The sequence below is a fragment of the Deinococcus sp. genome (assembly GCF_018260555.1).
Classification (GTDB): domain Bacteria; phylum Deinococcota; class Deinococci; order Deinococcales; family Deinococcaceae; genus Deinococcus.
In genome coordinates, this window is the sequence record NZ_JAGLBB010000013.1 from 1 (window position 1) to 50,312 (window position 50,312).

The following is a 50,312-nucleotide window of genomic DNA, read 5'->3' on the forward strand; positions in this document are numbered from 1 at the left end:
CGGCGAGAACAACTGGGTGGACCGCATCTGGGAACTGCTCGACGCCGTCGACAGCTACATCCCCACCCCCGAACGCGCCACGGACAAGACCTTCCTGATGCCCGTGGAAGACGTGTTCACGATCACCGGACGCGGCACCGTCGCGACCGGCCGTGTGGAGCGTGGCGTGGTGAAAGTGCAGGACGAAGTGGAAATCATCGGTCTGCGCGACACGAAGAAGACCACGGTCACGGGGATCGAAATGCACCGCACGCTGCTGGACAGCGGCATGGCGGGGGACAACGTGGGCGTGCTGCTGCGCGGCGTGGCGCGTGACGACGTGGAACGCGGTCAGGTGCTGGCGAAACCGGGCAGCATCAAGCCGCACACGAAGTTCGAAGCGAGCGTGTACGTGCTGAGCAAGGATGAAGGCGGGCGTCACAGCGCGTTCTTCGGCGGGTACCGTCCCCAGTTCTACTTCCGGACGACGGACGTGACGGGCGTGGTGGAACTGCCGGAGGGTGTGGAGATGGTGATGCCGGGGGATAACATCACGTTCGTGGTGGAGCTGATCAAGCCGATCGCGATGGAAGAAGGCCTGCGCTTCGCGATCCGCGAGGGTGGCCGTACCGTCGGCGCCGGCGTCGTCGCCAAGGTCCTGGAGTAATCCAGACACGCACAACGGGGGAGGCCTTCGGGCCTCCCCTTTCTGTGCATGTCTGGTTTATTCGTATCTGGCCCTGCACTCCCCGGTGGCGCTATTCTCCTGCGCTGTGGCAAGACAGCTTCCGGGTATCAGCAAGCACGTGCGGGCGTTCACCGGTACGGAGCACCTGTCCTTCGTAGGCACGGCTAGCCCTGACAAGCGCGTGTATGTTTTGCCGACAGGCCCGGACAGCCTGCGGGGGGCTGAACCGGGTGGCTGAGCGTGACTGGCAGGGAGGAACACCTCGGCCACCCCCCTGTGCATCGGCTTCCGCAAGACCCTGATGCTGTGCGCGCACCCCGCGGCCGCCGCTGGTCCTTCGCACCTACGGGCAGGCGCTTTCTGTTGCAGAACCCAAGTGGGCAGACTTTTGTTTTCCGCGCTGTAGGGCGCGCGGGAGCTGTCTGTCATGAACCTGGACCTCGTGCAGACCTTCTACCCGATGGCAGCACCACTCATGGAATTGGCTCAGGACCTAAAAACCTGGGGGGCCGGATAGGGGACGATGTGAGCCCAGAAGGATCGGGCACGTAACAACGCCGTCTGCGTCGGCGGTTTACCGACCCGGCTGCCGGGCATGGTGGACACCCGACCGTGGATTCTCTATAATTGAAATGTTGCCCGCCAGAAGGCGGGCTTTTACCAGCGGGTCCGGACGCCCACCGCGGCACAAGGGCCACCAAACAGGAACGCTGGGAGCAGACCCCCGGACAGAGGGACTGCGAAGGAGCAACATCATGGCGAAAGACGGCCCCCGCATCATCGTGAAAATGGAAAGCAGCGCAGGCACCGGCTTCTACTACACGACCACCAAGAACCGCCGCAACACGCAGGCCAAGATGGAACTGCGGAAGTACGATCCCGTGGCCAAGAAGCACGTTGTCTTCAAGGAAAAGAAGGTCTGATGTCCCCTGCCGGGCGTGCGCGGCCTGATGGCAGCGGCCCGGCAGTCCGGTGTCGACTCTTTCTCTTTGCGCAGGTGAACGCATGAACTTGATTCAGTACTTCCGTGACTCGCGCGCGGAACTGTCGCGTGTCTCGTGGCCTACCCGCCAGCAGGTGCTGGAGGGAACCCAGGCCGTGGTGATCTTCGTGATTGCCCTGACCCTCATCGTGTACGCGCTTGACCTGCTGTTCAGCAACCTGATTCGGGCGGTGCTTTGATGGGTATTGAATGGTACGCCGTGCACACCTACGTGGGTCAGGAAGACCGCGTGGAGCAGCACCTGATGGACCGCGCCAGCAAACTCGGTATGCGCGGCACGAAAATCTTCCAGGTGCTTCAACCCACCGAGGAAGCCGTGGAACTCCGTGACGGTGGCAAGAAAGAAACCGTGAAACGCAAGCTGTTCCCCGGCTACGTGTTCGTGCAGATGGACATCGAGGACGACGACGCGCCCGGCGAGCTGGGCGAGTCGTGGGAAGTCGTGCGCGGCACGAACGGCGTGACCGGCTTCGTCGGAACGGCCACCCGCCCCGTGCCCCTGTCGCCCGAGGAAGTGCAGCGTCTGCTGGCCTCGGTCGGTGTGGCCGCGCAGCCGGTGGTTGAGGAAGCGCCGCGCGTGAAGATCGACTTCAAGGCGGGCGACATGGTGCGCGTCACGGGCGGTCCGTTCGCGGACTTCAGCGGCGTGATCAGCGAAGTCAACATTCCGCAGGCGAAGGTCAAGGTGCTGGTCAGCATCTTCGGCCGTGAAACGCCGGTCGAACTCGACTTCAGTCAGGTCGCCAAGTAAGTTCCAGCGCGGCCCAGACGCCGCGGCGCACGACCCGCTGGGCTTTTTCGGGCTGCACGCCCGACCCCTGCGGGACGCGCACCTTGGCAAACGCAGCACAAGGCAGTAAAATCGAAAAGTTGCTGTCAATCCACCCAAGGGCGGAAGCGCAGAACTTAGCGTCAGCACCCCGACCCGTCTCCTTCAGGCGGCGCGGCAGGGGGAGCTAAGGAGGAACAGATGAAAAAAGTCGCAGGTGTAGTGAAACTGCAACTCCCGGCAGGGAAGGCCACTCCGGCCCCCCCCGTGGGTCCCGCGCTCGGCCAGTACGGCGCGAACATCATGGAGTTCACGAAGGCGTTCAACGCGATGACGGCCGACAAGGGTGACGCGATCATCCCCGTCGAGATCACCATCTTCGCCGACCGCTCCTTCACCTTCATCACCAAGACCCCCCCCATGAGCTACCTGATCCGCAAGGCCGCCGGCCTGCAAAAAGGCAGCGCCACCCCTAACAAGGCCAAGGTCGGCAAGCTCAACTGGGATCAGGTCCTGGAAATCGCCAAGACCAAGATGCCCGACCTGAACGCCGGTAGCGTCGAAGCCGCCGCGAACACGGTCGCCGGCACCGCGCGCTCCATGGGCGTGACCATCGAGGGGGCCCCGAATGCCTAAGCACGGTAAGCGTTACGAGGCGCTGATCGCCAAGGTGGACCGCACCAAGCAGTACACCATCGACGAGGCCGCCGCACTGGTCAAGGACATCGCCACCGCGAAGTTCGACGAGACCGTCGAGGTGCACTTCCGCCTCGGCATCGACCCCCGCAAGAGCGACCAGAACGTGCGTGGCACGGTCGCCCTGCCCCACGGCACCGGCCGGAGCGTGCGCGTCGCCGTGATCACCAAGGGTGAGAACGTGCAGGCCGCCGAAGCCGCCGGCGCCGACGTGGTCGGCAGCGACGAGCTGATCGACCGCATCGCCGGTGGGTTCATGGAGTTCGACTCTGTCGTCGCCACCCCCGACATGATGGCCGCCGTCGGCCAGAAGCTCGCGCGTCTGCTCGGGCCGCGCGGCCTGCTGCCCAACCCCAAGAGCGGCACCGTCGGTCCCGACGTGGCCGGCATGGTCAAGAGCCTGAAAGCCGGTCGGATCGAGTTCCGTAACGACAAGACCGGCGTCGTTCACGCGCCCATCGGGAAGGCCAGCTTCGAGCCCGGCACCCTGAGCGAGAACTACGCTTCGCTCGTCAGCGCGCTGGAAGCTGCCAAGCCCGGCAGCGCCAAAGGCGTGTTCCTGCGCAGCGCCTTCCTGACCACCACGATGGGCCCCAGCATTCCGCTGAGCCTGTCGCAGGGCTAAGCTCCCCGGGAACCGTTGCCCTCACGGGGAACCAGGTTCCCACCCGGCTGCACCCACCGAGCTTCACCTTACCGCTGGCACCCCGGTGCACTTCTCGCACCTTTCCAATCCGTTTCTTTTCAGGCATCCATGACAGCGGGGACCCTTGCCAGGTTTAAACATCCCGCCGAGTTGTCAGGTGACGAGTACTGCACCTGGACTTGTTCCCATCTAGGAGGTACTGCGTGGCGAACGACAAGAACCAGCAGACCCTCAGCAGCCTCAAGGGCAGCCTTACGGGCGTCGACACGTTCTACGTGGTCGATTACCAGGGCCTGACCGCCGGCCAGCTGGGCAAACTGCGTAAAGACATCCGCGAGAAGGGCGGGCAACTCATTGTTGCCAAGAACACCCTGATCAACCTCGCTCTTCAGGACGGCGGCCGTGACTTTGCCGACGCTCTGAAAGGCCCCAGCGCCATCGTTGTCGCCCAGGAAGACCCCGCCGGGGTCGCCAAGGCACTCAGCGAGGCCGCCAAAGCCAACGACAAGGGCATTCCGACCATCAAGGCCGGCTTTGTCGAAGGCAACCGCGTCGACGTGAAAGTCGTCGAGCGTCTGGCCAGCCTGGGCAGCAAGCAGAGCCTTCAGGGCGAGCTGGTGGGCGTGCTCAGCGCGCACCTCAGCAACTTCGTGGGCGTCCTCGAAGCGTACAAGACCAAGCTCGAAGAACAGGCCTGAACGCCTGAACGGTCCGGGCTGCGGCCTCATGCCACCCGACCGTCCTTCACCGCTTCACCATCTCAAGCACCTATTTCAATTTCGGAGGAATACATCATGGCTTACGACAAACAGGCTCTTATCGACCAGCTCGGCCAGCTCACCATCATGGAACTCGCGGACCTCATCGACGGTCTGAAGGAAACCTGGGGCGTCACCGCCGCCGTCGCCGCTGGCCCCGCTGCTGGCCCCGCCGCTGCCGTTGAGGAGAAGACCGAGTTCGATGTCGTTCTGATCGACGCTGGCGCCAGCAAGATCAACGTCATTAAGGAAATCCGCGCCATCACCGGCCTGGGCCTGAAGGAAGCCAAGGACATGAGCGAGAAGGGCGGCGCACTGAAAGAAGGCATCAGCAAGGACGAAGCCGAGAAGATCAAGGCCCAGCTCGAAGCTGCTGGCGCCCGCGTCGAACTCAAGTAAGTCCCCTTCACCGGGAGTGCAGGCCCCCAGCTTCGGCTGGGGGTTTTTCCGTGCCCGGCCACGTCCGGTTAGTGCAGATTCAGCGCTGCGGTGCCGAGGGGGCCAGCACCCGCAGCCCACCCCTGCCGCCAGCCGTGCAGGCGCCGTTGCGCCACCGGCCCGCCGATTGCCGTGCAGCAGGCGTCCGGGCACCCGGCAGTAGCTGCGAGGCGACGATCATTTCAGCTCTTTCCTCAGGCCCGCTGCCATCTGGAACCATTCGCGTTCCTGGCGGCGGTAGAGGCGGCTGGCCTTCTGCTCGGTTTTGGCCAGGGCGCCGAGCAGGGCGCGGGCTTCGTCTTCCCTGCCCTGCCGGATCAGGTACGCGGCGTAGCGGACGCGGGGTTCCTCGGTGGTGGCGCCGGTGATGGCGTCGCGGTAGGTCTGGTCGGTTTCAGGGAGGTTCTGGGCGTCCTGCGCCTGGGCCAGAAGGGTCAGGGTGCGGGTTCGGGTGGCGGCGCTGGTTTTCAGGTCCACGCGGTTGAGTTTCGCGGCGGCCGGGCCGGGTTCCTGCCGGGCGAGGTCCAGTTCGGCGCTGGTGAGCAGCACGACGGGATCGTCGGCGTAGATGCCGCTCAGGAGGGGCGCCAGGGTGGCCTGTGCGTCGTCGGGGCGTCCGGCGCGGGCCTGCAGGGCGGCCAGGTCAGCGCGGTTCTGGAGGGTATCGCTGTCCTGCAACTGTGCGTGCGCCTCGCGGATGCGCAGGTCCAGTGGCTTCAGGGATTCCACGCCGCGCGCCACGGCCTTCCCGGCCACCCGTGTGCCGCCGCGCAGGCTGGGGATCAGGACCGTGAACACGTACACCAGCGAGAACACCATGCTGAAGATGCCGCCCAGGAACGCGGCGAATCCCAGCGTGAGCATCCAGTACGGTGGCTGCCGGGTGATCAGGGCGTGAACGAGGCCGACGACGGCCAGTCCGCGCAGAATGGTGTAGATCAGGGGCAGATAGGGTTGCAGGGCGTCCACGGCTTTATTCTACGGAGTGGAGGCGGGCCAGACTGCCAATCTGAAGGCAAGGTCAGCGCCTGCCGGGACCCCTACGGGAGGCCGGGCGGGGTGCGTCAGGTCGATTGATTCTGGGGGGCGGCTGCGGCATACTTCTGGGCACCACAGACCGGGCGCGAGCCTTCCGGGAACTTGACCTGTCATGCACAGTGGGTCTATACTGTCCTGTGCTGACCATGATGGGTCGGGCAGGAGCTAGTTGCGGCGAACGGGTCTGCAAAACTAAGCGTTTATTCAGGGACCGCGACCGGAAGGGTTGCGCGTTCCGCCTGCGCCTTTTCCAGCCCCGGAAGGCGCAGCGTTCGACCCAGGGTGCGTGCGAGGTGGACATGAGTTTGACCGGTAAAGAACCCCGCATCGAGCGTTTCGGTGACATTGCGGAAGTGATTCCCCTTCCCAACCTGACAGAAATCCAGGTGAACTCGTTCCGCGCGTTCCTTCAGGCCGACAAGGCCCCGGAGCAGCGTCAGAACGTGGGCCTGCAAAGCGCCTTTAAAGAAGTCTTCCCCATTGACGAGACCGAGAAGGGCCGCAGCACGGGACTCGTGCTCGATTACCTCGAGTACCGTCTGGGCGAGCCGCCCTACACGCCCGAGGAATGCCGTGAGAAGGACGTCACGTACCAGGCGCCCATGTACGCCAAGCTGCAGCTGATCCACAAGGACAGCGGCCTGATCAAGGAAGATCAGGTGTTCCTGGGCGACCTGCCCCTGATGACCGAGGATGGCAGTTTCGTCATCAACGGTGCGGACCGCGTGATCATCTCGCAGATCCACCGCAGCCCCGGCGTGTACTTCACCTCGTCTTACAAGGGCATCAAGAAGATGTACACCGGCGCGATCATTCCCATGCCCAAGCGCGGCCCCTGGATCGAACTGGAGTTCGCGGGCGGCATCCTGGAAATGAAGGTCAACAAGCGCAAGTTCCCCGTGGCCATGCTGCTGCGCGTCCTCGGGTACGACGACGCCAGCCTCAAGTCGCTGTTCACGGAGTTCGAGCCGGACATGGAACTGCCCGAGGACAAGAGCGCGGGCATGGGAGCCGACGAGGCCCTGCTGCGCCTGTTCACAGTGCTGCGCCCCGGCGATCCGCCCAAGCGTGATAAGGCCATTCAATACCTGTACGGTCTGCTGGCCGACCCGCGCCGCTACGACCTGGGCGAGCCCGGCCGTTTCAAGATGAACACCAAACTGGGCGTGCAGCGTGAAGAACGCACCCTGCTGACCTTCGAGGACGGCAAGTTCTCGGACGCCGGTCTGGTGGACACCATCCGCTACCTGATGGCGCTGCAGCACGGCAAGGAAACCGTGGGCATGGCCGACGCGGATGGCGTGATCAATGAAGTGCCGGTCGGCGAGGATGACATCGATCACCTCGGGAACCGCCGCGTGCGCACCGTGGGCGAACTGCTGGCCGACCAGTTGCGCGTCGGCATGGGCCGCATGGCGCGTGGCGTGCGCGAGCGCATGCTGCTGGGCAACCCGGACGCCGCCACCCCCACCAAACTCGTGAATAACCGCCCCATCGTGGCGGCCATGCGCGAATTCTTCGGGCGCAGCCAGCTCAGCCAGTTCAAGGATCAGACCAACCCCCTGTCGGACCTGCGCCACAAGCGCCGTATCTCCGCGCTCGGGCCGGGCGGCCTGACCCGTGAACGCGCCGGGTTCGACGTGCGTGACGTTCACCGTACCCACTACGGCCGTATCTGCCCGATCGAGACGCCCGAAGGCGCCAACATCGGCCTGATCAGCAGTCTGGCCAGCTACGCGAAGGTGAACAACCTGGGCTTCATCGAGGCTCCGTACCGCCGCGTCGAGAACGGACTGGTCACCAGTGACGTGGTCTACATGACCGCCGACATCGAGGACCGTTACACCGTGGCGCAGGCCAACAGCCCGCTGAACGCCGACGGCACCTTCAGTGACGAGCGCGTGCTGGCCCGCCGCAAGGGCGATCCCCTCTGGTACACCCCTGAAGAAGTGGACTTCATGGACGTGTCGCCCAAGCAGATCGTGTCGATCAACACCAGCCTGATTCCCTTCCTGGAGCACGACGACGCCAACCGCGCGCTCATGGGTTCGAACATGCAGTCGCAGGCCGTGCCGCTCGTGCGCGCCGACAGCCCCGCCGTGGGGACCGGCGTCGAGAGCCGCGTGGTCACCGACAGCGGCACCAGCGTCGTCAGTGACGTGACCGGCAAGGTCACCTACGTGGACGCCCGCGTCATCCAGGTCACGCTGACCGAGGACGCCGCCGACCTGGGCCTGAGCGCCGGGAACGTCCGCACCTTCGAGACCGTGCGCTTTACCCGCAGTAACCAGGGCACCAATCTCGACCAGCACCCCATCGTGGATATCGGTGACATGGTCAAGGCCGGGCAGGTCATCGCCGACGGTCCCGCCAGTGACCTGGGCCGCCTGGCGCTCGGTCAGAACATCACCATTGCGATCATGCCCTTCGACGGCTTTAACTTCGAGGATGCCATCTGTATCAGCGAGGGCCTGGTGCGCAAGGACTTCTACACGTCCGTGCACATCGAGAAAGACGAGATCGAAGCGCGTGACACCAAGCTCGGGCCGGAAAAGATCACCCGTGACATCCCGGGCCTCTCGGAAGCGGCCCTGCGCGACCTGGACGAGGACGGCATCGTGCGCGTCGGCGCCGAAGTCAAACCCGGTGACATTCTGGTCGGCAAGACCAGCTTCAAGGGTGAAAGCGAACCCACCCCGGAAGAACGCCTGCTGCGCTCGATCTTCGGTGAGAAGGCCCGCGAAGTGAAGGACACCAGCCTGCGCGTGCAGTCCGGCCAGGGCGGGATTGTCGTGAAGACCGTGCGCTTCCGGCGCGGCGACGAGGGCGTGGACCTCAAGCCCGGCGTGCGTGAAATGGTGCGCGTGTACGTGGCCCAGAAACGCCAGTTGCAGGTCGGGGATAAGGTCGCCAACCGCCACGGGAACAAGGGCGTGGTCTCCAAGATCATGGCCCCCGAGGACATGCCCTACCTGGAAGACGGCACCCCCGTCGATCTGGTGTTCAACCCGCTGGGCGTGCCTTCGCGCATGAACCTGGGGCAGATCCTGGAAACCCACCTGGGTGAAGTGGCCCGCCTGACCGGTCAGAAGTTCGAAACGCCCGTGTTCGACTCCGTGACCGAGGCGGCCATCAAGGAAATGCTGGAGGTCGCTGCGGCGGAACGCCTCCAGGCCCGCAAGGACGACGGCTTCGAACTCGACAAGCGCGAGCAGGAAGTCCTCGACCGCGCCGGGAAGGTCGGCGTTGTCGACGCACCGCGCGGCGATTACGAGCGAGCGCAGATGCAACTGGCCCGTACCGGCAAGAGTGTCCTGTACGACGGCCGGAGCGGCGAGCCCATCAGCGGCCCGGTCGTGGTCGGCACCATGTACGTCATGAAGCTGTACCACATGGTGGAAGACAAACTGCACGCCCGCAGCACCGGCCCGTACTCGCTGATCACCCAGCAGCCGCTGGGCGGGAAGGCGCAGTTCGGTGGTCAGCGCTTCGGCGAGATGGAAGTGTGGGCGCTCGAAGCGTACGGCGCCGCGCACGTCCTGCAGGAAATGCTGACGATCAAATCCGACGACATCGACGGACGCGACGCCGCGTACCAGAGCATCGTCAAGGGTGAGGAAGTGTCGGGCAGCACCATCCCCGAGTCGTTCAAGGTGCTCGTCAAGGAACTCCACTCGCTGGGCCTGGATGTCGAGGTGCTCGACACGCACGACAAGAACGTCGACATCTTCGAAGGCATGATGCCCAAGCGCTAAGGCGCTGCGCACCGGTCGAGAGTGGATAGTTGATGGTTGACAGAGCAACCGACACGTCAATCCATCAACTATCCCCCATCCTCCATCAACAACTCCGAAGGAGTTCGAATGAAAGATTTCAGCAAAGTTCGTATCGCCATCGCCAGCCCGGAGAAGATCCGCGAGTGGTCGTTCGGTGAGGTCGAGAAACCCGAGACCATCAACTACCGCACCCTGAAGCCCGAGCGTGAGGGTCTGTTCGACGAGCGTATCTTCGGGCCGCAGAAGGACTACGAGTGCGCCTGCGGGAAGTACAAGCGCCAGCGTTACGAGGGCAAGGTCTGCGAGCGCTGCGGTGTGGAAGTCACGAGCAGCAAGGTGCGCCGCTACCGCATGGGTCACATTGACCTGGCGACGCCCGCCGCGCACATCTGGTACGTGAAGGACACGCCCAGCAAGATCGGTACGCTGCTGGACCTGTCGGCCGGTCAGCTGGAGAAGGTGCTGTACTTCAGCTCCTTCCTGGTCACCACGCCCCGCAACGCGCAGAAGGACGGCCGCCCGCTCAAGCGCGGCGAACTGCTCAGCGACGACGAGTACCGCGAACTGCGCTTCGGTCGCCAGGAGACGTACACCCTGACCGGCGGCGTGGAAGCCGAGGTGCGTGACGGCGAGTACGTCACGCGCGGCCAGGTGCTGGGCGGCACGGTCGTCAGCAAGATGGACGGCCTGGCGCAGTACCGCTTCCCGCGCCGCGCCGTGATCGCGTACGCCGAGGAAGTCGAGGCCAGCCTGCCGCTGCCCGCCGACGCGCTCGTCGAACAGGACGCCTTCCGCGCCGGTGAGATCCTGGCGGAACTCGAAGCCGACGTGCAGATCACTGCTCCGGTTCAAGGCACCGTGTTCCTGCACGAGATGGGCGAGGACAGCGTCATGGTCGAGATTCGCGAGACCCTGGCCGCCACGCCCGCCACTGAGGACGAGGAAGAGACCCCCGCGCCCATGGGCGAGGTCCTGAGCCGCGTGTACGTGCCTCACGGCATGAACGTGCAGGTCGTGCCTGGCGAGATCGTCGAGGAGGGAGCCGTCCTGGCCGACGCGGCGGCGGGAACGCGCCTGCGCGTCAGTCGTGACAGCCGCCTGTCGGCCGTCACCTTCCCCAAGAAGAAGGGGGACGTGACCGTCACCGCGCACTGGACGCGCCGCGCCGAGCACGGCATCCAGCCGCAGATGCACGTTCTGACCGCAGACGGCAGCGACGTGCGCCGGGGCCAGAAGATCATCGGGGCCATCGACAAGGAAGAGGAAGTCATCGCGCAGGCCGATGGTGTCATCACCCTGCACAACCCTGCCAGCATCATCGTCAGCAAGGCCAAGGTGTACACCTACGAGGACGAGCCTCTGGTCGTGAACGGGGACCGCGTCGAGCCCGGCGATGAACTCGCCGACAGTGGCAACCTCAAGAGCGACATCAGCGGCCGCATCGAGATCGACCTGGTGCGCAAGCAGGTCCGCGTGATCGAGTCGTACGACTTTGAAGCGAAGATGGGCGCCGAGGCCGTCAAGGAACTCCTGGACGACCTGAACCTCGACGAGCTGGAAGTCGAACTGAACGAGATGATGAAGGACTCCAGCCGTCACAAGCGCGCCAAGGCCCGCAAGCGCCTGGAAGTGACCCGCGCCTTCAAACGCAGCGGCAACCACCCCAGCTGGATGATCCTGAACACCGTGCCCGTCATGCCCCCGGACCTGCGTCCGATGGTGCAGGTGGACGGCGGCCGTTTCGCGACCAGCGACCTGAACGACCTGTACCGCCGCCTGATCAACCGCAACAACCGCCTGAAGAAACTGATGGGCCAGGGCGCGCCGGACATGATCATCCGCAACGAGAAGCGCATGCTTCAGGAGGCGGTGGACGCCCTGATCGACAACGGGCGCCGCGGCAGTCCCGTCACCAACCCCGGTTCCGACCGCTCGCTGCGTTCCCTGACCGACCTGCTCGGCGGGAAACAGGGCCGCTTCCGTCAGAACCTGCTGGGTAAGCGCGTGGACTACTCCGGCCGCTCCGTGATCGTGGTCGGCCCGCAGCTGAAACTGCACCAGTGCGGTGTGCCCAAGCGCATGGCGCTCGAACTGTTCAAGCCGTTCCTGTTCAAGGTGCTTGAAGAGAAGGGCGAGGTCACGAACATCAAGCAGGCCCGCAAGATGCTCGAACGCTACCGCGACACCCGTGACACCGTCTGGGACGCCCTGGAAGAGGTCATCGAGGACAAGGTCGTGCTGCTCAACCGCGCGCCCACCCTGCACCGACTGGGCATCCAGGCCTTCGAGCCTGTGCTGGTCGAGGGTCAAAGCATCCAGTTGCACCCGCTGGTCTGTGAAGCCTTCAACGCCGACTTCGACGGCGACCAGATGGCCATCCACGTTCCCCTGAGCGCACAGGCGCAGGCCGAAGCGCGCATTCAGATGCTCAGCTCGCACAACCTGCTGTCCCCCGCGAACGGCGAGCCGAACGTCAAGCCCAGCCGCGACATCATCCTGGGGATCTTCACGCTGACCCTGCTGCGCACCGACAACCTCGGCGCGGGCAGCGAGTTCAGCAGCGAGCAGGACGCCCTGGCCGCGCTGGACGACGGCAAGATCGCGCTGAACAGCTCCATTACCGTGAACGGCCGGGAAACCAGCGCCGGACGCCTGAAGTACGTCTTCTCCAACCCGGACGAGGCGATCATGGCCGTGAACCGCGGCACCATTGACCACCAGGACTTCGTGCGCATCCGCCTGAACGGCGTGACGTACGACACCAGCGCGGGCCGCGTGATGTTCCGCCGGATCGTGCAAGAGGCGCTGGGCACCCAGGCCGCCCTGGTCGATACCCTCGTGAACCTGGAAACGGCGTACGAGAAAGACCACCTGAAAGACATGATCATGGCGTGCTTCAAGCACCTCGGGATCGAGGCGACCGCCGGGCTGCTCGACGGCCTGAAGGACGCGGGCTTCAAGCTCTCCACGACCTCGGGCATCACCATCGGCATCGACGACATCGTCATCCCGCCCGCCAAGACCGCGATCCTGGCCGAGGCGGACGCCAAGGTCGCCGAGATCGAGCAGAACTTCGAGTTCGGCTTCATGACCGAGGAAGAACGCTACAAGCAGGTCGTGCAGCTCTGGAACGACACGAAGGATGAAGTCAAGAACGCCATGTTCGACAACTTCAGCAAGAACTACCCCTTCAACCCGCTGTGGATCATGAGCCTCTCGGGCGCCCGTGGTAACGCGCAGCAGATCACGCAGCTCGCCGGGATGCGCGGCCTGATGGCCCGCCCCGACGGCAGCACCATCGAAGTGCCGATCCGCGCCAGCTTCCGCGAGGGCCTGTCCGTGCTGGAGTACTTCATCAGCACCCACGGCGCCCGTAAGGGTGGGGCCGACACCGCGCTGCGAACCGCCGACTCCGGCTACCTGACCCGCAAGCTGGTCGATGTGGCCCACGAGGTCGTCGTGCGCGACGTGGACTGTGGCACCACCGACTACACCTCCATCCCGCTGGGCGCCGTGGACGAGCGCACGGGCGAGTGGCGCAGCCGCAAGGCCAGCGAGATCGAAACCAGCATCTACGGCCGCACCCTGACCGACGCCGTGGAAGTGGATGGCCACACCATCGAAGCCGACGCCATGCTCTCCCTGGAAGACGTCAAGGCCATCACCCAGAACGCCAAGGTTCTCCAGAGCGTGTTCGTGCGCACCCCGCTGAACTGCCGGGTCAAGAGCGGCGTGTGCCAGAAGTGCTACGGCTACGACCTCTCGCAGGCCAAGCCCGTCAGTATGGGCGAAGCGGTCGGCGTGGTCGCTGCCGAATCCATCGGGGAACCCGGCACGCAGCTCACCATGCGTACCTTCCACACGGGCGGGGTCGCCGGGAGCGGCGGCGGTGACATCACCATGGGTCTGCCCCGCGTGATCGAACTGTTCGAGGCCCGCAAGCCCAAGACCAGCGCGGCCGTGGCTGACCGCGACGGCACCGTGCGTATCGAGGAAGAGGAAGAACGCTACCTCGTGCGCATCGAGGCCGACGACGATCAGTACTCCAGCAAGACCGCCACCAAGATCAGCAAGAGCCTGCGCATGGTCGTCAAGGACGGCGACCGCGTCGAGGCCGGCCAGCCCCTGACGCGCGGCGCCATAAACCCCCACGACCTGCTGCTGTACAAGGACACGGACGCCGCCCAGCGCTACCTGGTGGAAGAAGTGCAGCGCGTGTACCGTAGCCAGGGCGTGAAGGTCCACGACAAGCACATCGAAGTGATCGTCCGGCAGATGCTCCGCTGGGTGGAAATCACCGACGGCGGCGACACCGAACTGCTCGAAGGGCAGACCGTGGAACGCTGGGAAGTCGATCAGGCCAACGACCTGCTCGAGGAAGGCCAGACGCCCAGCTCCTGGAAGCCCGTCCTGCTGGGCATCACCAAGAGCAGCCTGACCACCAAGAGCTGGCTGTCCGCTGCGAGCTTCCAGCACACCACGCACGTTCTGACCGAGGCCAGCATGAAGGGCCAGGTCGACGACCTGATCGGCCTGAAGGAAAACGTCATCCTCGGGAAACTGATTCCCGCCGGGACCGGCCTTCAGACGGTGCGCGACATGCAGGTCGCCGACGACCGCACCCTCGAGAAGTACGGCGAGAACAACTCCAGCAGCGACTCCGTTACCGGGGACCGCAGCTACGACGACACCCGCCCCGGCGTCGTGAACGACAACGTCACGTACACCAACTGAAGTTGATGAACGAGGGTTGACGGGCAACAGCCGGTCACCACTTAAAGAAGTTCCCCCACCCGTTTCCAGGTGGGGGTCTTTCCATGCTGCGCCGGGCCAGACCGCGCACTGCAAACAGGGTCGCCGTGAACGTCAGGGGCGCGGCAGGCGGGGAGCGTGGCGGGGCTGTGGGGCCGGAGCTGTAGGGAGAGCGGGTGGTTACGCGTCGAGTTCCTGGCCGACCTCTTTCATCAGGCGCTCGTCGTACAGTCCGGCGTAGTGTTCCCCGAGGGTCACGAGGAATTTCATTTCTTCGCGGGTGGTGCTGGCGCTCAGGCGCGTCTCGAAACTCAGGAGGAGCGCCCCGTACGCCAGGCAGGCCGACCCGGCAATGGCAATCACGATGGGCAGCAGTCCCGCCGTTCGGTTCAGCAGGGAGCTACTGCCGATCAGGATGCTGGTCAGGACCAGCAGCGCCACGGCGAGGTACAGCGAGGTCATGGCCCGCACGATGATGCGGCTGCGCCGCGCGAGTCGCGGGAGTTGCTTCACGATCAGGCGTTTTTCCTCGCGGGCCAGCCCTTCCTGACGGCCGTCCTCGGTGACCAGCACCTTGAAGCGGGCGGTCAGCTGCCGGACGCGGTCGGTCACGCGGCCCAGGCGACTGCTGGTGCTCATGAGCAGCGTCCCGGCGCCGCTGATCAAAACGGCCGGGGTGATCATAGCGGTAAGAACCTGAAGGCCTGAATCTGCCATGCCATCAGGGTACGCGCTCAGGCGGGCCAGGACAGCGGCCTGATACGGACTGCGCTCCATGGCGCAAAGGGACGTGTTCCTCCTCGCCTCCGCCGGGACTCGATCAGAACCACAGCGAATCAATCGGAATCCGTATTAGGTCTGCCGGGGCGGCTGGGCTACCCTGGTGGGATGTGGGTGTCAGGTCGGGCGGGGGCGGTGCCGGGAAGCGTGTTCGCGTTGATGGACGCGGCGAAGGGTGAGGCGCGGGCAGCGGGCCGGAGCGTGATTGACCTGAGTATCGGGAGCAGTGATCTGCCCCCGCCGGACCCGGTGCTGGAGGTACTGCGGGAGGCGACGCGGGACGCCGGGACGTACCGGTATCCGCTGTTCAGTGATACGGCGCCGCTGCGGGAGGCGGCGGCCGCTTACCTGGACCGCCGCTTCGGGGTGCAGGTAGACGCCGGGCGCGAGGTCTTGCCGCTGATCGGCGCGCAGGAGGGACTGGCTCACCTGCTGCTGGCCGTGACGGACCCAGGTGAGACGCTGCTACTGCCGGACCCGTGCTACCCGCCGTACCTGGGTGCGGCGGCCGTGGCGGGCCTGAACGTGCTGACGCTGCCGCTGCGCTCCGAGCGAGGGTTCCTGCCGGACCTGGGAAGCGTGCCGCAGGGGGTGCAGGCGCGCGTGCTGCTGCTGAACTACCCGAACAACCCGACATCGGCGGTGGCGGACGTGGCGTTCTTCCAGGAGGCGGCCGCGTGGTGCCGGGCGCGCGGCACGCTGCTGGTACACGATCACCCGTATGCGGAACTGACCTTCGGGGAGTACCGCGCGCCGAGTGCGCTACAGGCCGGGCTGGACGGCGTGATCGAGCTGCACTCGCTGAGCAAGACGCATCACATGGGCGGGTTCCGGGTGGGGTTCGCGGCGGGGGACGCCGGGGCGGTCGCGGCGCTGGCGCGCGTGAAGGGGGCCATCGATTTCCACGCGTACCTGGGCATTCAGCGGGCGGCGGCGCATGCGCTGGCCCTGCCGGACGCAGTGGGCCGGGCGGGCGCGGCGGTGTTCGAGGCGCGGCGTGACGCGCTGATCCCAGAGTTGCGGGCACTGGGCTGGGAGGTGGCGACACCGCAGGCCAGCATGTACGCCTGGGCACGCGTGCCGGGCCTGCGGAACAGCGTGGCGTTCGCGCTGCAGGCCGCGCGGCAGACGGGTGTGGCGCTCAGTCCGGGCGCGGCGTTTGGGGCGGGTGGCGAGGGTTTCGTGCGCTTCGCACTCGTTCAACCGCCGGGGGTGCTGCGGGAAGCGGCGCGTCTGCTGGGCACCGTCCCGGTCAGCTAAGGACAACGGTGAGGGGTAGGCCATTCGTGCTGGAGACACCGATCTGCTGACGGGCTAGCCCCTCATTGACGGCCGAAGGGCAGGCGAGGGGAGGGGTGCCGGTCAACCCGGCGGGCGCGCCTACTTATCGAACTTGCCGTATCCGGCGGCGCTGCGGCGCTGCGCTCCGCGGGCGTAGTCCAGTTGCATCTCGACGGTCTCGTGCTTGCCTTCGGTGAAGGTGCTGTCGTGAATCCAGTAGTTGAGGCGGTCGTCGCCGAGCTGCACCCAGAACTTGTGCTCGTCCTCGGGGTCGCGCCAGAATGCCACGTGATCGTAGGCGTTCTTCTCGGCCCAGACCTGGATGTCCGTGAGGACCCGGGCAGCCTTGGGGTGGGTCATCTCGAATTCCTTGCCGTCTGCCTGGTTGCGGAACTTGATCTCGACCATGGTGTGTGCAGCGTAACAGACCGGCCGGGTACGGGGGCTCGAACTTCCTGAGCGTCCCTTCAGGCACGCGCGGCCAAGAGTCTAGGGGGCGCGGTATGCTCCGGCGCGATGACCCATGGGGCGATGACGGACATGACACTGGACCGGAGCGGCGGATTGAAGGTCACGACCCTGAACGTGAACGGGCTGCGCAGTGCACTGCGCAAGGGACTGGCGGACTGGGTGGACCGCGAGGGCCCGGACGTGCTGCTACTCCAGGAGGTGCGCGCTGACCCCATGCCGGGCGCGCTGGCGCACCTGGGCTACGAGGGGGCGTGGTTTCCGGCGCGCAAGGCCGGGTACAGCGGCGTGGCGGTCCTGTCGCGCCGGGGTCTGGAGGACGTGCAGGTCGGGATGCAGCACCCCGAGATGGACGCCGAGGGCCGGGTGGTGAGCGCGGTGGTGCAGGGCGTGCGCTTCGTGAGCGTGTACCTGCCGAGCGGTAGCAGCGGCCCGGAGCGTCAGGGGTTCAAGGACCGCGTGCTGGGGGATTTTCAGGCGTGGACGGACGCGTTGCTGACCGGGGGGCGGCCGGTGGTGATCGGCGGGGATTACAACGTCGCGCACCGGGAGATAGACCTGAAAAACTGGCGTGGCAATCAGAAGAACAGTGGGTTCCTGCCGCACGAGCGCGAGTGGATGACCCGTCACCTGGCGGGCGGCCTGACCGACACGCACCGCGTGTGTCTGGGCGACCGGGCGGAGTACACCTGGTGGAGTAACCGCGCCGGCGCCTACGCGAAGAACGTGGGGTGGCGCATCGATTACCTGCTGGCCTCGGGCGTGACCGTGCGGGACGTGCGGGTGGCGCGGGACGCGCGTCTGAGCGATCACGCGCCGCTCAGCGGGTACGTGCTGAGCGGCGCGTAAGGGCCGGTCAGGTGAGAGAGGCGCGGCGCGTGTTATGCTGACCGTGCTGCCGGGTTCAGGACAGCGCCCCCACCACGCCCGCTCGGGGCACTTGCCTGTTCGGGCGGTGGGTTCAAGGCGCAACCCGAGGAAGCGAAAACCCAGTTCCCGTGGGCGGGTTGCGCGCGTGTTCCGCGTGCCAGATGCAGGCAGACTGACCGCGTCCCAAACGAGTTCACCCCCACGGGCGCGTCCTGATTGACCAGGTACGTTCCATGCCGAAAACGAAGAAGACGGTACCGGCGGTGTCTCCTCAGAGTGCCGCTGCCGGGGCCAACCAGAAAGTGCAGCGCAAGCAAAAGCAGCGGCCGGACGTGACCGCGACCCAACCCGAGGCGGACGCCACGATCCCCACGACCAGCCAGCCGGACGCGCCCGCCGCGACCGGCCCATCCAGAGCGGCCCGGAAGCCTGCGGGCGCAGGTCGCCGCGGCTCCAGCGGCGCTCAACCCCGCCCGGAGGCGAGTGCATTGGCAGAAACTCCCAGAAAAACGGCCCGGAAGGTCACCCCCCCCAGCGGCCCTACCAGCAGCCAGGTCGCCACGTCGGCCGAGCCCGCGCAGGCGGGGGCTACCGTGGCTTCACCCAGACAGAAGAAGACCGCCGGGACCGTCAAGCCCGAGAAGGCGCCCAGCACTTCCCGCCGCACCAGAACTGCGGCGCAGGCAGTAGCCCAGCCGGACCCGGTCTCCGCCGCGGCAGCGCCTGAAGCCCCGGTGAAACGCGGGCGTGGCAAACGCGCGCTCACCGCAGACGGCGCAACCGACGTGCAGGCCAGCGGAGTCCCGACCAGCCTGGACAGCAGTGCGGTGGACCTTCCAGCAGCCCAGCAGGTGCAGGCCGACACCACGAAGGCAAAGTCCGGACGTGGCCGCCGGGCCGCTGACCCGTCTGTGGCGGTGAACACCGAGCTCAGCTCTGCCGTTGACACTATCCACGAGACTGCCCATGAGAGTGCCGGGCAGACCGTGAAGCCCCGCCGTGGCCGTCCACCGCGCGCGCAACCGGCGGCTCCCACCATGCCCCCAGCGGCGGCCACTGAGGCACCTGCGGCCGAACTGACCCCTACCGCCGCACCGGTCGCCCCGCTGCCGGTGGCGGTGCCGGACGTGGCCGCCGGATCAGCCGATGACCAGTCCGTCGTGGACGCCCCCGCGCCCCGCCGTGGCCGCGGACGCCCCGCCGGGAAGAAGGAGTCACCGGCCGGGAGTATGCCCACAGAGTCCGGAACTGAGTCCGGCACTGAATCCGGCACTGAATCCGGCACAGAGTCCGGCAGCGGGATCGTCGCGGCGCAGGAGCCGGTGCGTCCGGTGCGCCGTGGCCGCAAACCCCGCATGGAAACGCCCGGGGCTGATTCCTTCACGGAGCTTCAGGGCGTCTCCCCCACCGGACTGGAGGCCACTGGCCTGGAAGCCGCCGATGTGGAGGCCGCCAATGTGGAGGCTGCCAGTCTGGATTCAGCGACTGATCCCGTGATTCTGGAAGTGCCGAAGAGACGGGGCGGGCGTGGTCGCCGCGCGGCGCTGCCCGAGCATCAGACCCTCCCGGACGTCCTGTCGGGTGTGGAGGCCATCGGTGAGCAGGCCGCCGGGACCGAGCAGACCGACGCTCCGGCGAAACCGGCCCGGCGTGGCCGCAAGCCGCGCGTGCAGCCCGGCGCGCAGGAGCTGACCGGCGCACCGGCCCAGATTCCAGCCCAGATTCTGGAAGAGACTCTGGCCCAGGTTCCGGTAGAGACTCCGGCAGCCGCCGGGAACCCGCCCAGCGGGAGGGGCAGTCCGGCTGACGCACCTCACGACCTCCCGGATGATCAGTCCCCCCTGGCGGACTGGGCCGGGAGCGACGGGACGGACCTCGGGCTCGCCCCGGACGAGACCGATGATGGGGTGGATGACGGGGCGGACGACGGCGCGGGCATGCTGGGGGCGGACCCGGCGCGGGACATCATGGTCGCGCAGCTGCGTAAGCTGGGCCGCCCGGTGCACGTCAAGGACCTGGAGCGGACCTTTACGCGGCAGACCATCCGCCGCCTGGGAAACTGGCGGGACCTGACGGACCTGCTGGAATCGCTGGTGGAGCAGGGGCAGGTCATCCGCACGCGCAAGAAGACGTACGGGCTGCCCGAGGCGATGAGTCTGGTGCGCGGGCGCTTCCAGGCGTCGGCGGCGGGCTTTGGCTTTGTGGTTCCGGACAGTGGCGGCGACGACTTCTACATTCCGGCCGAGCAGACCATGGAAGCCTGGAACGGCGACATCGTGCTGGTGCGCATGGAAGGGCGCGGCGACACGGGCCGGAGCGGCGGGCCGCGCCGTGGGCAGAAGGGCGACGGGAATCCGCGCGCCAGCGTCGTGAGGATCGTGCAGCGCGCCTACAAACACCTGGTGGGCACGCTGGAATTCCATCACGGGCACCCGATCCTGAGACCCGACGATCACCGGGCGCGCCACCGCATTCTGGTGCTGCCCGACGGTCTGGACGAGCTGGAGGCGGGCGCGCGCGTGGTCACGGAACTGTTCTGGCCGGAGAATACCGGCGAGGACGAGGTGTTCGGGCAGGTCACGCGGGTCCTGGGTGCCGAGGACGATCCCGGGACCGAGACGGAAGCCGTGATCGTGAAGTTCGGCCTGCGCGGCGAGTTCCCGCCCGAGGTCGAGGAGCAGGCGAACGCCATTCCCAAGCAGATTCCCGAGGAGGCCCTGAGGGGTCGCCTGGACCTGCGGGAGTTCAATATCTTCACGGTGGACGGCCGGGACGCCAAGGATTTCGACGACGCGATTCATATTCAGCCCACGCCGGAAGGAACGTTCGTGGTCGGGATTCACATTGCGGACGTGAGCCATTACGTGACCGAGGGCACGCCGCTGGACGACGAGGCGTACGCCCGGGCGACCAGCGTGTACCTGCCGGGGCGCGTGCTGCCCATGCTGCCCGAGCACCTGAGTAACGGCGTGTGCTCCCTGGTGCCGTACGAGGACCGCCTGACCATGACCGCCATGGTGGAGTTGAGCGCCGAGGGGGAAATCCTGAAGGTGCAGATCGCGCCCAGCGTGATCAACTCCAAGGCCCGCCTGACGTACGACGAGGTGCAGGCGTACAGCGAGGCGACGGCCACGCTGCCCGAGCAGGCCCGTCAGCTCGAAGGGGACCTGCACCTGCTGCTGAAAATCACGACCAAGCTGCGCCAGAAGCGTCTGCGGGAGGGGTCGCTGGACTTCAAGCTGCGCGAGGTGAAAGTCGATGTGGGCGCCAACGGCCGCATGGAACTCATCCCGATCCGCGAGGAGACGGCGCGCGGCATGATCGAGGACCTGATGCTGCTGGCGAACAAGGTCGTGGCGCACGAACTGCTGCAGCGGGAGATTCCGGCGCTGTTCCGCATTCACGAGGAACCGACCCTGCAACGCTTCCAGGACGTGACGAACGCCATCGGGCGGCTGGGCTTCTCGTTCCCTGGTGGGGAGCCGACGCCGCAGGCGTACCAGGCGGTCCTGAAGCAGGTGCGGGGCACGCCGCGCGAGAGCGTGGTGAACACGCTGCTGCTGAGAAGCATGCAGCAGGCCAAGTACGCCGGGGAGAACCTGGGGCACTTCGGGCTGGCGTTCGAGGAGTACCTGCACTTCACCTCGCCCATCCGCCGCTACCCGGACCTGCTGGTGCACCGCGTGCTCAAGGGCATGCTGAGCGGTGAACTGAAGGCCGGGAACCGCGAGGTCGCCAAACTCCAGGGCCGCCTGCCGGCCATGGGCGACCACACCAGTGACCGCGAACGCACGGCCAGCGAGGCCGAGCGCGACCTGACGAAGTACTACCAGGCGAAGTGGGCCCAGGAGCACCTGGGCGAGAGCTTCACCGGGAACGTGTCGGGCGTGGTGGCCAGCGGGCTGTTCGTGGCGCTGGACAACGGTGTGGAAGGTAAACTGCACATCAGTAACCTGGACGACGATTACTACGCGTTCATCGAGGACGCGCAGATGCTGCGTGGCCGCAGCCGGGGCCGCTCGTACCGCCTGGGCGACCCGGTCCACGTGACCATTGGGACCGTGAACCCCCTGGCCCGCCAGACGGACTTCACGCTGGCCGACCCGACCAGCCCGGACTACCGACCGGGCGACATTCATCAGGAGACCGACATGGATTCACCCGTTAAACCGCGCGCCCGCCGCCGCGAAGACCGCGAGCAGGAGAAACGCGAGAAACTACAGACCGTCGCCGTGAGCGAACCCAGGAAGTTCACGCTGGAGGACCCCTCGCAGCAGGCCGCCGCGCCCGCCCAGGAGGAACGCGCGCCCCGTGGTGCCCGCAGTCCCCGCGAGGGTGGCCGGGAGGGCGTCCGGGAGGGCCGTGGCCGGACTTTCGGTGGCGTCAGCATGAGCGCAGGCCGGGGAAACCGCCGCGTGATCACGCTGGAACGCCCCCGCAACGAGCACCTGCGGCCCGTGAACATCACGGTGCAGCGCATGTACTTCGGGGACTGGACGCTGGAAAACATGCCGCCCGAGGACAGTCAGGGCGGCCGTGGGGGTCGCCCGCCCGGCCGGGGTGAACGGGACGCCGAACGGGGCGGGGACCGCAGCGGGCGCACCTTCACGCGGGGCGGCAGTGACCGTGGCGCGGTGCAGCGCGTGAACGGCCGCCAGGGTCCGCAGGGTGGTCGCGGCGCGCAGAACACCCAGCGGGAATCCGTGACGTCCCAGCTGCCCGAAGCAGCGGCCGGAGCGGCGACCAGCGCGGACGATGCGAAACGTCGCCGCCGTCGCCGGGGCCGCCGGGGCAACGGCAGTAGCGGCCCTCAGGGCTGACAGGCGCGGCCAACCGGCCGACCATCAGAGCAGTGGTGTGGGACTGCGCTCCACTGCTCCACAGTCGGGAAGGCCGCCGCCTGCGGCTTCACACCGTGAAAGGACGTGTGCGGTTCCGACTCGGATCGATTCGCAACCGCACCGAGTCAGCCGCAGTCTGTATCAGAGGGAGCGGCGCAGCAGGGGGGATTCCCCGCGCGCCGCTCCCTCCGTCTCATACGGATTCCGTTTGTTTCGCTGACAACCCGGAACTTCGCCGGATTGCCGGCTCCACGTCCGGAACCCGTTTTGCTCCCACTCGCTTCGCTCGGATTGAACGGGCTTTGCAGCCCATTCAATCGGAGTCCGTCTCATACGGACTGCCGCTCCATTCCACCACAGTCGGAAAAGTGCCGCCTGCGGTTCCATACCGAGAAGGGGCGTCTGCCCTTCCTACTCGCGTCCGCTCGGATTGATTCAGAACGGCGGCGAATCAATCGCAGTCCGTCTCATACAGATTCCGGTCAACCGGTGGGCAAAAAGCGTTCCATCCGGGCGGACTCATGGAGCTGCCCCGCAGCGCAAACAGGCACAAGGCAGTCTGCGGGGCCGGGGAACTGCTCATGGTGTATTGAGGCGGTTCTCATGGTGGGGGGTGGCGGGGCATCTAGCCTGACTGGATAGTCACCGGTGTTGGGTGGCGTGCCAAGGAGCGAGATCATGAGCGACCTACAGGAATATCAGGCGGGGCAGGCAGATCAGTCGCAGGCGATGCTGGGAGCGCATCTGATGCCTGATCGGCAGCAGACCCGCTTTCGTGTGTGGAGTACGCTCGCCTCGCAGGTGCAGGTGCGGGTGAACGGCGAGCTTCACCCGATGGAAACGCTTCCCGGAGAGTACTTCGAGGCGGTGCTGCCGGTCGGGGCCGGAGCGCGCTACCAGTTCGTGCTGGACGGCCAGGCGGTGCCGGACCCGTACGCGCGGTCCCTGCCGGACGGCGTACACGGCGAGGCCGAGGTCGTGGACCTGGACGCCTTCGCGTGGCAGCACACGGACTGGGCGGGCCTGCCGCTCGACGGGTGCGTGTTCTACGAACTGCACGTGGGAACCTTCACGCCGCAGGGGACCTTCAGGGCCGCGCTGGAGCGCCTGCCGTACCTGAAGGACCTGGGCGTCACGGCCATTCAGCTGATGCCGCTGGCCTCCTTTCCCGGCGCGCATGGCTGGGGGTACGACGGGGTGGGGATGTACGCGCCGTTCGCGCCGTACGGCCGCCCGGAGGACGTGATGGCCTTCGTGGACGCCGCGCACGGCCTGGGGCTGGCGGTCTTCGTGGACGTGGTGTACAACCATTTCGGGCCGGACGGCAACTACCTGTCCACGTACAGCCCGTCGTACTTCACCGACCGCTTTCACACCGCGTGGGGACAGGGACTGGATTACGCCGAGGAGCACATGCGCCGGTACATCACCGGCAATGCCCGCATGTGGCTCGAAGAGTACCGCATGGACGGCCTGCGCCTGGACGCCACGGCCGCCATGGAAGACGACAGCGACGTGCACATCCTGTCCGAACTGGCCAGCGCCGTGCACGCCCTGGGCGGATCGCACGTCATGCTGGCCGAGGACCACCGCAATCACCCGGCCCTGGTGACCGGGTACGGCCTGGACGGCATCTGGGTGGATGACTTTCACCATGAGGTGCGCGTCTCCCTGACCGGCGAGCACGAAGGGTACTACGGCGGTTTCCAGGGGGGCTCGGCCGAACTGGCGCAGGTGATCAACCGCGGCTGGAAGTACGAGGGGCAGTACTGGGACGTGCCGGGCGAGGAGCACCACCGGGGCGAACCGGCCGACGCGCTGGAAGCCCCGAGCTTCGTGTACTGCATCCAGAACCATGATCAGGTGGGCAACCGCGCGCTCGGTGACCGCCTGCACCAGTCGCAGGGCGTGACGCTCGAAGAGTACCTGGGGGCCAGCACGCTGCTGCTGACGCTGCCCATGACGCCGCTGCTGTTCCAGGGGCAGGAATGGGCGGCTGGCACGCCGTTTCCATTCTTCAGCGACTACCGCGGGGAACTGGGGCGGCTGGTGTCCGAGGGTCGGCGGCGCGAGTTCGCCTACTTCTCGGGCTTCAGCGGGAAGGATTTACCGGACCCGCAGGCCGCGGCGACCTTCCAGAGTGCGAAACTCGACTGGTCCGAACTGGCGGCCGGAATGCACGCGCGGACCCTGGCGCTGTACCGCACGCTGCTGCGCCTGCGCCGCGAGGACCCGGTCCTGAGCGTGCGGTCCCGTCAGGCGGTGCGCGCCGGGTCGCTGGACGTACCGGGTCAGTCCGGAGTCACGGGCCGCCGCGCCGGGACACTGTGGGTGCAGTGGACAACCCCGCAGGGCACCCGCGCGCTGCTGTGGAACCTGGAGCAAACGCCGCTGGACGCCCCCACCGGACTGCCGTTCACGTTGCCGGCGCGGGTCATGCTGCGCTCCGGCGACGACCTGACGGGCAACGTGACGCCCGTCAGTCTGTCCGGGCGGCCCCTGCAACCCGGTGAGGCCATCCTGTTCGGAGAAGACGCGTGACGCCTGACCGAGCGGCAGCGCCCAGAACACACCTTCCGACGGCCACGTACCGCCTGCAACTGCACCGGGAATTCGATTTCGCGGCGGCGCGGCGGGTGCTGCCGTACCTGAAGCGGCTGGGCGTGACCGACGTGTACCTCTCGCCCATCTGGACGAGCACGCCCGGCAGCACGCACGGCTACGACGTGACCGACCACACGCAGATCAACCCGGAACTCGGCGGTGCCGGTGGGCTGCGCCGCCTGTCGGCGCGCGCGCGGGAACTCGGGCTGGGATTGATCGTGGATTTCGTGCCGAACCACATGGGCATCCAGGACGGCCACAACGCCTACTGGGAGGACGTGCTGCGCCACGGTCAGGCCAGCCGCTACGCGCACTTCTTCGACATCTCGTGGCACCCGCTCAAGCGCGCGCTCGACGGCCGGGTTCTGCTGCCCGTGCTGGGCGACCAGTACGGCCGGGTCCTGGAGCGCGGCGAACTGCAGCTGCGCCGCGAGGGCGGGCACTTCACGCTGCAGTACTGGGAGCGGACGCTGCCGCTGTCGCCACGCAGCCTCTCGCGGCTGCTGGGCTGGGTCGAGGCGGCCCTGCCCCGGGGCACCGAGACCGCCGTGCGCGCGGAGCTCGCCAGTATTCGCCGCAGCGTGGACAACCTACCGCGCAGCACCACCGGGGACCTGACCGACACGGACCGCGTGATCCGCGCGCAGGAGGTCGAGGTCATGACCCGCCGCCTGGGTGAACTGGCGCAGGCGTCCCCCGCCGTCCGCTCGGCACTCGATCAGGCCGTGACGGCCGTGAACGGCGACTCCGATCAACTGGACGCCCTGATCAGCGAGCAGAATTACCGGCTGGCCTTCTGGAAGGTCGCGGCCGAGGAGATCAACTACCGCCGGTTTTTCGATATCAACGATCTGGCGGCGCTGCGCATGGAGGACCCGCGCGTGTTCGCCTGGGCGCACGCCACGCTGTTCGACCTGCTGCGCGAGGGCCTGATCCAGGGCGTGCGGCTCGACCATACCGACGGGCTGTTCGACCCGGCCGGGTACTTCCGGGACCTGCAGGTAGGCGCGGCGCAGGCCCTGGGCGGCGACCCGCAGGCGCTGGCCGGGGGAACACTCCCGCTGTACGTGGTCGCGGAGAAGATCCTGGAGCCCGGCGAGCAGCTTCCGAACGACTGGGCGATTCACGGCACGACCGGGTACGACTTCCTGGCGCAACTGAACGGCGTGTTCGTGGACCCAGGCAACGAGGAGGAGGTCAGCGCGGTCTACCGGCGCTTTACCGGGGACCGCACGCCGTACAGCGAGCACCTGTACCACGGCAAGCACCTGATCCAGCGGGTCAGCCTGCCGGGCGAGGTGAACGTGCTGGCCGAACACCTGGAACGGCTGGCCGAGGCCGACCGCAGCGCCCGCGACTTCACGCTGAGCACCCTGCGCGCCGCGATCCGCGAGGTGATCGCCACCTTCCCGGTCTACCGCACGTACATCCGCGCCGATGGGCAACGCGAACCCGGTGACGATGCCAAGATCGGGCACGCCATCCGCGACGCCCGCGTGCACAACCGCCGGGCGGCAGCCACGCTGGACCCCAGCGTGTTCGATTACCTGCACTCGGTGCTGACCCTGAACGCCCCGGACGAGCCGACCCGCGCGGCGTACGCGAACTTCACCCTGAAATTCCAGCAGTTAACCGGCCCCGTCACCGCCAAGGGCGCCGAGGACACGGCCTTCTACCGCTACGCGCGCCTGCTGTCCCTGAACGAGGTCGGCGGCGACCCGGCGCTGTTCGGCACGCCGCTCCGGGCCTTTCATGAGGCGGTCGCGGCGCGCGCGAAACACTGGCCGCAGGCGATGCTGGGCGGCAGCACCCACGACACCAAACGCGGCGAGGACACCCGCGCCCGCATCAGCGTGCTGTCGGAGATGCCGCAGACCTGGGCAGCGTACCTGAGCCGCTGGTCACCGCTGATCCGGTCCCTGGAAACCGAACTGGAACTGGGCCGCGCCCCCACCACGCTGGACACCTACGTGCTGCTGCAAAACGCGCTGGGCGCCTTCCCGCTGGACGGCAACCTGACGGACTTCCCGGACCGGCTGAGCGCGTACCTGCTCAAGGCGGCGCGCGAGGCGAAACTCCGGACGAGCTGGGCCGCGCCCGACGAGGAGTACGAGACCGCGCTGGACACCATGGTGCGCGGCCTGCTCGGCAACGACGCCTTCGCAGCGTCCCTGCGGGAACTGCACGGCCGGATCAGTCCGTACGGCGCGCAGAACGGCCTGAGCGCCGCGCTGGTCCGCCTGACCGCGCCCGGCGTGCCGGATACGTACCAGGGCTGCGAGGGCTGGAATCAGAGTCTGGTGGACCCCGATAACCGCCGCCCCGTGGACTACGCCGCCCTGAACCGCACGCTGGGTCGCCTGGAACGCGGCGCAGGCCACGCTCTGGCCCGCCGCCTGCTGGGCAGTTTCCAGGACGGCCATGTGAAGGTCCTGGTCACCTGGGCCGCCCTCCACGCCCGCGCGCAGCACCCGGAACTGTTCCGCAATGGCACCTACCATTCCATCGACGCCGGACGGCATGCACTGGCCTTCCGCCGCGAGCACGCCGGGCAGGTGGCCGTGACCATCGCCCCGCGCCTGACCTTCACCCTGACCCGTGAGCAGACACCGTGGGCCATGGGGGAAGTCTGGGGCACCCGCCAGATCAGCCTGCCGACCGGCACGTACCGCAGCGCCCTGACCGGCGAGAGCCTCAAGGTGCGCGGCTCCCGCGTGCCGCTCGCCAAGGTACTGGAGAACTTCCCGGTGGCCCTGCTGATCCGAGAGTAAACCGGACCTGATACAGATTCCGAGTGATTCGCTGCGGTTCCGGATCAATCCGAGCGCACGCGAGTAGGAACAGCGTACGCCCCTTCGCGGTATGGAGCCGCAGGCGGCGCCCTTCCGACTGTGGCGCAGTGGAGCGGCAGTCCGTACGCTATGGGCCGTGCGCGCTACCCCTGATCACCTAGCCGGGAAGTGTGGACGCCCCCCCACAGGGATAAAGGCATGCTCAGGGAGCGCCCGCCAAAGCGGGAACTCGGCTGGAGCTCACCGCGTATTCTGGGGTGTATGCAGACCTACCCCACCACCCGCACCAACACGACGGATCTCGTCCGGACGTTCATGGCCCGCACGTACTCGTGGATGGCCGCCGGTCTGGCCCTCACGGCCGGGATCGCGTGGCTGACGGCCAGTAACGAGGTCCTTGCCCTGCAGGTTCTGAACCTGCGTATGCCGCTGATCCTCGCGCAGCTGGCCCTGGTGTTCGTGCTGAGTTTCGGCGCGCAGCGGCTGCCCAGTGCCCTGGCCGGCGTGCTGTTCGTCGCGTACGCCGCCCTGACCGGCCTGACCTTCTCCTCTATCCTGCTGGCCTACGACGCCAGCGCCGTGACCGCCGCGTTCGCCACGACCGCCGGCACCTTCGGCCTGATGAGCGTGGCGGGCTTCGTGATCAAGAAGGACCTGAGCGCCATGGGCCGCTTCTTCATGTTCGCGGTGATCGGCCTGTTCGTCGCCATGATCGTGAACCTGTTCGTGGCCAGCAGCGCCCTGACGCTGGGCATCAGCGTGGTGGGCGTCCTGCTGTTCGCCGGGCTGACCGCCTATGACACCCAGATGCTGCGCAACCTCGCCCTGAGCGGGATTCAGGGCGAGCAGGCCGAGCGGGCCGCCATCAACGGCGCGCTGGCCCTGTACCTGGACTTCATCAACATGTTCCTGTTTATCCTGCGCCTGTTCGGAATCGGCGGCAGCCGCGACTGACCGTTCACCCTCCTCAGCAAAGCAGCCCCGGCATGACGCCGGGGCTGTTTTGCTCCTTCTGTTTTGCCGCCTGTGCGCCCATCATTTGGAGTCCGCTCCATACCGCAAAAAGGGCGCTTTTGTTCCCCGGCGCGTCTGCTCTGCTTGATTCAGAATTGCAGCGAATCAACCGGAATCCGTCTCAGCGGACGTACAGGTCGGGAAAGTAAGGGCTCGCGGTGTTCGCATCCGGGCGCAGGGTGGCGTAGGGAACGACGACCGTCTCGTCGCAGCCGGCGAACACGTGCGGCAGGCTGGTGGGCGTCAGATTCAGGCCGGCCGGTGTGAGGTTGGCCGTGAAGTCAAGGCTGGACTGCGTGAGAACGTCCAGGCAGCTGGCTTCGACCTGGCGGCGCACGCCGCTCAGGTACAGGGTCTCCTGGCGTGAGGCCGTGAGGGTCGGCCAGATGGTGGCAGGGTTCACCTCGCGGCCCGTGGCGCGGTCGAGGATCAGTCCCACGCTGTAGTAGTCGGGGTGTGCGCCGCCGCACTCGTAATAAACGTCTTCTCGCAGGCTCAGCAGGTGGGGACGCTGCAGGGTCACGGCGGCCTGCAGTTGGTACCCGGCGTCGTCGCTACTCTGACGGTCGGGCGGGAGCATGCTGCGGCAGTCCAGGGCGCTCACGGCGTTTTTGAGCAGGCGGTCCTGCAGCGCGGCGTTCAGGGGCGCGCTGGCGCCCGGCACACGCGGGTAATGGAGACCGGACAGCGGCTCGCGGACACTGGAGGCGGTGCGGACCCAGGGGCGGTTGAGTTTCAGGAACGCCAGCGGGTCGTCGCGGCGCAAGCGTTGCAGGCCCGGCGAGGACGGCAGATTCAGCGGCAGGGTCAGGGCGTTCACGGCCTTCAATGTCACGGGCGCCGCGCGGCCGCCGGGGGCCTGCCAGGTGCCTTTCAGGCCGCCCTGGACGGGGCTCAGTGTGAAACAGCCGGTCGTGACGCTGTTACTGCTGAGCGTCTGGCCCACGGACTCCTGAAGGATCAGCTGTTCGCCCGACCGGAATTCCTCGAGAAAGATGTCGAGGCTGCGGCGCTCGTAGAAGTACCGGCTCCCAAAGCGGCCGGGCGTGAGTTGCAGGGCGATGGGCAGCGTCCCCAGGGTGCCGCGGTACGTGGCGGTCCGGGCCCAGCCGGGCACGCCGGGAGTGCCGCCGCAGGAGGGCGCCCCCTGCGATCCCGCGCTGCCGGTGCCGGCCAGGGCCAACAGGAGGGCCGGGAGGGCCGCCACTCCCAACCGCGCCCGGTTGCCCGTGGCCCGTTGCTTCTCCGTGCGCCGTCCTGTCCCTTTGCGTTTTGCCGTGGCCTGCTCTGCCCTGGTGTGCATGGTCTTAGCGTAGCGCGCGCCGGGCGCTCAGGACCGGCCCCCGGCCCCGGCCGCGCTTGGCGCAGCGGGCCGCTTGCTCATACGGACGCAGGTCGATTCGGTGCAATTCAGAATCAAGCAGAGCGGATGTGAGGTGGAACAGACGCCTGCGCTATGCAGACGCAGGCCGCGGCGTTCCCGCCTGTGGCGCGATGGTGCGCAGTCCAGATCACTCCGCGTCTCCCGGCGCTTTGGGGTCGGGAGTCGGGCCTTCCCACAGGCCGTCCCCGCGCGCGTCCATGGTGCCGGTTCTCAGGAGGCTGTCCTCTCCGCCTCCGAAGGGTGTGTGCGTGGCGGCCCAGGCGACGGCGGCCTCGATGTCGTAGGGCACGGCGTGAAACGTGACGTTCCAGTGGCCGTTCACGCGGTCCAGCTGCGTCCAGCGGGCGCGGGGGTCGCCGTCCACCTGATCGCTGACCGCCCCGGCGTTCACGACCAGCGTATCGCCCACCCGGGTCGCGCCAGGGCGGTGGGTGTGTCCGCACACGATCACGGCGGCGTCCAGCGGCTGCACCAGCGTCAGTAGACTCCTGGGGTCGCGGGCGCGGTAGTACCCGCCAGTGTCCCACACCCACAGCAGGCTGTCCCAGGCGTTGTCCGGCAGCCCGTGAAAGGCCAGCAACTCCCCGGCGCGCGCGGTCAGCGGCAGGGCTGCCACGCGCGCCAGCAGGGCCGGGTCGGTGTTCGCCGCGAGCCACGCACCGTACGACCGTGACAGCGGTGAGCGGCGGCCCCCCGGCCAGAGTTTCTCCTCGTTGTTGCCGCGCACCTCCAGCGTCCCGGCCGCCGCCAGTTGCGCCTGCATGCCCAGCGCGCGGGCCGGGTCAGCGCTGCCCTCGACTTGATCACCCAGGTTCACGGTCAGGTCCGGCGCGGCGGCGCGGACCTCTCGCAGCACCGCCTCCAGCGCAAAGGCGTTTCCATGGACATCACTGATCACTGCGGCCCTCATCGCACCGCAGGGTAGCGTCTGCCGCGCGGCCCCTGCGCGGGGACCCGCTGAACCTGCTCCCCTCCACGGGTGCGGGTGGGCGCCGGGCCGCGCCCTTGAGCGTCGCTTCAGAGATCAAGTGTCGTTCACGCCGCCCCCAGAAAGAACGTGCGGCCGCCTGTCAGGGTAAAGGCATGCCGGACAAAGACGACAAGAACAAGGGCCACACCAGCCAGCCTCAGGACTACGACCGCAACAAGAAAGAAGTGCACGAGATCGAACATGACAACGACCCGTCCGTCAAGAGTGCCAACGACCGCGAAGCGAAAGCTCCGCGCAACAATGACGACGGCCTGAGCGACAAGCAGCTCAAGGACCGCGAGGAAGCCCGCAGCGTGCCCTCCAGCAACGGCTAAGCCTTGCCCCGACCTCTGGAGCCTGCGGGCTCCTTTTCTTTTGCCGTGAAATGCGCGAGGCTGCGCCATGCCAGATCAATCTTCCCGTGAACTTCAGCGTCCCACGCCCGGCGTACTGATCCTGAGCGCCCTGTTCGTCGGGGCGGGCACGCTGCACTTCGTCACGCCGCGCCCGTTCGACAGCATCGTGCCCCGCTGGGTACCGCTGCCCGCACGGTCAGCCACGCTGCTCAGTGGCGCGGCCGAGCTGCTAGGCGGTCTGGGCATGCTGCATCCCGCCACGCGCCCAGCGGCGCGCTGGGGCCTGATGGCCCTGCTGCTGGCCGTGTGGCCCGCGAACCTGAACATGGCGCAGCACCCTCAGCAGTTCGGGCTGCCCGGCTGGCTGCTCTGGGCGCGGCTGCCGCTGCAACCACTGCTGATGTGGGCCGTGTGGCGGGCCGGACGTTCCCGCGCGTTCCCGCACGGGTGACCGGGAAACACCTCTAACGCCCGTTAGACTCCGGTCATGACCAAACTGGTGATCGTGGCGGCCCGGCGCACGCCAATCGGAAGTTTCATGGGCAGCCTGCAACACGTCTCGGCCGCCGATCTGGGCATCACGGCCGCAAAAGCTGTGCTGCGCGGCGTGAACGGTGCGGACGTGGCCGACGTGATCGTGGGCAACGTCCTTCAGGCCGGAAACGGCATGAACGTGGGCCGACAGGTCGGCATCGGCGCGGGCCTGCCCGATGACGTGCCGGGCCTGACCGTCAACCGCGTGTGCGGCAGCGGCCTTCAGGCCGTCATCAGCGCCGCGCAGGGCATCAAGGCCGGGGACGGCAGGCTGTACCTTGCGGGCGGCACGGAAAGCATGAGCGGCGCGCCGTACCTGCTGCCCCGCGCCCGCGAAGGCTACCGGCTGGGTCACGCGCAGGCGCTGGACAGCATCCTCTCGGAGGGCCTGACCGACGTGTTCGGCGGCTACCACATGGGCATCACCGCCGAGAACATCGCGCAGGCGTGGAACCTGACCCGCGAGGAACAGGACGCCTTTGCACTCGAAAGCCAGAACCGCGCCGCCACCGCGCAGGCCGGAGGCTTCTTCGCAGACGAACTGGTCAGCGTGGACGTGCCGGGCCGCAAGGGCCCCACCACCTTCAGCGCCGACGAGTACCCCCGCGCCACCAGCGCCGAGGCCCTGGCCAAACTGCGCCCCGCCTTCAAGAAGGACGGCACCGTCACCGCCGGAAACGCCAGCGGCATCAACGACGGCGCCGCCATGCTGCTGGTCGCCAGCGAGGAGTACGCACAGGCGCACGGCCTGCCCATCCTGGCCGAGATCGCCAGTTACGCCGCCATCGGCGTGGACCCCGCCATCATGGGCATCGGACCCGCCAGGGCCGTCCCCGTCGCCCTGACCCGCGCCGGGATGAGCGTCGCCGACGTGGACCTGTTCGAGCTGAACGAGGCCTTCGCCGCGCAGTCCCTCGCCGTCGTGCGCGACCTGAACGCCGACCCTGCCCGCGTGAACGTCACAGGCGGCGCGGTTGCCCTCGGGCATCCCATCGGGGCTTCCGGGGCGCGCGTGCTCGTCACGCTGATCCACCAGTTGCGCCGCCTGGGCAAGGAAACCGGCGTCGCCAGCCTGTGCATCGGCGGCGGCATGGGCATCGCCGTCGTGGTGCGCGCCCGGGCCTAACGCGACGCGTGACGGGCCTTCCTGCCCCCCCCATTGCGCCTCATCACGGCGAGGGGGGGGGAGGGGGCCGCACCCTGACAGCCCGGCCCATCCCGGCTACGCTGGACGCATGACGGACGGGATGGACACGGTGGGGGACCGCGAGGCGGCGTTCTTCCTGGCGATCAAGACGCGGGATGAGGCGCTGCTGCGCGCGCTGGTGGCGGCGGATGTGGGGTTGCTGGGTACGTCCAGTCCGCTGGGGGCGAGTCCGGTGCTGTTCGCGGTGTCGTACGGGAGGGCGGACATGGCGCGGGTGCTCGCAGAGCTGGGCGCGCCGCTGGACGTGTATGCGGCGGCGGCGCTGGGTGACGTGGCGGCCCTGACGCGCGAACTGGACACCGATCCGGCGCGGGTGAACGGCGTGAGCGGCGACGGGTTCAGTCCGCTGGGACTGGCGGCGTTCTTCGGTCAGGCGGGCGCCGCAGAGGCGCTGCTGTCGCGCGGGGCGGACGTGAACGCGGCCAGCCGCAACGCCATGCGGGTGCAGCCGCTGCACTCGGCCGTGGCCGGGGGGCACGGGGCTCTGGCGCGGGCGCTGGTCATGACGGGCGCGGACGTGAACGCCGCGCAGCAGCACGAATTCACGCCGCTGATGGCCGCCGCGCAGAACGGCGACGCGGGACTGGCACTGTTCCTGCGTCAGCGGGGCGCAGACACGGACGCCCGCACGGCGGACGGTCGCCGCGCGGCGGACTTCGCGCGTGAGGAAGGCTACGGGCTACTGGCCGACTCGCTGGAGGAGCCGCTTCCCGCCTGATACAGATTCCGATTGATTCGCTGCACTTCTGAATCAATCCGAGCCGACGCGAGGAGGTACAGCAGACGCCCCTTCGCGGTATGGAGCCACAGACGGCGCTGTTCCGACTGTGGCGCAGTGGAGCGGCAGTCCGTATCAGCGTTCCTGAACGGTTCCGTTCGGGACCCTGAAGAAAGCCGGAATGCGCGGGCGGGCCGGGGCGGCGCAGACTGGCGGGTATGGACAACGAACGCAGTGGGAACGCTCCCCTGACGGGTGAGCACGGCGCGCAGACCGGCTTTGACACGCCGGACCCCAAGGACGACCATCAGGAGGCGTACACGACCACGCCCTCCGGGGACCGCGTGGGCAGCGCGGACCACGTGGAGTACACGCCAGTGGAACTGCCGAGCGCGAAAGAAGTGACGGGGCAGTTCGATCACCTCGCCACGCGGGACGTGGCAGCCATGGAGCACGCGCAACAGGACGCCGGGCTGGCCGGGGCGCAGACGGTGGCGGGTCAGGGCGGCGAGCACCTGGACACCATCGTGCCGTCGGCGGGCGTGGGGCTCACGGCGTCCACGGCCACGGCGCTGGAGACACGTCAGGCGGCCGTGGACCCCAATCCCGGGTACACGCCGCCCAGCGAGCAGGCCCCGCCCCACGTGAGTCAGCGTCCGGGCGACCTCCCGGAAGGCGAGCCGAGCGAACTGGAACACTAAGTACACTGCGTTTATCTTGTAGATAAACCGCGCGGAGCGCGTAGCAGAAGAAAGTATGTTGGAGCGGGAATGGAGAGGTTCCGGCGCTTTCCCGGAATCTCGCAATGTTAGCTTGAACGTACTTAGGAGCGCGGCGACAGCGACCGGGGATTCTGAGGGAACGCCATAAGCGGCAGGCGGGGACGGAGTGACAGTCACGGCGTCCCGCCCTGTGCGCTTACAGCTCTGAGACGTACACCGCGCCGTTCTCGACCTCTGCACGGTAGAGCTTCACAGGTTTCACGGCGGGCAGGGTCTTGGCCTTACCGGTCGCGAGTTCAAATTTCGCGCCGTGCTTCTCGCAGGTGATACGGCCCATGCTGACCTCGCCGCCCAGAAGCGGGTAGTCCTTGTGGGTGCAGTTGTTCCGCAGGGCGTAGTACGTACCCCCAAAATTTACGACGAGTACGCTGACACCGCCGAGTTCAACGGCAGTCTGGTGCCCTTCGGGCAGGTCGGCGGCAGGTCCGGCCAGGACTCGGGTGGGATCGCTCATGACTGCCGAGTGTAGCGCCCGGCAGGCCAGTGTTCAGGCACCGCCGCCCCTTTCCAGAGCAACCCCTTTCCAGACCGCCGCTGGCCCGAGATTGTGGAGTGCAGTCGGTCGCGGGCCTGCGTGCACCGTCAAGACCGCGCCCTGCTCGTGGGCGCCCTGCTTCCCACCTGACCGGAGGGTCCTGGCGCGAACAGGACGTGGGCGGCGGAGAACTTCTTTCCGCTGCCCACGCCCCACGGCTGCTGTTCAGGTGAACAGGGTGCTGACGCTCTCACCGGTGTGAATGTTGTTGATGGCGTCCGCGAACAGCGGGGCCACGTCCAGCACGGCCAGTTTGCCGCCCGCCGCTTCTTCCTTTTCCTGGCTGACGTGCACGGTGTTGGTGCTGGCGACCTGGGTGACATCCAGGCCCGCGATGCGCTGAATGGCGGGGCCGGTGTACACGCCGTGCGTGACGGCCACGTACACGTCCTTGGCGCCCATGCTGCGGGCGATGTTCACGGTCTCCACCAGCGACCCGGCGGTGCTGATCTCGTCGTCGACGATGAACACGGTCTTGCCTTCCACGTCACCGATCAGGGCGCGGGGGCGGACCTCGGTGTCCGAGATGCGTTCCTTGTCGATCATGGCCAGGCCACTGTCGAGGCGGCGCGCGATCTGGCTGGCACGTTTGATGCTGCCGGCGTCGGGCGCGAGAACCACGCCTTCGTGCGCGTTGGGGACGCAGCTCTTGAAGTGGTTGCTGAGAACCAGGTCGGCGGACAGGTGATCGACCGGGACCTTGAAAAAGCCGTGCACCTGCGGGGCGTGCAGGGTCATGGTCAGGATGCGGTCCGCACCGGCTTCCTGAAGCAGGTCCGCGACGAGGCGCCCGGCGATGCTGATGCGGGGGCTGTCTTTTTTGTCGCTGCGGGCGTACGAGTAGTACGGGATCACGGCCGTGACGCGCCCGGCGCTGGCGCTCTTGGCGGCGTCGATCATCAGCATCAGTTCCAGGATGGCGTCGCTGACAGGCGTGCTGAAGGTCTGCACGATGAACACGTCGCCTTCACGCAGGGACTCCTCGTAGTGCACGATGATGTTGTCGTTCGTGAACTTCTCGGTCTTGCTGCGCCCCAGCGGCACCCCCAGGTGATCGCAGATGGACTTGGCCAGGGCGGGGTTGCTCTGGCCGGAGAACACCAGCAGGGGGGAACGACGACTGTTCAGCAGATCGGACGGGGCGCGGTGTGAAACGGACAAGGGGTGATCCTCCGGAAAGTAAGGGGGGGGGCGGTGGGGCGGCACGCGACGCGGTTCCCGTGAACACTGCCGGAAAGAGGGAGCCTCCCGGCGCGGAACCGAACGCCAAGCAGCATACCTGTCCGCCGCGCCGGGTGTCATGGAACGCAGGCGTGCCCGCGCCGGGAACACGGTCCGCGCGGCTCATGAACGTCTGTTTAACAGGGATGGCCCGCGCCGGGCGGTACGCTGCCCGCATGACTGCTCCCCCCGCAGGCCCCCCTCCCGCGCTGGACGCCGTGATTGTCGGAGCCGGGCCGAACGGTCTGTCGGCAGCCATCACCCTGGCCCGCGCGGGCCTGCGCGTGCAGGTGATCGAGGCGCGCGCACGCTCAGGCGGCGGCCTGAGGAGCGAGCCGTTGACCCTGCCAGGCTTCGTGCATGATTACGGGTCAGCCATTCACCCGCTGGCCGCCGCGAGCCCCGCGTTCCGGCAGTGGCCGCTGCACGCCTTCGGGCTGGACTGGGTGCACCCCAGCGCTCCCGTCTCGCATCCGCTGCCCGGCGGGCGCAGCGTGACGCTGGAACGCGACCTGCACGCCACCGCCGATGCCCTGGGCCGCGACGGTCCCACCTGGAAGCGCCTGATGGCCCCGCTGCTCGCCGACTGGGAAGGCCTGCTGAACGACATTCTGCGCCCACTGCCGCGCGTGCCACACCACCCCGTGACCCTGGCGCGCTTCGGCGTGCGGGGCCTGCCGCCCGCCGCGCTGCTGGGCCAGATCCTGTTCCGCACGCCCGAGGCCCGCGCCCTGTGGGCCGGACTGGCCGCGCACAGCACCCTGCCCCTGAGCACGCCCGGCACGTCCGCCATGACGCTGGTGCTGGCACTGCTGGGTCACGCGGTCGGCTGGCCGTTCCCGCGTGGCGGCGCGCAGGCCCTGGCAGACGCCATGCGCGCCTACCTGGAGTACCTGGGCGGCAGCGTCGTGACGGGCGTGACCGTCCGGGGCGCCCGCGACCTGCCGCCCGCCCGCGTGATCCTGGTCGATAGCAGTCCCGCCGTGCTACTGAGCATCCTGGGAGACCGCGCCCCGGCCGCGTACCGGGACGCGCTCGAAAGCTACCGCTACGGCCCGGGCATTCAGAAGTTCGATTACGCGCTGTCCGGTCCCATGCCCTGGCAGGACCCGCGCGTGGCCCGCGCCACCACCGTGCACATCGGCGGGTACGCGGCCGAGATCGCCGCCTCGGAAGCGGTCACGCAGGCGCACCCGCGCCCGTACGTGCTGGCCGCGCAGCACACCCTGTTCGACCCCAGCCGCGCGCCCGCCGGGGCGCACACGTTCTGGGCGTACACGCACGTCCCGAACGGCAGCGACCACGACGTGCAGGCGCAGATCGAAGGACAGATTGACCGCTTTGCGCCCGGCTGGCAGGAGCTGATCCTGGCCCGCACCCGCACGACCGCCACGCAGCTTCAGGCCTTCAGTCCGGTCTTTCAGGGTGGCGACGTGAACGGTGGGCGCGGCGATCTTGCCGGCCTGCTGGCCCGCCCGGTCGTGAGTGCCACCCCGTACCGCACGCCCGTACGCGGCGTGTACCTGTGTTCCAGCGCCACTCCACCCGGCGGCGGCATTCACGGCATGGCCGGTTACCACGCGGCGCTGGCCGCCCTGAAAGATGAGTTCAGGTTGATAGTCGAAAGTTGATGGTTGATGGAGTCAAACCCCATCAACCATCAACTTTCGACCATCTACGTCTCTACTCTCCTCTACTCTCCCCGGAAGATCTTCCCGACTTTGCCGAGCAGGCTCTCGTGCCGCTCGTTCACCTCGTCTCCGACGGCGCGGGCGTAGGCGTGCAGGGCCTCGCGCGCCTCGGGCGTCAGCTGGCCGGGTTTCGGCACGATGACGTCGTACTCGACGATCAGGTCGCCGCTACCGGACCCCTGGAGGCGTGGCATGCCCTGGCCGCGCAGGCGGTGCAGTTCGCCATGCTGCGTGCCGGGCTTGACCTCGACCACCTGCGGGCCGTCCAGGGTGGGGACCGTGACCTGCCCGCCCAGCGCGGCCTTCGCGAACCCGATTTTCGCCGCATAGATCAGGTGCTCCTGCTCGCGGCGCAACTCCGGGTGTTTCTCCATCTCGATGTGAACGTACAGGTCGCCGTTCCCGCCCGGACCCTCGTTCCCCATGCCGCTCATGCGAATGCGGTAGCCCTCGTCGATGCCCTTGGGGAGTTTCACGCTGACCTGCTCGGACTTCAGGGTGCGGCCCCGGCCCTTGCAGACCGTGCAGGGGTCCTGGATGATCTGACCCTCACCCCGGCAGGTGGGGCACACCTGCTGCGTCTCGACAACGCCGAAGATCGTGCGCGCCTGCGCCCGCACCGCGCCCGCGCCGCCGCAGGTCGAGCAGGTTTTCGGGGGTTTCCCGCCCGGCTCGGTTTTCGTGCCGTGGCAGTGATCGCAGGCGGTCAGGCGGTCCACGCTGACCTGAATCTCCTCGCCCGCGCGGGCCTGGGCCAGCGTCACGTGCGCCTCGGTTTCCAGGTCATCGCCACGCGCCGGGCCACGGCGGCCACCCCGGCCACCCACCGCGCCGCCGAACAGCTGCTCGAAGATTTCCATCGGATCGAAGCCCGCGCCGCCCATCCCACCGAACGGATCGCCGCCCGGCATCCCGGCGCCCGGCGCGCTGCCGTAACGGTCGAAATGCGCGCGTTTCTCGGTGTCACTGAGGACCGCGTACGCCTCGTTGATCTGCGCGAACCGCTCGGCCGCGCCCTCTTCCTTGTTGCGGTCCGGGTGGTACTTCAGCGCCAGTTTGCGGTAAGCGGATTTGATTTCATCGGCACTCGCCGTACGGGCCACGCCCAGCAGTTCGTAGTAGTCCATGAGTCGTTTATCGCCTCGGCACCCACCAGACTCCCACGGCGGCCATCACGCCGCCAGGACCGGGTGCCGGGCCTCCAGCCAGCAGGTTAACACGACCACACTCAGGAAAAGTGGGCACGGGAGCACACGGGGGGGCGGCGGCGGTGGGCAATGGACAGCAGGGAGTGGCGGCGGGCCGTCTGCTTCGTCCACAACCCGCCCATGCACCGGCGTGCCAGTTCCACGCCTGATACGGATTCCGTTTGTTTCGTTGACAACTCGGAAGGGCACCGAGCTGCCAACTCCACGTCCGGAACCCGTTCTGCTCTTACTCGCTCCGCTCGGATTGATTCGGAACTGCACCCAATCAATCGAAGTCTGTATGACAGTCCGTTTCTCCTCTGCTCGCTGGCCGGCGCAGCGCTCCGAGACCTCTCGGGTCGAATGGTTTTTGCCCACCGTTCAACCCACGTTTACTCCCAGTTCAGGATGACCTTGCCGCTCTGGCCGCCGAGCATGGCGTCAAAGCCCTTCTGGTAGTCACCAATGGGGTAGTGGTGCGTGATGATGGGAGTCAGGTCCAGGCCGGACTGGATGAGGGCGGCCATCTTGTACCAGGTTTCGAACATCTCGCGGCCGTAGATGCCCTTGATGGTCAGCATCTTGAAGATGACGGCGTTCCAGTCGATATCCACGCGGCCGCTGGGAATGCCGAGCAGGGCGACCTTGCCACCGTTGTTCATGACGTCCACCATCTGCGCGAAGGCGGGGCCGGAGCCGCTCATCTCGAGGCCCACGTCGAAGCCCTCGGTCATGCCGAGCTCCTGCATGACGGTGCGCAGGTCCTCATGGACGACATTCACGGCGCGGGTCACGCCCACGCGGCGCGCCAGATCCAGGCGGTAGTCGTTGATGTCCGTGATCACGACGTTCCGCGCGCCGACGTGCCGGGCGACGGCGGCGGCCATCACGCCGATGGGGCCCGCGCCCGTGATCAGGACGTCCTCGCCGACCAGGTCGAAGCTCAGGGCGGTATGCACGGCGTTCCCGAAGGGGTCGAAGATCGCGGCGATATCGTCGGGAATGTCGTCCGGGAGCTTGAAGGCGTTGAAGGCGGGCAGCACGAGGTACTCCGCGAAACTCCCGGGGCGGTTCACGCCGACCCCCAGGGTGTTGCGGCACAGGTGGCGGCGGCCGGCGCGGCAGTTGCGGCAGTGACCGCAGGTGACGTGCCCCTCGCCGCTGACACGGTCCCCGATCTGAAAGCCGCGCACCTCGCTGCCCATTGCAGCGACCACGCCAACGTACTCGTGCCCGACGACCATGGGGACAGGCACGGTCTTCTGCGCCCATTCGTCCCAGTTGTAGATGTGCACGTCGGTGCCGCAGATGCTGCCGCGCCGTACACGGATCAGCAGGTCGTTCGGGCCGGGCGTGGGAATGGGCTGCCGGGTCATCCAGATACCGGGCTGGGCGTGCAGTTTGCTCAGGGCGCGCATGGTGGCAGGCTCGCCGGGGGTCCGCGAAGGGGTGGAGGTCACGGGCGCAGTTCTACCCCCCGGCGCGGGGCGGGTGCAACGGCCGGGATCACAGGCGGGGTCGGGGGGGGCCGCCTGGACTGGACGGCCGCCCCCCCTCCGGGAAGCGGGGACTCGCAAGCGACCCTTAAGACCGGCGTGGCTTTCCGCGAGGCGCGTGCCGTAGGCTGGGGCGCATGATCAAGTACCGCCGTCAGAACCCACTGGAACCCGAGAAAGACTCCGAGCTCAGCGTGAACCTGCTGCCCCTGCTGTTCTTCGTGGTGGGCTTCCTGACCGTGCGCGCCGTCATCGGCACCATTCAGAGCGAGTAAGACGGAATCCGCTAAATTCCGCCACAGTCGGAAAAGCGCCGTCTGCGGCTCCATACCGCAGAGTCCGTATGCTGGTCCTACTCGCATCCGCTCGGACTGATTCGGGACTGCAGCGAATCAATCGGAATCCGTCTCAGGCAGTAGTCTGTAGGGCATGACTGATCCCGCCCCCCAACAGTTCAAGAGTGCCAGCAGCGGCCGCCTGGTCGTCCCGGGCTGGATGAACCTCGTGTCCGGCAAGGCCGACATCGTCGAGATTCAACTGGACGTGGCCCGCCCCGACCTGAACCGCACGCAGGCGACCCTGCTGATCGAGTACTGGGCGACGCCCGACGACCTGACGCTGCAAAGCGTGCTGCCCATCCGGGCGTTCACGGCCGCGCCGGAAAGCTGGTGCGCTTTCGTACCGGCGCAGGGCCGCGTGCTGGTGCGCGCCATTGACCCGCAGCCGAACCCGCCGGTCCTGGCGAGCCACTGGATCAACGTGGACCCAGCCACGCCCGCTGGGACGACTGTGAACGTTACGGTCAGCTTCCCCGCGCAGGTCACGCCGGTACAGACGCTCCTGAACCCCAACTGATCCGGACTCCGCTCCATATCGCACACGCGCGTAGGTGGTTCCTGCTCGCATCCGCCCGGATTGATTCGGAACCCCACCCAATCAACCGCAGTCTGTATGAGAACTGGGCGGGTTCGGAGCGCGGCGTTGTCTAGCCGATGCCCTGGCGGGGTGTCAGTGAACCAGAGGTCGGTCCCTATCAGGCGTCCAACAGGGTGAGCAGCGCGGCCTCCACGCCCCGGCGGGTTGCGGCCAGCGCCTGCGGGATGCGCCACGCGGCGCGGTCGCGCGGGCCGACGGGGTTGCTCACGCCGCGCACCTCCAGGCTGGGTACGCCGACAAGCAGCGCGGCGTGCGCCACCCCGGCTCCCTCCATGCCCTCGGTGAGTGCGCCGGGATGCCGGGCCTGCAGGTGCCGCGCCGCCGCGTGGTCGCCTGTGACGCTGCCCAGCGTCAGCAGCGGTCCCAACCGCGCCCCGCTGCGCGCCGCGACCTGCGCGGCCTTCTTCCAGGCTGGAAAGTGCCCGGCCTGCACCTCGGGATCGGCATGCACCTCGGGATCGGCGTGCGCCTCGGGTGACCCCGGCGGTGCGGGCAGCACGGACAGGCCCAGCGCCGTGAAATCCAGGAACCGCCCGTCATCCCACGCGCCCAGGTCCGCCTGGACCATGCGGCTGGACACGGCCAGATCGCCCGCCTGCAGGCCCGAGGCGGGGTACGCGCCGCCGATCCCGGCGCTGATGACCAGAGCGTACGGGGCGACCAGCAGGGCGCGCTGCGTGGCCAGGGCCGCCGCCACCGGTCCCACGCCACTGATCAGCACCTGCACACGCAGCCGCTCCCGGAAGGGCGCGTTCAGGCCCGTCAGGTGCGCGGCCTCGCCGGGCGTGGCGACCACGATCAGGGCAGCCGGAAGAAGCGGGGGGTCGGGGTGGGTCATGCGGGCAGGGTAACGCCTGCCCGGCAGGGTCATGGGGGGCAGGTGTACCCTGGTGGGTATGACGCTGTTTCGACTAGACGGCAAGCGGGCCCTGGTGACGGGCGGCAGTAAGGGCATCGGGCTGGCGGCAGCGCGCGACCTGATCCGCATGGGCGCGCACGTGACGGTCGCGGCGCGCGGCCAGGACGCGCTGCAACGCGCCGCCGACGCCATCGGGGCGCACTGGGTGGTGGCGGATGTCAGCACACCGCAGGGCGTGGAGGCGGCCGTGGCGGCGGCAGGCGACGTGGACATCCTGGTCAGTAACGCGGGTGGCCCGGCGGCCGGACTGCCCAGCGGGGTCAGCGAGGACGCCTGGGCGCAGGGCTTCCAGACGACCTTCATGAGCACCGTGCGACTGGCGAACGCGACTGTGCCCGGCATGCGCGCGCGCGGGTGGGGGCGGGTGATCGCCATCACCAGCCTGACGGTGGGCCGCCCCGCCCCCACCCTGCCGGTCAGTAACGCGCTGCGGGCCGGGGTGACCAATTACCTGCGGACGCTGGCGCTGGAGGTTGCCGCGGACGGCGTGACCTGCAACACGGTCGCCCCCGGCTACACCGCCACAGAGCGGCTACAGCAGTTGCACACCGACCCGCAAGACGCGCAGAAGCTGGCGGCGCGCATTCCGGCCCGGCGCTTCGGGGAGCCGAACGAGGTCGCGGCGGCCGTGGCGTTCCTGGCCTCGCGCGAGGCCGCGTACGTGACCGGTCAGGAACTGCTGGTGGACGGTGGCTGGAGCATCTGATACGGATTCCGCTCCATTGCACCACAGTCGGAAAAGCGCCGCCTGCGGCTCCACACCGCCCAATCCGTATGCTGTTCCTACTCGCGTCCGCTCGGATTGATTCAGAAGTGCACCGAATCAATCGGAATCCGTACGATACGGACTGCGGCTCCATCCCGCCCAAGGGCGTATGTTGTTGCCACTCGCATCCGCTCGGATGGATTCGGGGCTCTACCGAATCAATCGGCATCCGTATCAGCCCCGCTGGAGCGCTCCCCTGTAAGGTTGGATACGTGAGCTGCGCCTGATCCGGTTCTGGCCTCATCGCATACCTTCATGTCAGAAAGGGCCTGCCTGCCCGGACCGCGTGACCGGAGGCTCCGGCCTACCCCGCCCCACTTTGCCCGCCCGCTCCGTTCCCCCCGACCTCATTCACCCGTGGCCGCGCAGCTGCCCGGCCCGTAAGGAGCCACTCATGGGACCCGTGGAAATCATCCTGATCGTTGTCGTTATCGCCCTGTTGTTCGGTGCCCGCAAACTCCCAGAACTCGGGAAGGGCCTCGGGCAGGGCATCCGGGAATTCAAGAAGGAAACGCAGGAGCCGGCCGGGCCGGTCACCGACGTGGCCTCGCGTCAGCTGGACCCCGTGACGGGCGCGCCCACCGTCACCGAGCACGCCGCGCCCGTCACCGAACGGCGGAACTGAGGACCGGACCGTGCCCGCCGATCCGAACGCCAACCTGAAAAGCGCGCCGCTGTTCGATCACCTGGAGGAACTGCGCAAACGCATCGTGATCAGCGCGGTCTTCCTGATGATCGGCATGATTGCCGCTTTCCAGTACCGCCTGCAACTGCTGGAACTGGTCAAGGTACCCCTGAACGCCTCGGTGCTGTACCAGCAGGGCAAGGTGCAACTCGTCACCCTGAACCTGACCGATCAGTTCATCCTGAGCCTGAACCTGTCGTTCTGGGCGGGACTGGCCACCGCGCTGCCGTTCATGCTGACGCAGGTGTGGGCGTTCATCGCGCCGGGCCTGTACGACCACGAGCGGCGCTGGGCACTGCCGTTCATCATCGGGGCGGGCTTCTCGTTCATTGTGGGCGCGATCTTCGGGTACACGCTGGTGTTGCCGACCATGGTGCGGTTCCTGCTGGACTTCCTGAACGGGGCGGTCACACCGATCCTGAGTCTGGGCAGTTATATCGGGACGGTCACGACCTTCCTGGTGGCGTTCGGGCTGTCATTCGAACTGCCGATCCTGGCCGTGATCCTGACCCGGATCGGAATCGTGAACCATGTGCTGCTGCGCAGGGGCTGGCGGGTTGCGCTGGTCGTGATCATGGTGTTCGCCGCGATCATCACCCCCACCCCGGACCCCACCAGCATGCTGATCGTGGCCGTGCCGCTGTACGTGCTGTACGAACTGGGTGTGATCCTGTCGCGCGTATTCCGCCTGCCGCCCCCCGACACGGCCCCCGACGAGACGCCCGCGCTGGGCCTGTAGTCCCCGTCCGTCTCCCCCTTCACTTGGCGCGTTCAGGCCCACAGCGGCCAGACGCGCCTTTCCCTGCCTGCCGGGTGACGGGCGCGGTGGCCCGGACCCTGGCGGGCAGAAAGCCCTAGACTGCGAAGCACGTATGGATCCTGTATTTCTTCAGATAGGCAGTTTCACGATTGCCTGGTATGGCGTGCTGATCACGCTCGGTATCGTGGCGGGCGTGTGGGTCGGCACGAAAATGGCGCGCGAGCGCGGCCTGAACGTGGACCTGTTCAACGACATGATTCTCTGGATGATCATCTGGGGACTGGTGGGCGCCCGGCTGGTGTTCGTGGTGACCTCCTGGAACCAGTTTGAGAACACGCCGTTCCCGCGCGTGCTGCTGGACATCATCAACCTGCGGCAGGGCGGTATCAGCATTCACGGCGGTCTGATCGGCGGGATTCTGGTCATGCTGTACTACGCGCGGCGCAAGGGCATGGACTTCTACCGCTACGCGGACCTGTGCGTGCCCGGCGTGGCGTTCGGGATCATCGGTGGGCGCATCGGGAACATCATGAACGGCACGGACACCGTGGGCCGCGTGACCGGCTGGGCCGTCGGGTACCGCTGGCCCGACAGTGCCCGCGCGTTTCACGAGGGCATGTGCATCAAGAACCCCAACCCGGACATGGACCTCTCGCAGTACTGCCAGCAGATCGGCGGGCAGATCGTCATGACCGCCCCCGTTCACTTCACGCAGCTGTACGGCGTGATCATCGGCGTGATCCTGTCGGTGGCGTCTTACTTCTGGCTGCGCAGCCGCATTCCGGGGTGGGCGTTCTGGCAGTTCTGGCTGTGGTACTCGGTGCTGCGCGCCGGCTGGGAGGAAACCTTCCGCCTGAACCCCCTGTCGCCCCGGGCGTACCTGAACCAGGGTCTGGACGCCCCCGGTATCGGCCTGTTCACGGACACGCACGTGATCAGCATTCCGCTCATCCTGGCGAGCATCTACTTCCTGATGCGCCTGCGCCGCCAGGGTGTGCCCGCCGCACCGACTGACACGACCCTCAAACCCTCCTGATCCACGCACCTGCCGCTACTTCACGCGCCCGGTCACGGGGCGTGCGCAAAAGGCGCAGGGTGGGTGCGCTGCTACACTTCTGGGCGGTATGACTGATACGAACCGTCCGCTGGACGTGGTGATCCTGGCCGCCGGTCAGGGCACGCGCATGAAATCCTCGCTGCCCAAGGTGCTGCACCCGGTGGCGGGCCGCCCGATGGTCGCGTGGGCCGTGAAGGCCGCGCAGGAGCTCGGGGCACGCAACGTGGTCGTCGTGACCGGGCATGGGGCCGCGGCAGTCGAGGCGGCCCTGGCGGGGACTGGGGTGGTGTTCGCACGGCAGGAGCAGCAACTGGGCACCGGGCACGCCTTCCTGGCCGGTATCGGTGCCCTGAAAGACGACCGGGAGGCGGACGTGCTGGTCCTGTACGGCGACACGCCACTGCTGCGCGCCGAGACGCTGCGGGGCCTGCTGAGCGACCACCGCACGCGCGGCGGGGCGTTCACGGTCCTGACCGGCGTGCTGCCCGACGCGACCGGGTATGGCCGGATCATCCGGGACGCGCAGGGGAACCTGGAACGCATCGTGGAGCAGAAGGACGCCACGCCCGAGGAACGCGCCGTGCAGGAATTCAACTCCGGGGTGTACCTGATGGACACCCGCGCGAACGATCTGGCGCGCCGCATCACGAACGAGAACGCCAGCGGCGAATACTACCTGACCGACCTGCTGGGCCTGTACCGCGCCGAGGGCGCCGAGGCGCACGCCTTCCGCCTGAACGACCCGGACGAGGTCATAGGCGCCAACGACCGCACGGGGCTGGCCGAGGCGGAGAAGATCATCCGGGAGCGTGTGACGCTGGAGCACATGCGGGCCGGGGTGACCATCCACATGCCGGAAACGGTGTCCATCGAGGACACGGTCGTGCTGGGGCGCGACGTGACCCTGGAACCCGGCGTGATCCTGCGCGGCGCCACGCGCGTCGCCGACGGTGCCCAGATCGGCGCGTACTCGGTCGTCACGGACAGCGTGCTGGGAGAGGGCGTGATCGTCAAGCCTCACAGTGTGCTGGAAGGCGCGCAGGTCGGCGCGCGCAGTGACGTGGGGCCGTTCGCGCGCCTGCGCCCCGGCACGGTGCTGGGCCAGAGCGTGCACATCGGGAACTTCGTGGAGACCAAGAACGCCCGCCTCGCGCAGGGCGTGAAGGCCGGGCACCTCGCGTACCTGGGCGACGTGAGCATCGGCGACGAGACGAACGTGGGGGCCGGGACCATCATCGCAAACTTCGATGGCGTGAACAAGCACCCCAGCCGCATCGGGGCCGGCGTGTTTATCGGCAGCAACTCCACCATCGTCGCGCCCCGCGTGATCGGGGACGCCGCGTTCATCGCGGGCGGCAGCACCCTCCACGAAGACGTACCCGAGGGAGCCCTGGCCGTCGCCCGCGGCAAGCAGCGCAACCTCGAAGGCTGGTCCCACCGCTACTGGAGCGGCCTGCGCGACAAGGTGCAGGTGAAACTGCCGTGGCTGGCCGGGTGGCTCGACCGGCAGGGCTGATACGGACTCCGATGGAACGGTTTTTGCAAACCATTCCATCCGAGCGGACGCGAGCAGGAGAGAAACGGGCTGCGGGCGTGGAGTTGGCAACCCGGTGCTGTCCTGGGTTGTTAACGAAACAGACGGAATCCGTATGATGCACGGAATATGAAGGGGGGACGCCGAGCGGTGACGTCCCCCCCACTGCTGCCGGATTCACGCCGTGACGGGCGGCGCTTCGGGCAGCGGGTCCTCCACGCGGCGCAGGTGCGGATTCACCCCGAACGCCAGCACGCACGCGGCCGTCAGGGGCAGGCTCCCCGCCGCGCTGCTCAGCAGGCCACTCAGTAGGCCTCTGGCACTCAGGGCCATTCACAGGGTCGCCAGGGCCGCGCCGGTCCCATCGGCCGGGGTGCCCAGTGTGAACCGCAGCAGCAGGGGGTACAGGACGCCCACGCCGGGGGTCAGCAGGGGGTACAGGACGCCCATGCCGGGGGTCAGCAGGCGGCAGCAGGGTCATACGCCCAGCGTAAGTCAGCGCCCACCGCCGCGAATCCGCACACTGGCCGATGCACCCCGCGCCCCGCCCATCTACCCTGCTGGATATGCTGCGCCTCCACGTCCCACTCACCCCAGAGACCGACGCGCTACTGACCCGCGCCATGTTCCCCGACCCGGCCCGTCTTCAGGCCACCCTGCGCCGTTACCGCACCGACCCGGACTGGCAACTCCATATCTGGGAGGTCAGCGGCCTGCCCGTCAGCGCGGCGGGCCTGACCATCAATGGCGACGCAGGCACCGTGCAGCACCTCGGCACCCGCCCGGATCACACCCGGCAGGGACACGCCCGCGCCCTCCTTCACGGCCTGACCACCGCCCTGAACCTGGGCACCCTGAGCGCCGACACCGACGAGGACGCCGCCGACTTCTACCGCCGCAGCGGCTTCCGCACTCAGGAACTCCCCAGCCCCTGGGGCCGCCGATACCGCTGCACCCTGGAGCGCTGGGCTACTTCTGTGGAACGCTGAGCTCCTTCTGTCTGAGTTTCTTGCGTTCCTGCACGGCGAGTTCGTCCACGCGTTCGTTCTCGCCGTGGCCGGCGTGGCCCTTGACCCAGACGAAGGTCAGGGCGTGGGTGCGGGCATGCGCGATCAGTTCTTCCCAGAGGTCCTGGTTTTTCACGGGGTCCTTGGCGGCGGTTTTCCAGCCGTTGCGTTGCCAGTTCAGGATCCAGCCGTCCGTGAAGGCCTTGCGGAGGTACTGGCTGTCGGTGATGACGGTGACGTGGCAGGGGCGTTTGAGGACGTTCAGGCCCTCAAGCAGGCCGCGCAGTTCCATGCGGTTGTTGGTGGTGCCTTCCTCGTGGCCGCTGAGGACGAGTTCCTTGCCTTTGCAGTTGAGGATGGTGGCCCAGCCGCCGTGTCCGGCCTGCGTGTCGCAGGCGCCGTCGCTGTACAGTTCGACGTGGTCGCCCACCACGGGTTGCGCGGGTTGAATGCCGGCCGGGAGGGCCTGGCGGTCGCGCGCGGCGGCCTGCGCTTTGTGCGCGGGGGATGTGCGGGGGGCGGGGCGGGGGCGGGTCATCGTCCGGGAACTGTAGGGAGGTGCGGGCCGTACTGTCAAGCATGAGCCGTCCGCTACCTGTCATTCCGGAACCCGACCGTACTCCGGCGATCATCACGCACCTGTCGCCGCTGGCGGGGCTGCTGCTGCCGACGCTGGGGAATGTGCTGGGGCCGCTGGTGGCGTGGCTGGCCTTCCGGGACCGCAGCGGCACGCTGGACGAGCAGGGCAAGGAAGCCCTGAATTTCCAGCTGAGTTTCTGGCTGTACGGGCTGGTGGTGGGCGTACTGGCGTTCATTCTGTTCAGCGCGGGCCTGATCGGCGGGGCGGTGGGCGCGGCGGCGGGCACGCCGGACCTGGGGGCGCTGGCGTTCCTGGGGACGTTCGGGGCGTTCTTTCTGTTCTTCCTGCCGGTCATGGCGGTGCTGGGGTTGGTGCCGTTCGTGTTCATGCTGGTGGCGGTCGTGCGGGTCAGTGCGGGGCAGCCGTACCGGTACCCGCTGAGCATCCGCTTCCTGCGCTGAGGCGTCCGGGCGCGGGCGCGTATGCTGGGGCGCATGCGAATCATGGCTGTGTTTGCGCACCCGGACGACGAGATCGGGTGCATGGGAACCCTGGCGAAACACGCGGCGCGTGGGGACGAGGTCATGCTGGTCTGGACGACGCTGGGTGAACTGGCCAGTCAATTCGGGGACGCGCCGCACGCGGAGGTCACGCGGGTGCGCCGCGAGCACGGCGCGTGGGTGGCGGCGCAGATCGGGGCGCAGCATCACTTCTTCGATATGGGGACAGCCGCATGACGGGCGGGCGCGGTGAGGCGCTGCAACTGGCGCGGCTGTACGCGCGCTTCCGGCCGA

Annotated in this window: 43 protein-coding genes and 1 pseudogene; 32 read left to right on the forward strand and 12 right to left on the reverse strand. The window is 67.7% G+C overall.

What is annotated here, in order from left to right:
* The 8 genes from QZ271_RS04090 to rplL form a co-directional block, all read left to right on the forward strand.
* The coding region (locus tag QZ271_RS04090) for an EF-Tu/IF-2/RF-3 family GTPase (RefSeq protein ID WP_291429243.1) at positions 1–646 on the forward strand (646 nt) is incomplete at its 5' end.
* A 776-nt stretch (positions 647–1,422) separates the two neighbouring features.
* Positions 1,423–1,590 carry a 50S ribosomal protein L33 gene (rpmG, locus tag QZ271_RS04095; RefSeq protein ID WP_022800165.1) on the forward strand — a complete coding sequence of 56 codons (168 nt, stop codon included), beginning with the start codon at positions 1,423–1,425 and terminating at the stop codon, positions 1,588–1,590.
* Between the two features lie 82 nt (positions 1,591–1,672).
* The gene (secE, locus tag QZ271_RS04100) at positions 1,673–1,849 is read left to right on the forward strand and encodes a preprotein translocase subunit SecE (protein ID WP_189065881.1); all 177 of its coding nucleotides are present in this window, start codon (positions 1,673–1,675) and stop codon (positions 1,847–1,849) included.
* Complete coding sequence (nusG, locus tag QZ271_RS04105; RefSeq protein ID WP_291429247.1) at positions 1,849–2,421, forward strand: transcription termination/antitermination protein NusG; 573 nt, start codon at positions 1,849–1,851, stop codon at positions 2,419–2,421. The genes secE and nusG overlap by 1 nt, the downstream gene beginning before the upstream one ends.
* Positions 2,422–2,640: 219 nt before the next feature.
* On the forward strand, positions 2,641–3,075 hold the full coding sequence (rplK, locus tag QZ271_RS04110; protein ID WP_291429249.1) for a 50S ribosomal protein L11: 435 nt from the start codon (positions 2,641–2,643) through the stop codon (positions 3,073–3,075).
* Positions 3,068–3,760, forward strand: coding sequence for a 50S ribosomal protein L1 (gene rplA / locus QZ271_RS04115; RefSeq protein WP_291429251.1), 693 nt, complete (start codon positions 3,068–3,070; stop codon positions 3,758–3,760). The genes rplK and rplA overlap by 8 nt, the downstream gene beginning before the upstream one ends.
* Before the next feature lie 224 nt (positions 3,761–3,984).
* Positions 3,985–4,479 (forward strand): 50S ribosomal protein L10, encoded by a 495-nt coding sequence (rplJ, locus tag QZ271_RS04120; protein ID WP_291429254.1) that lies wholly within the window; start codon positions 3,985–3,987, stop codon positions 4,477–4,479.
* A gap of 96 nt (positions 4,480–4,575) precedes the next feature.
* Positions 4,576–4,938 carry a 50S ribosomal protein L7/L12 gene (gene rplL, locus QZ271_RS04125; protein WP_291429256.1) on the forward strand — a complete coding sequence of 121 codons (363 nt, stop codon included), beginning with the start codon at positions 4,576–4,578 and terminating at the stop codon, positions 4,936–4,938.
* Positions 4,939–5,154: 216 nt separating this feature from the next.
* Here the strand turns inward: rplL and QZ271_RS04130 are convergent, their stop codons facing one another.
* Positions 5,155–5,946, reverse strand: a complete 792-nt coding sequence (locus tag QZ271_RS04130) for a hypothetical protein (protein WP_291429258.1) — start codon at positions 5,944–5,946, stop codon at positions 5,155–5,157.
* A gap of 368 nt (positions 5,947–6,314) precedes the next feature.
* Here QZ271_RS04130 and QZ271_RS04135 point away from each other — a divergent pair, with 368 nt between their 5' ends.
* Together QZ271_RS04135 and QZ271_RS04140 are read left to right on the forward strand one after the other, a co-directional pair.
* Complete coding sequence (locus tag QZ271_RS04135) at positions 6,315–9,770, forward strand: DNA-directed RNA polymerase subunit beta (RefSeq protein ID WP_291429260.1); 3,456 nt, start codon at positions 6,315–6,317, stop codon at positions 9,768–9,770.
* A 108-nt stretch (positions 9,771–9,878) separates the two neighbouring features.
* A complete protein-coding gene (locus tag QZ271_RS04140; protein ID WP_291429262.1) occupies positions 9,879–14,525 on the forward strand; it encodes a DNA-directed RNA polymerase subunit beta' in 4,647 nt (1,548 codons plus the stop codon).
* A gap of 198 nt (positions 14,526–14,723) precedes the next feature.
* On the opposite strand, the gene QZ271_RS04145 is transcribed toward QZ271_RS04140, so the two are convergent.
* Complete coding sequence (locus tag QZ271_RS04145; protein WP_291429264.1) at positions 14,724–15,260, reverse strand: DUF2721 domain-containing protein; 537 nt, start codon at positions 15,258–15,260, stop codon at positions 14,724–14,726.
* A gap of 171 nt (positions 15,261–15,431) precedes the next feature.
* Here QZ271_RS04145 and QZ271_RS04150 point away from each other — a divergent pair, with 171 nt between their 5' ends.
* On the forward strand, positions 15,432–16,583 hold the full coding sequence (locus tag QZ271_RS04150) for an aminotransferase class I/II-fold pyridoxal phosphate-dependent enzyme (protein WP_291429266.1): 1,152 nt from the start codon (positions 15,432–15,434) through the stop codon (positions 16,581–16,583).
* 120 nt (positions 16,584–16,703) lie between these two features.
* On the opposite strand, the gene QZ271_RS04155 is transcribed toward QZ271_RS04150, so the two are convergent.
* A complete protein-coding gene (locus tag QZ271_RS04155) occupies positions 16,704–17,012 on the reverse strand; it encodes a hypothetical protein (protein WP_291429268.1) in 309 nt (102 codons plus the stop codon).
* 108 nt (positions 17,013–17,120) lie between these two features.
* On the opposite strand from QZ271_RS04155, the gene QZ271_RS04160 reads away from it, so the two are divergent.
* The 5 genes from QZ271_RS04160 (at position 17,121) to QZ271_RS04180 (ending at position 29,133) form a co-directional block, all read left to right on the forward strand.
* A complete protein-coding gene (locus QZ271_RS04160; protein ID WP_291429270.1) occupies positions 17,121–17,921 on the forward strand; it encodes an exodeoxyribonuclease III in 801 nt (266 codons plus the stop codon).
* Between the two features lie 254 nt (positions 17,922–18,175).
* Complete coding sequence (gene rnr, locus QZ271_RS04165) at positions 18,176–22,762, forward strand: ribonuclease R (RefSeq protein WP_291429272.1); 4,587 nt, start codon at positions 18,176–18,178, stop codon at positions 22,760–22,762.
* Between the two features lie 699 nt (positions 22,763–23,461).
* Positions 23,462–25,324: a malto-oligosyltrehalose trehalohydrolase gene (gene treZ / locus QZ271_RS04170; protein ID WP_291429273.1), complete on the forward strand. Its 1,863-nt coding sequence runs from the start codon at positions 23,462–23,464 to the stop codon at positions 25,322–25,324.
* The gene (gene treY / locus QZ271_RS04175; protein WP_291429274.1) at positions 25,321–28,158 is read left to right on the forward strand and encodes a malto-oligosyltrehalose synthase; all 2,838 of its coding nucleotides are present in this window, start codon (positions 25,321–25,323) and stop codon (positions 28,156–28,158) included. The genes treZ and treY overlap by 4 nt, the downstream gene beginning before the upstream one ends.
* 282 nt (positions 28,159–28,440) lie before the next feature.
* Positions 28,441–29,133: a Bax inhibitor-1/YccA family protein gene (locus tag QZ271_RS04180; RefSeq protein ID WP_291429276.1), complete on the forward strand. Its 693-nt coding sequence runs from the start codon at positions 28,441–28,443 to the stop codon at positions 29,131–29,133.
* Between the two features lie 181 nt (positions 29,134–29,314).
* On the opposite strand, the gene QZ271_RS04185 is transcribed toward QZ271_RS04180, so the two are convergent.
* Positions 29,315–30,496 (reverse strand): hypothetical protein, encoded by a 1,182-nt coding sequence (locus QZ271_RS04185; protein WP_291429278.1) that lies wholly within the window; start codon positions 30,494–30,496, stop codon positions 29,315–29,317.
* A gap of 208 nt (positions 30,497–30,704) precedes the next feature.
* Complete coding sequence (locus QZ271_RS04190; protein WP_291429281.1) at positions 30,705–31,487, reverse strand: metallophosphoesterase family protein; 783 nt, start codon at positions 31,485–31,487, stop codon at positions 30,705–30,707.
* 173 nt (positions 31,488–31,660) lie between these two features.
* Here QZ271_RS04190 and QZ271_RS04195 point away from each other — a divergent pair, with 173 nt between their 5' ends.
* From QZ271_RS04195 to QZ271_RS04215, 5 genes are all read left to right on the forward strand, one after another.
* Positions 31,661–31,882 (forward strand): hypothetical protein, encoded by a 222-nt coding sequence (locus QZ271_RS04195; RefSeq protein ID WP_291429283.1) that lies wholly within the window; start codon positions 31,661–31,663, stop codon positions 31,880–31,882.
* A gap of 67 nt (positions 31,883–31,949) precedes the next feature.
* On the forward strand, positions 31,950–32,354 hold the full coding sequence (locus tag QZ271_RS04200) for a hypothetical protein (protein WP_291429285.1): 405 nt from the start codon (positions 31,950–31,952) through the stop codon (positions 32,352–32,354).
* A gap of 36 nt (positions 32,355–32,390) precedes the next feature.
* The gene (locus tag QZ271_RS04205; RefSeq protein ID WP_291429286.1) at positions 32,391–33,563 is read left to right on the forward strand and encodes an acetyl-CoA C-acetyltransferase; all 1,173 of its coding nucleotides are present in this window, start codon (positions 32,391–32,393) and stop codon (positions 33,561–33,563) included.
* 109 nt (positions 33,564–33,672) lie between these two features.
* Positions 33,673–34,362, forward strand: coding sequence for an ankyrin repeat domain-containing protein (locus QZ271_RS04210; protein WP_291429287.1), 690 nt, complete (start codon positions 33,673–33,675; stop codon positions 34,360–34,362).
* Between the two features lie 218 nt (positions 34,363–34,580).
* Positions 34,581–35,063: a hypothetical protein gene (locus tag QZ271_RS04215; RefSeq protein WP_291429289.1), complete on the forward strand. Its 483-nt coding sequence runs from the start codon at positions 34,581–34,583 to the stop codon at positions 35,061–35,063.
* Positions 35,064–35,280: 217 nt separating this feature from the next.
* Here the strand turns inward: QZ271_RS04215 and QZ271_RS04220 are convergent, their stop codons facing one another.
* Entirely contained in the window at positions 35,281–35,598 is a 318-nt protein-coding gene (locus tag QZ271_RS04220) for a non-heme iron oxygenase ferredoxin subunit (protein ID WP_291429290.1), read from the reverse strand.
* A gap of 246 nt (positions 35,599–35,844) precedes the next feature.
* The gene (locus tag QZ271_RS04225) at positions 35,845–36,840 is read right to left on the reverse strand and encodes a ribose-phosphate pyrophosphokinase (RefSeq protein WP_291429291.1); all 996 of its coding nucleotides are present in this window, start codon (positions 36,838–36,840) and stop codon (positions 35,845–35,847) included.
* A gap of 236 nt (positions 36,841–37,076) precedes the next feature.
* On the opposite strand from QZ271_RS04225, the gene QZ271_RS04230 reads away from it, so the two are divergent.
* Positions 37,077–38,531 (forward strand): NAD(P)/FAD-dependent oxidoreductase, encoded by a 1,455-nt coding sequence (locus QZ271_RS04230; RefSeq protein ID WP_291429292.1) that lies wholly within the window; start codon positions 37,077–37,079, stop codon positions 38,529–38,531.
* Positions 38,532–38,593: 62 nt separating this feature from the next.
* On the opposite strand, the gene dnaJ is transcribed toward QZ271_RS04230, so the two are convergent.
* The gene (gene dnaJ, locus QZ271_RS04235; RefSeq protein WP_291429293.1) at positions 38,594–39,718 is read right to left on the reverse strand and encodes a molecular chaperone DnaJ; all 1,125 of its coding nucleotides are present in this window, start codon (positions 39,716–39,718) and stop codon (positions 38,594–38,596) included.
* Between the two features lie 452 nt (positions 39,719–40,170).
* Positions 40,171–41,196 (reverse strand): L-threonine 3-dehydrogenase, encoded by a 1,026-nt coding sequence (tdh, locus tag QZ271_RS04240; protein ID WP_291429318.1) that lies wholly within the window; start codon positions 41,194–41,196, stop codon positions 40,171–40,173.
* A gap of 215 nt (positions 41,197–41,411) precedes the next feature.
* Between tdh and QZ271_RS04245 the strand changes: the two genes are divergently transcribed.
* On the forward strand, positions 41,412–41,549 hold the full coding sequence (locus QZ271_RS04245; RefSeq protein WP_291429295.1) for a hypothetical protein: 138 nt from the start codon (positions 41,412–41,414) through the stop codon (positions 41,547–41,549).
* 154 nt (positions 41,550–41,703) lie between these two features.
* On the forward strand, positions 41,704–42,129 hold the full coding sequence (locus tag QZ271_RS04250; protein ID WP_291429297.1) for a uracil-DNA glycosylase: 426 nt from the start codon (positions 41,704–41,706) through the stop codon (positions 42,127–42,129).
* Positions 42,130–42,307: 178 nt separating this feature from the next.
* Here QZ271_RS04250 and mqnB read toward each other — a convergent pair whose 3' ends face one another.
* On the reverse strand, positions 42,308–43,048 hold the full coding sequence (gene mqnB / locus QZ271_RS04255) for a futalosine hydrolase (protein ID WP_291429299.1): 741 nt from the start codon (positions 43,046–43,048) through the stop codon (positions 42,308–42,310).
* A gap of 58 nt (positions 43,049–43,106) precedes the next feature.
* Here mqnB and QZ271_RS04260 point away from each other — a divergent pair, with 58 nt between their 5' ends.
* The 5 genes from QZ271_RS04260 (at position 43,107) to glmU (ending at position 47,913) form a co-directional block, all read left to right on the forward strand.
* The gene (locus tag QZ271_RS04260) at positions 43,107–43,835 is read left to right on the forward strand and encodes an SDR family oxidoreductase (RefSeq protein WP_291429301.1); all 729 of its coding nucleotides are present in this window, start codon (positions 43,107–43,109) and stop codon (positions 43,833–43,835) included.
* 454 nt (positions 43,836–44,289) lie between these two features.
* Entirely contained in the window at positions 44,290–44,520 is a 231-nt protein-coding gene (gene tatA, locus QZ271_RS04265) for a twin-arginine translocase TatA/TatE family subunit (protein WP_291429303.1), read from the forward strand.
* Between the two features lie 10 nt (positions 44,521–44,530).
* Positions 44,531–45,319 (forward strand): twin-arginine translocase subunit TatC, encoded by a 789-nt coding sequence (gene tatC, locus QZ271_RS04270; RefSeq protein ID WP_291429305.1) that lies wholly within the window; start codon positions 44,531–44,533, stop codon positions 45,317–45,319.
* A gap of 133 nt (positions 45,320–45,452) precedes the next feature.
* Positions 45,453–46,376, forward strand: coding sequence for a prolipoprotein diacylglyceryl transferase (locus QZ271_RS04275; RefSeq protein ID WP_291429307.1), 924 nt, complete (start codon positions 45,453–45,455; stop codon positions 46,374–46,376).
* 88 nt (positions 46,377–46,464) lie between these two features.
* Positions 46,465–47,913, forward strand: a complete 1,449-nt coding sequence (gene glmU / locus QZ271_RS04280) for a bifunctional UDP-N-acetylglucosamine diphosphorylase/glucosamine-1-phosphate N-acetyltransferase GlmU (protein ID WP_291429309.1) — start codon at positions 46,465–46,467, stop codon at positions 47,911–47,913.
* Positions 47,914–48,108: 195 nt separating this feature from the next.
* Here glmU and QZ271_RS04285 read toward each other — a convergent pair whose 3' ends face one another.
* Positions 48,109–48,264, reverse strand: a complete 156-nt coding sequence (locus QZ271_RS04285) for a hypothetical protein (protein WP_291429311.1) — start codon at positions 48,262–48,264, stop codon at positions 48,109–48,111.
* A gap of 233 nt (positions 48,265–48,497) precedes the next feature.
* On the opposite strand from QZ271_RS04285, the gene QZ271_RS04290 reads away from it, so the two are divergent.
* A complete protein-coding gene (locus QZ271_RS04290; RefSeq protein WP_291429313.1) occupies positions 48,498–48,920 on the forward strand; it encodes a GNAT family N-acetyltransferase in 423 nt (140 codons plus the stop codon).
* Here QZ271_RS04290 and rnhA read toward each other — a convergent pair.
* Entirely contained in the window at positions 48,901–49,476 is a 576-nt protein-coding gene (gene rnhA / locus QZ271_RS04295; protein WP_291429314.1) for a ribonuclease HI, read from the reverse strand. The two genes, QZ271_RS04290 and rnhA, sit on opposite strands and share 20 nt — an antisense overlap.
* A 41-nt stretch (positions 49,477–49,517) precedes the next feature.
* Here rnhA and QZ271_RS04300 point away from each other — a divergent pair, with 41 nt between their 5' ends.
* Together QZ271_RS04300 and QZ271_RS04305 are read left to right on the forward strand one after the other, a co-directional pair.
* Complete coding sequence (locus tag QZ271_RS04300) at positions 49,518–49,979, forward strand: DUF4870 domain-containing protein (RefSeq protein WP_291429316.1); 462 nt, start codon at positions 49,518–49,520, stop codon at positions 49,977–49,979.
* Positions 49,980–50,012: 33 nt separating this feature from the next.
* Positions 50,013–50,312: pseudogene (locus QZ271_RS04305) on the forward strand (PIG-L deacetylase family protein); the annotation flags it as partial.

Bases quoted from the DNA above. Each gene is read 5' to 3' on its own strand.
- rpmG (WP_022800165.1), top strand. From the start codon at position 1,423: ATGGCGAAAGACGGCCCCCGCATCATCGTGAAAATGGAAAGCAGCGCA.
- secE (WP_189065881.1), top strand. From the start codon at position 1,673: ATGAACTTGATTCAGTACTTCCGTGACTCGCGCGCGGAACTGTCGCGT.
- nusG (WP_291429247.1), top strand. From the start codon at position 1,849: ATGGGTATTGAATGGTACGCCGTGCACACCTACGTGGGTCAGGAAGAC.
- rplK (WP_291429249.1), top strand. From the start codon at position 2,641: ATGAAAAAAGTCGCAGGTGTAGTGAAACTGCAACTCCCGGCAGGGAAG.
- rplA (WP_291429251.1), top strand. From the start codon at position 3,068: ATGCCTAAGCACGGTAAGCGTTACGAGGCGCTGATCGCCAAGGTGGAC.
- rplL (WP_291429256.1), top strand. From the start codon at position 4,576: ATGGCTTACGACAAACAGGCTCTTATCGACCAGCTCGGCCAGCTCACC.
- QZ271_RS04135 (WP_291429260.1), top strand. From the start codon at position 6,315: ATGAGTTTGACCGGTAAAGAACCCCGCATCGAGCGTTTCGGTGACATT.
- QZ271_RS04140 (WP_291429262.1), top strand. From the start codon at position 9,879: ATGAAAGATTTCAGCAAAGTTCGTATCGCCATCGCCAGCCCGGAGAAG.
- QZ271_RS04145 (WP_291429264.1), bottom strand. From the start codon at position 15,260: ATGGCAGATTCAGGCCTTCAGGTTCTTACCGCTATGATCACCCCGGCC.
- QZ271_RS04150 (WP_291429266.1), top strand. From the start codon at position 15,432: ATGTGGGTGTCAGGTCGGGCGGGGGCGGTGCCGGGAAGCGTGTTCGCG.
- QZ271_RS04155 (WP_291429268.1), bottom strand. From the start codon at position 17,012: ATGGTCGAGATCAAGTTCCGCAACCAGGCAGACGGCAAGGAATTCGAG.
- QZ271_RS04160 (WP_291429270.1), top strand. From the start codon at position 17,121: ATGACCCATGGGGCGATGACGGACATGACACTGGACCGGAGCGGCGGA.
- rnr (WP_291429272.1), top strand. From the start codon at position 18,176: ATGCCGAAAACGAAGAAGACGGTACCGGCGGTGTCTCCTCAGAGTGCC.
- treZ (WP_291429273.1), top strand. From the start codon at position 23,462: ATGAGCGACCTACAGGAATATCAGGCGGGGCAGGCAGATCAGTCGCAG.
- QZ271_RS04180 (WP_291429276.1), top strand. From the start codon at position 28,441: ATGCAGACCTACCCCACCACCCGCACCAACACGACGGATCTCGTCCGG.
- QZ271_RS04185 (WP_291429278.1), bottom strand. From the start codon at position 30,496: ATGCACACCAGGGCAGAGCAGGCCACGGCAAAACGCAAAGGGACAGGA.
- QZ271_RS04190 (WP_291429281.1), bottom strand. From the start codon at position 31,487: ATGAGGGCCGCAGTGATCAGTGATGTCCATGGAAACGCCTTTGCGCTG.
- QZ271_RS04195 (WP_291429283.1), top strand. From the start codon at position 31,661: ATGCCGGACAAAGACGACAAGAACAAGGGCCACACCAGCCAGCCTCAG.
- QZ271_RS04200 (WP_291429285.1), top strand. From the start codon at position 31,950: ATGCCAGATCAATCTTCCCGTGAACTTCAGCGTCCCACGCCCGGCGTA.
- QZ271_RS04205 (WP_291429286.1), top strand. From the start codon at position 32,391: ATGACCAAACTGGTGATCGTGGCGGCCCGGCGCACGCCAATCGGAAGT.
- QZ271_RS04210 (WP_291429287.1), top strand. From the start codon at position 33,673: ATGACGGACGGGATGGACACGGTGGGGGACCGCGAGGCGGCGTTCTTC.
- QZ271_RS04215 (WP_291429289.1), top strand. From the start codon at position 34,581: ATGGACAACGAACGCAGTGGGAACGCTCCCCTGACGGGTGAGCACGGC.
- QZ271_RS04220 (WP_291429290.1), bottom strand. From the start codon at position 35,598: ATGAGCGATCCCACCCGAGTCCTGGCCGGACCTGCCGCCGACCTGCCC.
- QZ271_RS04230 (WP_291429292.1), top strand. From the start codon at position 37,077: ATGACTGCTCCCCCCGCAGGCCCCCCTCCCGCGCTGGACGCCGTGATT.
- dnaJ (WP_291429293.1), bottom strand. From the start codon at position 39,718: ATGGACTACTACGAACTGCTGGGCGTGGCCCGTACGGCGAGTGCCGAT.
- tdh (WP_291429318.1), bottom strand. From the start codon at position 41,196: ATGCGCGCCCTGAGCAAACTGCACGCCCAGCCCGGTATCTGGATGACC.
- QZ271_RS04245 (WP_291429295.1), top strand. From the start codon at position 41,412: ATGATCAAGTACCGCCGTCAGAACCCACTGGAACCCGAGAAAGACTCC.
- QZ271_RS04250 (WP_291429297.1), top strand. From the start codon at position 41,704: ATGACTGATCCCGCCCCCCAACAGTTCAAGAGTGCCAGCAGCGGCCGC.
- mqnB (WP_291429299.1), bottom strand. From the start codon at position 43,048: ATGACCCACCCCGACCCCCCGCTTCTTCCGGCTGCCCTGATCGTGGTC.
- QZ271_RS04260 (WP_291429301.1), top strand. From the start codon at position 43,107: ATGACGCTGTTTCGACTAGACGGCAAGCGGGCCCTGGTGACGGGCGGC.
- tatA (WP_291429303.1), top strand. From the start codon at position 44,290: ATGGGACCCGTGGAAATCATCCTGATCGTTGTCGTTATCGCCCTGTTG.
- QZ271_RS04275 (WP_291429307.1), top strand. From the start codon at position 45,453: ATGGATCCTGTATTTCTTCAGATAGGCAGTTTCACGATTGCCTGGTAT.
- glmU (WP_291429309.1), top strand. From the start codon at position 46,465: ATGACTGATACGAACCGTCCGCTGGACGTGGTGATCCTGGCCGCCGGT.
- QZ271_RS04285 (WP_291429311.1), bottom strand. From the start codon at position 48,264: ATGGCCCTGAGTGCCAGAGGCCTACTGAGTGGCCTGCTGAGCAGCGCG.
- QZ271_RS04290 (WP_291429313.1), top strand. From the start codon at position 48,498: ATGCTGCGCCTCCACGTCCCACTCACCCCAGAGACCGACGCGCTACTG.
- rnhA (WP_291429314.1), bottom strand. From the start codon at position 49,476: ATGACCCGCCCCCGCCCCGCCCCCCGCACATCCCCCGCGCACAAAGCG.
- QZ271_RS04300 (WP_291429316.1), top strand. From the start codon at position 49,518: ATGAGCCGTCCGCTACCTGTCATTCCGGAACCCGACCGTACTCCGGCG.